The organism is Rhodococcus sp. NPDC058639, assembly GCF_042717545.1.
Classification (GTDB): Bacteria; Actinomycetota; Actinomycetes; order Mycobacteriales; family Mycobacteriaceae; genus Rhodococcus.
In genome coordinates, this window is record NZ_JBHXRF010000009.1 from 1 (window position 1) to 56,385 (window position 56,385).

General features: G+C 67.2%; 57 protein-coding genes. 15 read left to right on the forward strand and 42 right to left on the reverse strand.

Translation table 11 applies throughout. The annotated features are described in order from the left end of the window. Nucleotides 1-53: 53 nt before the first annotated feature. Entirely contained in the window at nt 54-599 is a 546-nt protein-coding gene (locus ACFWU2_RS17995; RefSeq protein WP_378608780.1) for a hypothetical protein, read from the reverse strand. After that, the gene (miaB, locus tag ACFWU2_RS18000) at nt 596-2,125 is read right to left on the reverse strand and encodes a tRNA (N6-isopentenyl adenosine(37)-C2)-methylthiotransferase MiaB (protein WP_378608783.1); all 1,530 of its coding nucleotides are present in this window, start codon (nt 2,123-2,125) and stop codon (nt 596-598) included. Before miaB ends, ACFWU2_RS17995 begins: the two co-directional genes overlap by 4 nt. 221 nt (nt 2,126-2,346) lie before the next feature. Between miaB and gluA the strand changes: the two genes are divergently transcribed. The 4 genes from gluA (at nt 2,347) to ACFWU2_RS18020 (ending at nt 5,729) form a co-directional block, all read left to right on the forward strand. After that, entirely contained in the window at nt 2,347-3,075 is a 729-nt protein-coding gene (gluA, locus tag ACFWU2_RS18005) for a glutamate ABC transporter ATP-binding protein GluA (RefSeq protein ID WP_378609481.1), read from the forward strand. Between the two features lie 103 nt (nt 3,076-3,178). Beyond that, on the forward strand, nt 3,179-4,012 hold the full coding sequence (locus ACFWU2_RS18010; RefSeq protein ID WP_378608786.1) for a glutamate ABC transporter substrate-binding protein: 834 nt from the start codon (nt 3,179-3,181) through the stop codon (nt 4,010-4,012). Between the two features lie 131 nt (nt 4,013-4,143). Further along, nucleotides 4,144-4,824, forward strand: a complete 681-nt coding sequence (locus ACFWU2_RS18015) for an amino acid ABC transporter permease (protein ID WP_169620635.1) — start codon at nt 4,144-4,146, stop codon at nt 4,822-4,824. After that, on the forward strand, nt 4,821-5,729 hold the full coding sequence (locus tag ACFWU2_RS18020) for an amino acid ABC transporter permease (protein WP_378608789.1): 909 nt from the start codon (nt 4,821-4,823) through the stop codon (nt 5,727-5,729). The genes ACFWU2_RS18015 and ACFWU2_RS18020 overlap by 4 nt, the downstream gene beginning before the upstream one ends. 4 nt (nt 5,730-5,733) lie before the next feature. On the opposite strand, the gene recX is transcribed toward ACFWU2_RS18020, so the two are convergent. From recX to ACFWU2_RS18050, 6 genes are all read right to left on the reverse strand, one after another. Continuing rightward, a complete protein-coding gene (gene recX, locus ACFWU2_RS18025; RefSeq protein WP_378608792.1) occupies nt 5,734-6,357 on the reverse strand; it encodes a recombination regulator RecX in 624 nt (207 codons plus the stop codon). A gap of 123 nt (nt 6,358-6,480) precedes the next feature. Continuing rightward, a complete protein-coding gene (gene recA, locus ACFWU2_RS18030) occupies nt 6,481-7,521 on the reverse strand; it encodes a recombinase RecA (protein WP_378608795.1) in 1,041 nt (346 codons plus the stop codon). Between the two features lie 202 nt (nt 7,522-7,723). Continuing rightward, on the reverse strand, nt 7,724-7,918 hold the full coding sequence (locus ACFWU2_RS18035; RefSeq protein WP_378608797.1) for a DUF3046 domain-containing protein: 195 nt from the start codon (nt 7,916-7,918) through the stop codon (nt 7,724-7,726). Nucleotides 7,919-7,996: 78 nt separating this feature from the next. Further along, nucleotides 7,997-9,142 (reverse strand): glycosyltransferase, encoded by a 1,146-nt coding sequence (locus ACFWU2_RS18040; RefSeq protein ID WP_378608800.1) that lies wholly within the window; start codon nt 9,140-9,142, stop codon nt 7,997-7,999. A 39-nt stretch (nt 9,143-9,181) separates the two neighbouring features. Then, entirely contained in the window at nt 9,182-9,901 is a 720-nt protein-coding gene (locus ACFWU2_RS18045; protein ID WP_378608802.1) for a PIG-L deacetylase family protein, read from the reverse strand. A gap of 113 nt (nt 9,902-10,014) precedes the next feature. Beyond that, on the reverse strand, nt 10,015-10,191 hold the full coding sequence (locus tag ACFWU2_RS18050) for a hypothetical protein (protein ID WP_378608805.1): 177 nt from the start codon (nt 10,189-10,191) through the stop codon (nt 10,015-10,017). Between the two features lie 250 nt (nt 10,192-10,441). On the opposite strand from ACFWU2_RS18050, the gene ACFWU2_RS18055 reads away from it, so the two are divergent. Genes ACFWU2_RS18055 through ACFWU2_RS18065 form a run of 3 tightly spaced genes read left to right on the forward strand, consistent with a single transcriptional unit; the run spans nt 10,442 to nt 12,341 of the window. Beyond that, on the forward strand, nt 10,442-11,038 hold the full coding sequence (locus ACFWU2_RS18055; protein WP_378608808.1) for a biotin transporter BioY: 597 nt from the start codon (nt 10,442-10,444) through the stop codon (nt 11,036-11,038). Nucleotides 11,039-11,058: 20 nt separating this feature from the next. Then, nucleotides 11,059-11,739, forward strand: a complete 681-nt coding sequence (locus tag ACFWU2_RS18060; protein WP_378608810.1) for an energy-coupling factor ABC transporter ATP-binding protein — start codon at nt 11,059-11,061, stop codon at nt 11,737-11,739. Next, nucleotides 11,736-12,341, forward strand: coding sequence for an energy-coupling factor transporter transmembrane component T family protein (locus ACFWU2_RS18065; RefSeq protein ID WP_378608813.1), 606 nt, complete (start codon nt 11,736-11,738; stop codon nt 12,339-12,341). Before ACFWU2_RS18060 ends, ACFWU2_RS18065 begins: the two co-directional genes overlap by 4 nt. Nucleotides 12,342-12,363: 22 nt before the next feature. Here ACFWU2_RS18065 and ACFWU2_RS18070 read toward each other — a convergent pair whose 3' ends face one another. The 5 genes from ACFWU2_RS18070 to pgsA form a co-directional block, all read right to left on the reverse strand. Then, nucleotides 12,364-13,179 (reverse strand): hypothetical protein, encoded by an 816-nt coding sequence (locus ACFWU2_RS18070; RefSeq protein WP_378608816.1) that lies wholly within the window; start codon nt 13,177-13,179, stop codon nt 12,364-12,366. Nucleotides 13,180-13,212: 33 nt separating this feature from the next. Beyond that, a complete protein-coding gene (locus ACFWU2_RS18075; RefSeq protein ID WP_072698531.1) occupies nt 13,213-14,022 on the reverse strand; it encodes a PspA/IM30 family protein in 810 nt (269 codons plus the stop codon). A 193-nt stretch (nt 14,023-14,215) separates the two neighbouring features. Next, entirely contained in the window at nt 14,216-14,605 is a 390-nt protein-coding gene (locus ACFWU2_RS18080; protein WP_169620623.1) for a helix-turn-helix domain-containing protein, read from the reverse strand. 101 nt (nt 14,606-14,706) lie between these two features. After that, nucleotides 14,707-15,213: a CinA family protein gene (locus ACFWU2_RS18085; protein WP_378608820.1), complete on the reverse strand. Its 507-nt coding sequence runs from the start codon at nt 15,211-15,213 to the stop codon at nt 14,707-14,709. Further along, complete coding sequence (gene pgsA / locus ACFWU2_RS18090; RefSeq protein WP_378608823.1) at nt 15,210-15,887, reverse strand: CDP-diacylglycerol--glycerol-3-phosphate 3-phosphatidyltransferase; 678 nt, start codon at nt 15,885-15,887, stop codon at nt 15,210-15,212. Before pgsA ends, ACFWU2_RS18085 begins: the two co-directional genes overlap by 4 nt. 82 nt (nt 15,888-15,969) lie before the next feature. Here pgsA and ACFWU2_RS18095 point away from each other — a divergent pair, with 82 nt between their 5' ends. Further along, nucleotides 15,970-16,458: an amino-acid N-acetyltransferase gene (locus ACFWU2_RS18095; RefSeq protein ID WP_378609484.1), complete on the forward strand. Its 489-nt coding sequence runs from the start codon at nt 15,970-15,972 to the stop codon at nt 16,456-16,458. A gap of 37 nt (nt 16,459-16,495) precedes the next feature. After that, the gene (locus tag ACFWU2_RS18100; protein ID WP_378608826.1) at nt 16,496-16,780 is read left to right on the forward strand and encodes a YciI family protein; all 285 of its coding nucleotides are present in this window, start codon (nt 16,496-16,498) and stop codon (nt 16,778-16,780) included. A 13-nt stretch (nt 16,781-16,793) separates the two neighbouring features. On the opposite strand, the gene ACFWU2_RS18105 is transcribed toward ACFWU2_RS18100, so the two are convergent. The 6 genes from ACFWU2_RS18105 to thyX all read right to left on the reverse strand — a co-directional run bounded on the left by ACFWU2_RS18105 (nt 16,794) and on the right by thyX (nt 25,047). After that, nucleotides 16,794-17,777, reverse strand: coding sequence for a TerC family protein (locus ACFWU2_RS18105; RefSeq protein ID WP_378608828.1), 984 nt, complete (start codon nt 17,775-17,777; stop codon nt 16,794-16,796). 165 nt (nt 17,778-17,942) lie between these two features. Then, a complete protein-coding gene (locus ACFWU2_RS18110) occupies nt 17,943-20,678 on the reverse strand; it encodes a DNA translocase FtsK (RefSeq protein ID WP_378608830.1) in 2,736 nt (911 codons plus the stop codon). Nucleotides 20,679-20,803: 125 nt separating this feature from the next. After that, nucleotides 20,804-21,427, reverse strand: a complete 624-nt coding sequence (locus tag ACFWU2_RS18115; RefSeq protein ID WP_378608833.1) for a TIGR03085 family metal-binding protein — start codon at nt 21,425-21,427, stop codon at nt 20,804-20,806. 86 nt (nt 21,428-21,513) lie between these two features. Next, on the reverse strand, nt 21,514-23,325 hold the full coding sequence (locus tag ACFWU2_RS18120; protein ID WP_378608835.1) for a ribonuclease J: 1,812 nt from the start codon (nt 23,323-23,325) through the stop codon (nt 21,514-21,516). Beyond that, nucleotides 23,326-24,231, reverse strand: coding sequence for a 4-hydroxy-tetrahydrodipicolinate synthase (gene dapA / locus ACFWU2_RS18125; protein WP_378608838.1), 906 nt, complete (start codon nt 24,229-24,231; stop codon nt 23,326-23,328). A 60-nt stretch (nt 24,232-24,291) separates the two neighbouring features. Continuing rightward, on the reverse strand, nt 24,292-25,047 hold the full coding sequence (gene thyX / locus ACFWU2_RS18130; RefSeq protein WP_378608841.1) for an FAD-dependent thymidylate synthase: 756 nt from the start codon (nt 25,045-25,047) through the stop codon (nt 24,292-24,294). A gap of 142 nt (nt 25,048-25,189) precedes the next feature. Between thyX and ACFWU2_RS18135 the strand changes: the two genes are divergently transcribed. Next, on the forward strand, nt 25,190-25,726 hold the full coding sequence (locus ACFWU2_RS18135) for a toxin-antitoxin system HicB family antitoxin (protein WP_378608844.1): 537 nt from the start codon (nt 25,190-25,192) through the stop codon (nt 25,724-25,726). 63 nt (nt 25,727-25,789) lie between these two features. Next, entirely contained in the window at nt 25,790-26,230 is a 441-nt protein-coding gene (locus ACFWU2_RS18140; RefSeq protein ID WP_378608847.1) for an SRPBCC family protein, read from the forward strand. Between the two features lie 13 nt (nt 26,231-26,243). On the opposite strand, the gene ACFWU2_RS18145 is transcribed toward ACFWU2_RS18140, so the two are convergent. The 12 genes from ACFWU2_RS18145 to ACFWU2_RS18200 all read right to left on the reverse strand — a co-directional run bounded on the left by ACFWU2_RS18145 (nt 26,244) and on the right by ACFWU2_RS18200 (nt 41,871). Next, nucleotides 26,244-26,735: a flavodoxin family protein gene (locus tag ACFWU2_RS18145; RefSeq protein ID WP_378608850.1), complete on the reverse strand. Its 492-nt coding sequence runs from the start codon at nt 26,733-26,735 to the stop codon at nt 26,244-26,246. A 49-nt stretch (nt 26,736-26,784) separates the two neighbouring features. Continuing rightward, on the reverse strand, nt 26,785-27,258 hold the full coding sequence (locus ACFWU2_RS18150; protein WP_378608852.1) for a hypothetical protein: 474 nt from the start codon (nt 27,256-27,258) through the stop codon (nt 26,785-26,787). Next, entirely contained in the window at nt 27,255-28,010 is a 756-nt protein-coding gene (gene dapB / locus ACFWU2_RS18155; RefSeq protein WP_378608855.1) for a 4-hydroxy-tetrahydrodipicolinate reductase, read from the reverse strand. Before dapB ends, ACFWU2_RS18150 begins: the two co-directional genes overlap by 4 nt. Nucleotides 28,011-28,126: 116 nt before the next feature. After that, nucleotides 28,127-29,464: a M16 family metallopeptidase gene (locus ACFWU2_RS18160; RefSeq protein WP_378608879.1), complete on the reverse strand. Its 1,338-nt coding sequence runs from the start codon at nt 29,462-29,464 to the stop codon at nt 28,127-28,129. 92 nt (nt 29,465-29,556) lie between these two features. Continuing rightward, complete coding sequence (gene narI / locus ACFWU2_RS18165; RefSeq protein ID WP_378608883.1) at nt 29,557-30,285, reverse strand: respiratory nitrate reductase subunit gamma; 729 nt, start codon at nt 30,283-30,285, stop codon at nt 29,557-29,559. A gap of 2 nt (nt 30,286-30,287) precedes the next feature. Then, nucleotides 30,288-30,971, reverse strand: a complete 684-nt coding sequence (narJ, locus tag ACFWU2_RS18170; RefSeq protein ID WP_378608885.1) for a nitrate reductase molybdenum cofactor assembly chaperone — start codon at nt 30,969-30,971, stop codon at nt 30,288-30,290. Beyond that, a complete protein-coding gene (gene narH, locus ACFWU2_RS18175; protein WP_378608888.1) occupies nt 30,968-32,641 on the reverse strand; it encodes a nitrate reductase subunit beta in 1,674 nt (557 codons plus the stop codon). The genes narJ and narH overlap by 4 nt, the downstream gene beginning before the upstream one ends. Nucleotides 32,642-32,675: 34 nt before the next feature. Continuing rightward, nucleotides 32,676-36,329 carry a nitrate reductase subunit alpha gene (locus ACFWU2_RS18180; protein WP_378609487.1) on the reverse strand — a complete coding sequence of 1,218 codons (3,654 nt, stop codon included), beginning with the start codon at nt 36,327-36,329 and terminating at the stop codon, nt 32,676-32,678. A 41-nt stretch (nt 36,330-36,370) separates the two neighbouring features. Further along, the gene (locus ACFWU2_RS18185; protein WP_378609494.1) at nt 36,371-37,540 is read right to left on the reverse strand and encodes a nitrate/nitrite transporter; all 1,170 of its coding nucleotides are present in this window, start codon (nt 37,538-37,540) and stop codon (nt 36,371-36,373) included. Between the two features lie 309 nt (nt 37,541-37,849). Further along, complete coding sequence (locus ACFWU2_RS18190) at nt 37,850-40,123, reverse strand: polyribonucleotide nucleotidyltransferase (RefSeq protein WP_378608902.1); 2,274 nt, start codon at nt 40,121-40,123, stop codon at nt 37,850-37,852. Nucleotides 40,124-40,448: 325 nt separating this feature from the next. After that, complete coding sequence (gene rpsO, locus ACFWU2_RS18195; RefSeq protein WP_072698552.1) at nt 40,449-40,718, reverse strand: 30S ribosomal protein S15; 270 nt, start codon at nt 40,716-40,718, stop codon at nt 40,449-40,451. A 190-nt stretch (nt 40,719-40,908) separates the two neighbouring features. Continuing rightward, nucleotides 40,909-41,871 (reverse strand): bifunctional riboflavin kinase/FAD synthetase, encoded by a 963-nt coding sequence (locus ACFWU2_RS18200; RefSeq protein WP_378608908.1) that lies wholly within the window; start codon nt 41,869-41,871, stop codon nt 40,909-40,911. A gap of 80 nt (nt 41,872-41,951) precedes the next feature. On the opposite strand from ACFWU2_RS18200, the gene ACFWU2_RS18205 reads away from it, so the two are divergent. From ACFWU2_RS18205 to ACFWU2_RS18220, 4 genes are read left to right on the forward strand one after another with little or no spacing between them, the layout of a single operon-like run. Further along, on the forward strand, nt 41,952-42,875 hold the full coding sequence (locus ACFWU2_RS18205; RefSeq protein ID WP_378608910.1) for a metal ABC transporter substrate-binding protein: 924 nt from the start codon (nt 41,952-41,954) through the stop codon (nt 42,873-42,875). Further along, nucleotides 42,872-43,636 carry a metal ABC transporter ATP-binding protein gene (locus ACFWU2_RS18210; RefSeq protein ID WP_378608913.1) on the forward strand — a complete coding sequence of 255 codons (765 nt, stop codon included), beginning with the start codon at nt 42,872-42,874 and terminating at the stop codon, nt 43,634-43,636. The genes ACFWU2_RS18205 and ACFWU2_RS18210 overlap by 4 nt, the downstream gene beginning before the upstream one ends. Continuing rightward, nucleotides 43,636-44,517 carry a metal ABC transporter permease gene (locus ACFWU2_RS18215; RefSeq protein WP_378608916.1) on the forward strand — a complete coding sequence of 294 codons (882 nt, stop codon included), beginning with the start codon at nt 43,636-43,638 and terminating at the stop codon, nt 44,515-44,517. Before ACFWU2_RS18210 ends, ACFWU2_RS18215 begins: the two co-directional genes overlap by 1 nt. A 9-nt stretch (nt 44,518-44,526) precedes the next feature. Beyond that, nucleotides 44,527-45,216, forward strand: a complete 690-nt coding sequence (locus ACFWU2_RS18220) for a metal-dependent transcriptional regulator (RefSeq protein WP_378608919.1) — start codon at nt 44,527-44,529, stop codon at nt 45,214-45,216. Between the two features lie 4 nt (nt 45,217-45,220). On the opposite strand, the gene truB is transcribed toward ACFWU2_RS18220, so the two are convergent. From truB to rimP, 11 genes are all read right to left on the reverse strand, one after another. After that, on the reverse strand, nt 45,221-46,141 hold the full coding sequence (truB, locus tag ACFWU2_RS18225) for a tRNA pseudouridine(55) synthase TruB (RefSeq protein WP_378608922.1): 921 nt from the start codon (nt 46,139-46,141) through the stop codon (nt 45,221-45,223). 3 nt (nt 46,142-46,144) lie between these two features. Further along, complete coding sequence (gene npt / locus ACFWU2_RS18230) at nt 46,145-46,807, reverse strand: 4'-phosphopantetheinyl transferase Npt (RefSeq protein ID WP_378609496.1); 663 nt, start codon at nt 46,805-46,807, stop codon at nt 46,145-46,147. Nucleotides 46,808-46,848: 41 nt separating this feature from the next. Further along, the gene (locus ACFWU2_RS18235; RefSeq protein ID WP_378608944.1) at nt 46,849-47,787 is read right to left on the reverse strand and encodes a metallophosphoesterase family protein; all 939 of its coding nucleotides are present in this window, start codon (nt 47,785-47,787) and stop codon (nt 46,849-46,851) included. 5 nt (nt 47,788-47,792) lie between these two features. After that, nucleotides 47,793-49,163, reverse strand: a complete 1,371-nt coding sequence (locus ACFWU2_RS18240) for an MATE family efflux transporter (protein WP_378608947.1) — start codon at nt 49,161-49,163, stop codon at nt 47,793-47,795. Continuing rightward, the gene (locus ACFWU2_RS18245; RefSeq protein WP_378609499.1) at nt 49,160-50,125 is read right to left on the reverse strand and encodes a bifunctional oligoribonuclease/PAP phosphatase NrnA; all 966 of its coding nucleotides are present in this window, start codon (nt 50,123-50,125) and stop codon (nt 49,160-49,162) included. Before ACFWU2_RS18245 ends, ACFWU2_RS18240 begins: the two co-directional genes overlap by 4 nt. Before the next feature lie 58 nt (nt 50,126-50,183). Continuing rightward, complete coding sequence (gene rbfA / locus ACFWU2_RS18250; RefSeq protein WP_169620594.1) at nt 50,184-50,642, reverse strand: 30S ribosome-binding factor RbfA; 459 nt, start codon at nt 50,640-50,642, stop codon at nt 50,184-50,186. Nucleotides 50,643-50,700: 58 nt separating this feature from the next. Further along, complete coding sequence (locus ACFWU2_RS18255) at nt 50,701-50,991, reverse strand: DUF503 domain-containing protein (protein WP_169620593.1); 291 nt, start codon at nt 50,989-50,991, stop codon at nt 50,701-50,703. Between the two features lie 85 nt (nt 50,992-51,076). Continuing rightward, nucleotides 51,077-54,049, reverse strand: a complete 2,973-nt coding sequence (infB, locus tag ACFWU2_RS18260) for a translation initiation factor IF-2 (RefSeq protein WP_378608950.1) — start codon at nt 54,047-54,049, stop codon at nt 51,077-51,079. A 163-nt stretch (nt 54,050-54,212) separates the two neighbouring features. Further along, a complete protein-coding gene (locus ACFWU2_RS18265; RefSeq protein ID WP_378608952.1) occupies nt 54,213-54,566 on the reverse strand; it encodes a YlxR family protein in 354 nt (117 codons plus the stop codon). A gap of 44 nt (nt 54,567-54,610) precedes the next feature. Then, entirely contained in the window at nt 54,611-55,639 is a 1,029-nt protein-coding gene (gene nusA, locus ACFWU2_RS18270) for a transcription termination factor NusA (RefSeq protein ID WP_378608955.1), read from the reverse strand. Then, nucleotides 55,636-56,232 (reverse strand): ribosome maturation factor RimP, encoded by a 597-nt coding sequence (rimP, locus tag ACFWU2_RS18275; protein ID WP_378608958.1) that lies wholly within the window; start codon nt 56,230-56,232, stop codon nt 55,636-55,638. Before rimP ends, nusA begins: the two co-directional genes overlap by 4 nt. Between the last annotated feature and the right edge of the window lie 153 nt (nt 56,233-56,385).

Here is a 56,385-nt window from a genome sequence, read left to right on the forward strand (position 1 = left end):
GCCCCTCCCCGAATCGGGAGGGGCACCGTCGTCTGTAGCGCCGGGCGGGATCTCTACGTGTCGCGGAACAGCCGCGGGCGGTCGTTTTCGGCGACGACGCGACGCAGGTCGCTCTCTGCTTCGAGTTGTGCGGACGTCCGCGCCCACACCACGCGTGCCCAGTGGAAGACGATCACCATCATCGCGAACCAGCCCAGCACGACTCCGAAGCCCGGGCCGCCTGCCACCGACTCGACCGGCAGCGTCTGACGGGTCCAGATCGAGAGCATCCCGAACACGAGTGTCACCGACGAACCTGCCAGCGTCACCCAGGCCAGAACCCATTTGCGGGTGAGCAGCGCCAGGATCGAGCCGAGTGCGCCGAAGATCAGGGCGAACCACACGAACAGTCGGGACGGGAGGGCGATCTCCTGCGTGACGGCGTCGGGGGCGAAGGCCAGCACCTCCCAGCCGTTCGCAGAACCCGCGTGCGGGAGAGCGAACGCGCCGAGCAGCACGAGCACTGCGATCGCCACGACCATCGCGCGCGCACCGGGATCGATCTCTTTGGCGGCGTTCCGTTCGGCGGCCTCGAGGCCGGCACGGATCTCCTCGGTCATGCGTTACATCCCATCTGGGTCGGGAGGTCGGCAGGAGCACCGATCGTGGGTAGCCCCAGACCCACGCCGATCGGCGGAGTCTTGGGGAGTTTGCCCTGCTCGAAATGGTCTCCGGCGCGGGTACGGCGGTGGGTGAGTATCGGGTCGTCGGCGATCAGGTGGTGCGGCGCCGCCCCGGTGACGACAACTGTGATCACGTCGCCGGGACGGACCGCAGTGTCGATGTTGCCTTCGGGACGGAAGTGCACGAGGCGGCCGTCGCGTGCACGCCCGCTCATGCGCGCGGTCTCGGCGTTCTTGCGCCCTTCCCCGGCGGCGACGAGCAGTTCCACCTCGGTGCCCACCAGTTCGCGGTTCGCCTCGAGCGTGATGCGCTCCTGGAGTGCGATGAGCCGCTCGTAGCGTTCCTGCACGACTGCCTTGGGGACCTGGCCGTCCATCTCGGCTGCCGGGGTGCCGGGGCGCTTCGAGTACTGGAACGTGAACGCACTGGTGAAACGTGCCTTTTCGACGACGTCGAGGGTGTCCTGGAAATCTTCCTCGGTCTCACCGGGGAAGCCCACGATGATGTCGGTGGTGATCGCGGCGTGCGGCATCGCGGCGCGCACTCTGTCGATGATGCCGAGGAACCGGTCCTTGCGGTAGGACCGGCGCATCGCCCGCAGTATCCGGTCGCTGCCGGACTGCAGCGGCATGTGCAGCTGCGGGCAGACGTTCGGTGTGTGCGCCATCGCCTCGATGACGTCATCGGTGAACTCCGCCGGATGGGGTGAGGTGAACCGCACACGTTCGAGGCCCTCGATGTCGCCGCACGCGCGCAGAAGCGAGGCGAAGGCGCCGCGGTCGCGGGGCTGTTCGGGATCGGCGAAGGACCGGCCGTACGAGTTGACGTTCTGCCCGAGCAGCGTCACTTCGAGGACACCTTCGTCCACGAGGGCTTTGACCTCGGCGAGGATGTCGCCCGGACGCCGGTCGACTTCCTTACCTCGCAGCGACGGCACGATGCAGAACGTGCAGGTGTTGTTGCACCCGACCGAGATGGACACCCATCCCGCGTACGGCGACTCCCGCTTGGCGGGCAGCGTGGAGGGGAAAGCCTCGAGGGAATCGAGAATCTCGACCTCCGCGCGGCGATTGTGACGCGCCCGCTCGAGCAGCGCCGGCAGGTTCCCGATGTTGTGGGTGCCGAAGACTACGTCGACCCACGGTGCCTTCTGAACGACGAGACTGCGGTCCTTCTGTGCGAGACAGCCACCGACCGCGATCTGCATGTCGGGGTTCTCGTCCTTGACGGGCCGCAGATGACTGAGGTTGCCGTAGAGCTTGTTGTCGGCGTTCTCCCGGACTGCGCAGGTGTTGAAAACAACGAGGTCAGGAGACGTTCCTGGGGAAGCACGATGAAAACCGGCGTCCTCGAGCAATCCGGACAGGCGCTCGGAATCGTGCACGTTCATCTGGCAGCCGTACGTACGGACTTCGTAGGTCCGGGCGGCGGCGTGGGAGACATTCTCGTCGATCAGTGACACGTCTCAGGGTAGCTCACGCGGACGAGCGAGCTTCCCGCCGGTGACGCCGGGCGACCACCGAACCGGTCTGTTCCTGTGGCGGCCGTAAATTTTCCGTGACAGCATTCACTCCACGGCCCGAAATGCGAGGAATCGGCGAGCGGACCGCATAAGGTCTCCCCATGACATCACCGGCAGCCGGGACGGAGAAGCCGTCCGACAACTCGGACAGCACCCCCTCGATGATCTCCCTCTCCCGAGTCGACAAGCACTTCGGCGACCTACACGTGCTGCAGGACATCAACGTCGAAATCCCTCGCGGGCAGGTCGTGATCGTGGTCGGCCCGTCGGGATCGGGAAAATCCACACTGTGCCGCACCATCAACCGGCTCGAACCGATCGACTCGGGAGAGATCCGGGTCGACGGCACGCTGCTTCCCGCCGAGGGCAAAGCTCTCGCGAAGCTCCGTTCCGACGTCGGTATGGTGTTCCAGTCCTTCAATCTCTTCGCCCACAAGACGATCCTCGAGAACGTGACGCTCGGGCCCGTGAAGGTGCGGAAGATGAAGAAGGCCGACGCACGCGAGGCCGGCATGCAACTCCTCGAACGAGTGGGCATCGCCAACCAGGCCGACAAGTACCCCGCGCAACTGTCGGGTGGCCAGCAACAGCGCGTCGCCATCGCGCGGGCTCTCGCCATGAACCCCAAGGTGATGCTGTTCGACGAGCCCACGTCGGCGCTCGATCCCGAAATGGTCCAGGAAGTCCTCGACGTCATGACCTCGCTGGCGAAAGAGGGCATGACGATGGTCGTCGTGACCCACGAAATGGGCTTCGCACGCAAGGCCGGCGACCGGGTGCTGTTCATGGCGGACGGCCGGATCGTCGAAGACACCGACCCGGACAGCTTCTTCACCTCGCCCAGTTCCGATCGTGCCAAGGACTTCCTCGGCAAGATCCTCAGCCACTGAGCCGACCTCGTGGGCGACCGCCCCACGAGGTCCCTGCAAGCGCCGGTGCGGAGATGTCCGCGCCGTTTCCACCCGCACGACACCCGCAAACCGGAGGTACTCGATGAAACTGTCCCGCTCGATCCGCCTGGGCATCGGCATGATTGCCCTTGCCGTCACCGCGACGGCCTGCGGCGGCGACGAGACGCGCAACGTGTCGCAGTCCGCCGAGAACGGCAACCTGACCGTCGGCATCAAGTTCGACCAGCCCGGACTCGGCCTGCGTAACCCCGACGGCACCTTCAGCGGGTTCGACGTCGAGGTCGCGAAGTACATCGCCGGTCAGCTCGGCGTGTCGGAAGAGAACGTCGAGTTCAAGGAAGCACCCTCCGCACAGCGCGAAACGCTCATCCAGAACGGCGAGGTCGACTACGTCGTCGCGACCTACTCCATCACCGACGCCCGCAAGGAGAAGGTCGACTTCGCCGGCCCGTACTTCGTCGCCGGCCAGTCGCTGCTGGTGCGCGAGGACAACACCGACATCACCGGCCCCGAGTCGCTCACCGGCGGCAAGCGCCTGTGCTCGGTCGCGGGATCGACACCGGCACAGAAGGTCAAGGACACCTACGCACAGGACGTCCAGCTGCAGGAGTTCGACACCTACTCGGCGTGCGTCGAGGCACTGCGGAACGGCGCTGTCGATGCAGTGACCACCGACGACATCATCCTGGCGGGCTACGCGGCCCAGAGCCCCGGACAGTTCAAGGTCGTCGGTGAGCCCTTCACCGAAGAGCGTTACGGCATCGGCCTCGCGCTCGGTGACGACGAGTCGCGCACCGCGATCAACGAAGCGATCGAAGAAATGATCGCCAGCGGTGCGTGGGAGACAGCGTTCCAGGAGACGGTCGGAGCGTCGGGCTACCCGCTGCCCGAAGCACCTTCGGTCGACAAGTACTGAGTAAAACCCGGCACCGGTCGATCCGGTTCCGGAAGTCCCCGCCGAAGTAGCGCCCGGCCGGTTCGTCGACGACGTCGCGAACCGGCCGGACCGCTCCGGCAACCGCCCTCCCCTCGATCCGGAGTAGACCTGTGGATCTGTTGAGCAAGTACGGAAGCCAGCTGCTCGATGCGTTCTGGACCACCATCCAGCTGACGGTCGTGTCGGCGATCGGCGCGCTGGTCCTCGGAACGATCCTCGCGGGCATGCGGGTTTCCCCCATCCCCGTCGCGAGGGCCATCGGCACCGCCTACGTGACCATCTTCCGTAACACGCCACTGACGCTGATCATCATTTTCTGCCTGTTCGGGTTGTCCCAGACACTCGGAGTGAAGCTCGCCTCGGAGTCCTCCCCGACGTTCCTCGTCGACAACAACTTTCGCCTCGCCGTGCTCGGTCTGACCGTGTACACCGCCGCGTTCGTGTGCGAGTCCCTGCGCTCGGGCATCAACACCGTGTCGCTCGGACAATCCGAGGCCGGGCGCTCTCTGGGCCTGACCTTCGGGCAGAACCTCCGGCTGATCGTGCTGCCACAGGCATTTCGTGCGGTGATCGCGCCGCTCGGTTCGGTGCTGATCGCCCTGACGAAGAACTCGACCATCGCCTCGGTGATCGGTGTGTCCGAGGCGTCGCTGCTGATGAAGACGATGATCGAGAACGAAGCCGCGATCTTCGCGATCGGTGGCATCTTCGCCCTCGGGTTCGTGATCCTGACCCTCCCGACCGGCCTGCTCTTCGGCTGGCTCAGCAAGCGATTCGAGGTAGCACGATGAGTGCACGCGGAAGCGTTCTCTACGACGTACCCGGCCCCCGCGCGAAGGCGATCTACCGGATCCTGTCCGTGGTGGTGGTCGCGCTACTGCTGCTGGCCGCGTGGTTCATCTACCGAGCGCTCGACTCGCAGGGTCAGCTGACCGCGGCGAAGTGGGAGCCGTTCCTCGAATCGACCAGCTGGACAACGTATCTGCTCCCCGGTATCCGGGGAACGCTCATCGCAGCGGCCGCATCGATCGTTCTGGCGCTGGTCCTGGGTGCTGTGCTGGGGATCGCGCGCATGTCGGATCATCGCCCGGTACGGATCGTCGCCGGAACCATCGTGGAATTGTTCAGGGCCGTCCCCGTCCTGATCCTCATGATCTTCGCCTACCAGGTGTTCGCCGAGTACCGCGTGTTCAAGTCGGACTATCTGGCACTCGCTGCGGTGATCACCGGCCTGACGCTCTACAACGGATCGGTGATCGCCGAGATCGTGCGCGCCGGTATCAACTCGCTTCCCCGCGGCCAGACCGAGGCTGCGTCGGCGATCGGCATGCGGAAGAACCAGGTCATGCGGCTCATCCTGCTGCCGCAGGCGGTCACGGTGATGTTGCCGGCGATCGTGTCCCAGATGGTGATCGCGTTGAAGGACTCCGCGCTCGGGTACCTCATCGGTTACGTGGAAGTGGTGCGTTCCGGACAGCAACTCGGCGCCTTCTTCTCCAACTACCTGCCGTCGCTGCTCGTGGTGGCCGCCATCATGATCGTGCTCAACAGTGCTCTGACCCAGTTCGCGACGCGACTCGAGAAGCGTTTGCGCTCCGGACGCGGCAAGAAGGGCGCGGTGCCTGCGGAAAGTCCTCAGACGATCCCGGTGCTGGCGGTTCCGGGTATGGACATCACGCACCCCGAGACGCGGTAGGCGTTCAGTCGGCAGGAAGATCCTCGGTTTCGGCACCGAGGGTAGCGAGTTCCTGCCGGACCACGTCGAAGGCCATGCCCTGTGCATAGCCGCGTCGTGCCAGCATCCCCACCAGCCGCCGCACCACCTTGTCGCGCTCGAGCGCACGTTCGCGCCGGTCGCCCTCGGTGGACAGCGGCGGCTGGGTACGAAGCTTCTTTCGGACCATTTCGACGGCGCGCTCTCGTTCGTCGTCGCTGTCGATCTGGTCGAGCGCAGCTTCCGCGTCGTCGGCGTCGATGCCCTTGCGGCGCAACTCGAGCGCGATCGCGCGCTTGCCTCTGCCGGAGTACAGATGACGTGACCGCGCCCATTGCTGGGCGAAGTCCGCGTCGTCGATCAGCCCGACCTCGGTAAGACGGTCGAGGGTGCGTTCGGCGACTTCCGCTGTGAAACCTTTCTGCTCGAGCTTCGCGGCAAGTTCGGCGCGGCTGCGGGCGCGGTCGGTGAGCAAGCGAAGGCACACATCTTTTGCCTGTGCTTCGGTTCCTCCGCCGGGCTCCTTGCCGGTGCCCCGGTCGGTCCGGGAGCTTCGGTCGGATCTGTGTCGGCTACTTCCCCGGTTGCCGCCTCGGCTGCTGTCATCCATGGTGCGGACCCTAGAGGAGGGCACCGACGGAGACGCCACAGACGAGGGCGTCGACCGGATACGACGAAGGGACCGGCCACACCGGCCGGTCCCTTCCTCACGAACCTCGGGAAGTCTCGAACTCTAGAAGTCTGCGGGCTCTTCGGCCTCGACGGCGGTGAGTACCGCCCCGATGCCGAGCTTCTCCTTGATCTTCTTTTCGATCTCGTCGCGCACGTCGGTGTTCTCGAGCATGAACTTACGGGCGTTCTCCTTGCCCTGTCCGAGCTGATCGCCCTCGTAGGTGTACCAGGAACCCGACTTCCGAATGAAGCCGTGCTCGACACCCATGTCGATCAGCGAACCTTCCTTGCTGATGCCATGGCCGTACAGGATGTCGAACTCTGCCTGCTTGAACGGAGGCGACACCTTGTTCTTGACGACCTTGACGCGGGTGCGGTTGCCCACCGCATCGCCGCCGTCCTTGAGCGTCTCGATCCGTCGCACATCGAGGCGCACGGAAGCGTAGAACTTCAGCGCCTTGCCACCGGTGGTGGTTTCGGGGCTGCCGAACATCACGCCGATCTTCTCGCGCAACTGGTTGATGAAGATCGCAGTGGTGCCGGAGTTGCTGAGCGCGCCGGTCATCTTTCGCAGAGCCTGGCTCATGAGCCGGGCCTGCAGGCCGACGTGGCTGTCGCCCATTTCGCCTTCGATCTCGGCTCGGGGCACGAGAGCCGCCACCGAGTCGATCACGATGATGTCGAGAGCGCCGGAACGGACGAGCATGTCTGCGATCTCGAGAGCCTGCTCACCGGTGTCGGGCTGGGAGACCAGCAGCGCGTCGGTGTCGACTCCGAGGTTGCGGGCATATTCGGGGTCGAGCGCGTGCTCCGCGTCGATGAAGGCGGCGAGGCCGCCGTTTGCCTGCGCGTTTGCCACCGCATGCAGTGCCACCGTCGTCTTACCCGAGGACTCCGGCCCGTAGATCTCGACGACGCGGCCACGCGGGAGACCACCGATTCCGAGCGCGACGTCGAGTGCGATCGACCCCGTCGGGATCACTGCGATGGGCTGGTGGGCTTCCTCCCCCAGTCGCATCACCGAGCCCTTGCCGAAGTTCTTGTCGATCTGCGCGAGGGCGAGCTCGAGCGCCTTTTCGCGATCGTGAGTCTGTGCTGCCATGTTGGTCCCCTTCATCGAATCTCGTCCTGCTTGTCGACGACGTTAGAAGCCGGTACCGACAAGTTCGCTGCGGCGAGCACAGAACGTCTCTTCTGTGGATGGATTCGCTGCGTGTGGACGGCGTCGTCACCGCCCGGCCACCCCAGCATAGACGAACATCTGTTCGAACGTTCGGAATAGGGCGCTCCCCGCTGCGCTGCGGTCACCTTCGCGCCGGTGGCACATCGAACTCTTCGCACAAAGCCCGCCACACCTCCCGAGGTTCCCGGCCTGCCTCGATCGCCTGGGCGGCCGTACGGCCACCCAGTTCGAGGAGCACGTGGTCTCGCAGCAGGGCATCGCCGTGCATCTGCCCGAATTCGTCTCGGACCATCTCGTGGAATTCCGTCAACCGCACTCGCCCCACGGTAGTCGTCCCCGACGACGCGGTGCCGCATCTGCCCGGGGCATTTCGATCTGCCTCACCGCACATGCTTCAGCGGAGGGCAGCCTCGCACACCGCGACCGGGTCCTCGACACTTCCCGCGGTGGCAGCTGCGGCGCGGGCCGCAACCGCGAACTCCGGGCGCGACAACACCGTCTCCACCGCGGCTCGTACCGCTCCCGCATCCAGCGGCCGGACGACCACGGCGCTGCCCTGGCGGGCCGCACGGTTCGCAAGTTCCCACTGGTCGCCTTCACCGGGGACGATCACGGCGGGAACTCCGGCGCTGAGCGCCTTCGCCAGCATTCCGTGCCCTCCGCCGCACACCACCACGTCGGCGGCACGAAGCAGCACGTCCTGACGGCCGCGTCCGGCGACCGCCCAGTCCGGCAGCGAACCGGCCGGCGGGTCGAGCATCGTCGCCGCCACCCGCATCCCCGTGCCGGTCAGCCCCTCGCACACCGCCTCGACCATTCCCACGACACCCGTCGTGGCGGTCGACGGCGCCACCATCACCAGCGGCCCGGTGCCGGGCGGAGGTTCGAGCACCACGTCGGTGGGTTCCCACAGCAGCGGGCCGACGACGTGAGCGTGCGCAGGCCAGTCGGGCCGGGGCACCTCGAGGGCGGGCACGGTCGCGACGAGGCGCGCACACGGTCCGGGGTCGCGGGCCGGCAGACCGATCCCGATCCGCGCGCCCGCCCTGTGCCGGACGCCCTTTCGCAACGAACTCGCGGTCATGGCACGCAGCACGGTGTCGCGGAGCCGTCCTGTCGGTCCGGTGCCCACGGCAAGCCCGCTGCCGATCGGAGGCAATCCACGAGACGGGAGGTAGAGGGGGTGCGGCGACAATTCGATCCAAGGAATGCCCAGTCGCTCGGCCGCCATGCCTCCCCCTGCGGTGATGACGTCCGACACCACGAGGTCCGGGAGCAGAGCACTGAGGTCCTGGAGCATCTCGGTCGCGATGTGAGCGGCCCGTCCATGGATCTTGGCTCCGGCGTCCGCGTCGTCGTCGTCCGACCGCGGAGCCAGCCCCTTGAGCTCGGCGACGGTCACTCCCGGAACATCGATGCCGAACCAGCGCTCACCGGTGAACAGAATCGCCTCGTGGCCGGCGGCGGCGAACCGGCGCGACAATTCGATCGCCGGAATCGCATGGCCTGCATCGGGTCCTGCCACCACTGCCACTCGCACGCAGCTCAGACTGCCACAGCCGATCAGGACGGTCCGCTGCTACCCCGCGGCGGTGAACAGTTCGAATCCGACGGCACGCTCGGCCGGGAACCCCGGCAACGCTCCCGACGACATCTGCACCTGTGCCCGGGCCTGCTCGTCGACGTCCACGGTGCTCAGCGCCTCGAGATATCGCCGGTGCGCCGCGAGCGAGCGCTCGGCGGTCTCGACCGTCTCGGTGACGTCGACCGCGTGCGTCGGTGACGGCGTGTTCACCGCGATCCACCGCACACCCGGCCAGGGTTCGAGCCCGTCGCGGGTCAATTCCGGAAAGATCCACTCGTTGGCGGCGTCGGCCACCGCGTCGAGGACGCAGATGCCGAGTGCGCGATGGTCCGCGCTGTTGAGCATCCCGGGGAACCAGGTGGTCCCGAAATGGGCCGTCACGACCATCTGCGGCCGATGCCGCCGGATCGCGGCCGCGATGTCACGGCGCAGTTCCGGACCCGCGACGAGCCGACCGTCGGCGTGCCCGAGGAACTCGACCGAATCGACCCCGACGATCCGAGCGGACTCCCGCTCCTCGTCCTCACGTACAGGCGCGGATTGTTCCGGCGGAAGGCCGGCGATACCCGCTTCGCCGCTTGTCGCGAGGACATACCGCACGTCCTTGCCCTGCCGCGTCCATCTCGCGACCGCCGCCGCCGCGCCGTATTCGATGTCGTCCGGATGCGCCACCACCACGACGCCGCGGTGCCAGTCCTCGGGTACGGGTTCCATCCGTCCACTATCCACCCGAGCGCGGTCTCCCGGAGGGCGCATACGAGCCGACACGAGAGTGACCCGGCGGAGGGTACCGCCGGGTCACAGCTCGATGCTTCCCGTCGGAGCGGTCAGAAACGACTGAGGTCGTCTTTCCTGTCATTGCCCGACATCGCTTTGTACAGCAGATATCCGCCGAAGATGATCGCGCTGAGCACGAGGATGCCGAACAGGTGGTCGAACAGGGCGCCGATCACCGCGAGGCCGACCCATACGAGTGCGACCATTCCTACGATCTTCCAGAACATCGTGTTCTCCCGCCTGGCACCTGAGCACCGTCGCTGTCGTACACATTCGATCCTCACACCGTCGCGACGGAAAAACACCACGTCATCGCATAGTTCAGGAAAAGATCAGGGGATACCCGCAGCGCGCGGGGCAGGCGTCTCAGGGGTGCGCCCCGAGCGGGGGTGGTGGCGTCGGGAGCGTTCCGGACGCTTACGCTCTACACGTTCGGTCCCGCTGCTACTCGACCCGCCGTCAGAAGGCTGAGAAAACGTGTCCTCGACCCGTCGTATGCCCGCTCGCGATCTCGCGCAGATCGCCGTCTTCGCCGCTCTGATCATCGCGCTGGGTCTGCCCGGTCAGATCACCATCGGCTCTTCCGGCGTCCCCATCACCCTGCAGTCTCTCGGCGTGATGCTGGCCGGCGCGTTGCTCGGCGCCCGGAAGGGTGTCCTGTCGGTCACGACGGTGATCGTGGTCGGTCTCGCACTCCCCGTGCTGGCGGGCGGCCGTACGACACTCACGTCCCTGGCCGGACCGACCGCCGGTTTCCTGATCGGCTGGATTCCCGCCGTCGCCGTCATCGGGTGGCTGAGCATGCGGATGCTCCCCCGGTACCGGACGGTGCTGGGCGTCGGAGTGAACGTGCTCGGCGGCATCGTCGTTCTGTATGCCCTCGGGATCGCCGGCATGGTGCTCCGGACCGACCTGACGGTGTGGGCAGCGGCCGCCGCGAACGTCGCCTTCCTTCCGGGCGACCTGATCAAGGCCGTCGTCGCCGCTGTGGTCGCGGCGCAGGTCCACCGTGCCTACCCGGCGCTCCTCGCCGCCCGGATCCAGCGGCAACCCGCAGCCGACCCGACGCACTGACGGACGGAGCGCACCGGTCGATGAGCGAAATCTGCTTCCGGCAGGTCCGTCACTCCTATGGTGACCGGACCGTCCTCGACGGCATCGATCTGACGCTGACCCAGCGGAGGGTCGGCATCGTAGGGGCGAACGGGAGCGGCAAGTCGACGCTCGCGCGCATGATCAACGGCCTCGTGGTGCCCTCCGCCGGTGCCGTGACGGTCGACGGTTTCGACACCGCGAAGAAAGGCCGGGAGGTCCGCAAGCGTGTGGGCTTCGTCTTCACCGATCCCGACCATCAGATCGTGATGCCGACGGTCGCAGAAGACGTAGCATTCTCTCTGCGACGCAGCGGACTTGGCAAGGCGGAACGCGCCGACCGGGTGCGGGAGGTGCTCGCCGAGTTCGGTCTCGCCGGCCACCACGATCATCCGAGCCACCTGCTCTCCGGGGGGCAGAAACAACTGCTGGCACTCGCGGCGATCATGGTCACCGATCCGGACGTGCTGGTGGCCGACGAGCCCACCACCTTGCTGGATCTGCGCAACACCAAGCTGATCGCCCGCACGTTCGCCTCGCTCCGCCAGCAACTCGTGGTGGTGACCCACGCCCTGGACCTGCTCACGGATTTCGACCGCGTCCTCGTGGTGGACTCGGGTCTGATCGTCGCCGACGACGAACCCGGACCGGCCATCGCGTACTACCGGAAGCTGATCGGGTGAACACATTCGGCCTCTACCACCCCGGGACGTCGGTGCTGCATCGAGTGCCCGCCGGACCGAAACTTGTCGTCACCGCATCGATCATCGTGGTCCTGAGCCTGTGGATCCGGCAGCCCTGGCAGGTTCTGCCCGCTGCCGCGCTCGCGGTGATCGCGTACACCGCTGCGCGGATACCCCTGCGGCTCACGGTGATCCAGCTGCGGCCGATCGTGTGGATGCTGGCGTTCGTCGGCGCGTTCCAATGGGTCGTCGCGGGCTGGGAACGCGCTGTCGTGATCTGCGGTTCACTGCTCGTCGCCGTCGCACTCGCCGCGCTCGTCACCTTGACGACACGCATGACGGACATGCTCGACGCCATCGTGTCCGCCGCGCGGCCGCTGCGCCGTGTGGGCGTCGACCCGGATCGTGTCGGTCTCGTGCTGGTGATGACCATCCGCGCGATCCCGCTGCTGGGCGCGGTGGTGACCCGGGTGACGGAGGCACGGAAAGCCCGGGGGCTCGGATTCTCGCTGCGCGCTCTGGTCGTGCCGGTCGTGGTCGGTGCGCTGATGACCGCCGAAGCGATGGGTGAAGCACTCGCCGCGCGGGGCGTCGACGACTGAGGGCGGGCTTTCGTCGCGCCGGCTACGGACGGCCGCGGTAGCGCCGCTCGATCTGCGCGACGTCCTGCCAGGACAGCGCCCAGCTTTCGAGCTTGTCCGACGTGGTGATCAGCTCCGCTCGATGCTGTTCGAGCAGCGCCATCGAGCGGCTCCCCTCCGGGGCGGCAGCCAGGCGTGCGGCCGCCGCAACGAGTTCCTCGTACTGGTCGACGCCCGACTCGAGCCGCTGTCCCGCAGCGGTGATCGCTGTGTCCAGGTGTGCACCTGCCGCAGCACTCCCCCGCGACGCCGCTTCGAGCGCGACGACGTCCTCGACCACTGCGTCGAGCGCGGACGACGCGGCACGTGCCGCCTCGCCGATCTCGTCGAGGTCGTCGGCGGCGACAGCGCCGGAGCGTGCGATGACGGCGAGCAACCGGGCCAGGCTCTGCTCGTCGGCGGACAGTCGCTCCATGGGGGCGCGCGCCACCGATCCTGCGGGAGGCAGAGTCCGGCGGCCCGGTCCGGGCGGAGGTAACGGCAGCGCATCGAGGCGGCGGAATGTCCGCACCGCCATGACTGCCGGAACGACGAATGCGGCTGTCGCTCCACCGGTAGCGACGATCGTCCAGTCGGGCGCCGACGCGGCGATGAGTGTGGCCGTACCGATACCCCCGGTGCCGCCTGCTGCGCCGAACAAGCGGGCGCGACGACGGGCCCGGCGCTTCTTGCGCCGGACGCGCGCCGCGGGATCCCGCCAACGGCGGGCAGCATCGACCGCAGCGCCCGTGGCGTCTCTGAGCACGGCAGCGGCCGGGCCGGAGATGCTTCCGGCCCGGCCGCTTCCGGGTGCGTTCATGGCGAGGTCACGTTCCTGGGGTGGTCGCGTGCGTTACTGGCTACCGGCACTGCCCGCAGCGGCGGGCGGCTCCTTGCCGATATCGACGGCGGGCGTCGCGGGCGCACCGGGCAGTGCATCGCCCTTCATGGAGGCGCGGATCTGCTCGAGCCGGCTGTGTCCGGCCATCTGGACGGTGGCCTGCTGGACCTCGAGCATCCGTCCCTGCACCGTGTTCTGCGCGAGTTCGGCAGAACCGAGTGCATTGGCGTAGCGACGCTCGATCTTCTCGCGCACGGCATCGAGACTCGGTGTGGTGCCGGGCGCGGACAAGGTGGAATCCATGGAGCGCAGGGACTCGCTGACCCGTTCCTGCATCTTGGCCTGCTCGAGCTGGCTGAGCAGCTTGGTGCGCTCGGCCACCTTCTGCTGCAGTGCCATCGCGTTCTGCTCGACAGCCTTCTTCGCCTGTGCCGCAGCCTGCAGGGACTGGTCGTGCAGCACCTTCAGGTCCTCGACCGACTGCTCGGCGGTGACGAGTTGCGCGGCGAAGGCCTCGGCGGCGTTGGTGTACTGAATGGCCTTCTCGGTGTCGCCCGCAGCATTGGCCTGGTCCGCCATCATCACGGCCTGCCGGGCACTCGCATTGAGCTTCTCGACCTCGTCCAGCTGACGGTTGAGCTTCATCTCGAGCTGCCGCTGGTTTCCGATGACGGACGCCGCCTGCTGTGAGAGTGCCTGGTGCTGCCGCTGGGCGTCCTCGATGGCCTGCTGAATCTGGACCTTCGGATCGGCCTTTTCATCGATCTTGGAGTTGAACAGCGCCATCAGGTACTTCCAACCCTTGACGAACGGATTAGCCATGGGTGTGATCCCGCCTCCATCTGGTAAGCCGCGCAGAACGCGACCCGATGCGCGGCCCTCGCGCACCGATTCCGGACCGCCCTGCCGGTCGTATCCCGGCGGTCCAACCTGCCGAGCCCGGATCACCGCTGGAGGCGAAGCCGGGATATGTCGCTTGTCCGCGCCGGATGCCCGGTGCGATCTTCAATCCATGTTAGGCGGCAGCAAGCGCCCGCGCCGCCGGTGCAGGGATCACAACTCTGGTCTCTTGCGCAATCCGCGCAGAATCCCGCGCCACCCCGTCGGATCCCGCGAGATCGGAGATACCGACCTCGGCAACCCGCTCGTTCATGCCACTGCGGCGGGGAACCGCGTCGGCCAGCGACTCGCTCACGTCGGAAAGGACGTCGGAGAGCGGGACGGCGAGCGCGTCGCAGATCGCCGCGAGAAGCTCACTCGACGCTTCCTTGCGCCCACGTTCGATCTCGGAGAGATACCCGAGGCTGACCCTAGCGCTACTGGAGACTTCGCGCAGGGTGCGGCTTTGCGACACACGGGTACGCCGAAGGCTGTCCCCCAGTGCTTCGCGTAGCAACAGCGCCATCGCATCCTCCTTCGTCCTTCGTACCTATACCCCGACAACGCGCAACGGCGCCGCGGGGTTCCCGCTTCTCGATCGAACCTCGAGAACGCGGTGAACAGACATTACAACGCCGACGTCGTATGCAGGCGGGCGAGTAGTCCCGACACGGCGGCATCGACCGATCCGAGCCGGATGCCCCACCGGTCGCCGCCCACCTCGGGCCGACCCACACGGGTACCTCCCGGCCCGCTGATTCCGATGTACACCGTGCCGGGGGGATGTCCGTCCTGGCTGTCCGGTCCGGCCACGCCGGTCAGTCCCAGCCCCCAGGTGGCGTCGCATCGGGTACGCGCACCGTCCGCGAGCGCCGCGGCCGCGGACTCGGAGACGGGACCGTCGCGCTCGAGGATCTCGGTGTCGACACCGGCCAGCGCGGCCTTCAGATCGGTGGCGTACACGATCAGCCCCCCGCGCAGCACCGCGCTGGCGCCGGGCACGCCGGCGATCGTCGCCGCAAGCAGCCCTGCGGTGAGGGACTCCGCGGTCGCGACGGTCTGTCCGCGTGCCGACAACTCGGCAACGAGTTCCGCTGCCCGCGTCGCGGAGGCAAGCGGATCGGACGTGGTCACGACGACGTCCGGTCCCCGGCGCCGTCGTGCGTGGGCTCGCCGGCCCGCACCGCCGTACGCAGCCTGACCGCCTGCACGACGTAATCGAGGCCCGTCACGACGGTCAGCACCACCGCGAGCACCATCATCGCCACCGCCACCGGCGCGATCGCGTCGGGCAGCGGAAGCAGGTAGATCCCGATGGCAAGGGTCTGGACGAACGTCTTGGCCTTGCCACCCCGGCTGGCCGGGATGACAGCGTGCCGCAACACCGCGAATCGCAGCGCGGTGATGCCCAGTTCGCGAGCCGCGATGATCGCGGTAACCCACCAGGTGAGGTCGCCGAGAAGCGAGAGCCCGACGAGCGCGGCACCGATGAGCGCCTTGTCGGCGATGGGGTCGGCGAGCTTGCCGAAGTCGGTGACCAGGCCGTACCGGCGCGCCAACTGGCCGTCGATACGGTCGGTGATCGCGGCGACCGCGAAGACGGCCGTGGCCGCGAGACGCCACCCGGTGTCGTGCCCGTCGCCGACGAAAAGCAACACCAGGAATACCGGGACCAGCGCGATTCGCAGCACCGTCAGGATGTTCGCGATGTTCCACAAAGGCACCGGATCGTGCGGGGAACCGGCGTTCGGTCCCGGGGCGGCGCCGCTCCCGCCCGATGCGGCGACGTGCTGGCGGGGCGTGCTCATGGGCCCCACAATATCGCCTGAGGCACGCGCTACTGTTCACCGCATGACAACAGCGGCGCCGGAATCCAGCACAACCGATCGAATGGTCGTGCGTCGGGCCCGAACGTCCGACGTGCCGGAGATCAAGCGGCTCATCGACATCTACTCGGGAAGGATCCTTCTCGAGAAGAACCTGGTGACCCTGTACGAGGCCGTCCAGGAGTTCTGGGTGGTCGAGGTCGGTGCGCGTGTCGTCGGGTGCGGAGCACTGCACGTGCTGTGGTCCGACCTCGGTGAGGTCCGCACCGTGGCCGTCGACCCGCAGGTCAAAGGGCGCGGCGCCGGTCATCTCCTGGTCGCGCGGCTGATCGAGGTGGCCCGGGAACTCGAGCTCGAGCGGCTGTTCGTGCTCACCTTCGAAGTGGACTTCTTCGCCCGCCACGGATTCAGCGAGATCGAGGGCACCCCGGTGACGGCCGAGGTCTATGCGGAAATGTGCCGGTCGTACGATACCGGTGTCGCCGAATTCCTGGACCTGAGCTACGTGAAACCGAACACGCTCGGGAACACCCGGATGTTGCTCACACTCTGAGCCGCGACGTCCGTCTCCCACCGGATCGAGGAACTTCATGGCCATGTTCGCCGTCGAATACACGTACTCCGACTCCACCGCCGCGGCGCGCGACGAGCACCGCCCGAAGCACCGGGCATGGCTCAGCGGTCTCGTCGAGGACGGACGGGTCCGGGCAACCGGCCCGTGGACCGACGGGTCCGGGGCGCTGATCCTGCTCGACGTGGCGGACGAGGCCGCGGCGCGGGATCTGATGGCTCAGGATCCGTTCGCGCAGCGCGGCCTCGTCGATGCGGTACGCATCACCGCCTGGACTCCCGTGATGGGCGCTTTCAGCGGTTAGAAGATCGGCGCCTTCAGCGCTTGGCCGATGCTTCCACGTGCCGCGTCCGCAGCAAGCTCGCAACCGTGGTGATGATGAGAACACCGACGATCACAGCCAGCGACAAGCCCGTGGAGATCTCGGGGACCGCCACGTGTTCGCCGCCGTTGATCCAGCCGAGCGTGTTCTCGTGCAGCGCGTGCAGCACGAGCTTGACGCCGATGAACGCCAGGATCACCGAGAGTCCGTACGACAGGTACACCAGGCGCTCGAGCAGGCCACCGATCAGGAAGAAGAGCTGCCGCAGGCCCATGAGCGCGAACGCGTTGGCGGTGAACACGAGGTAGGGCTCTTCGGTGAGACCGTAGATCGCGGGAATCGAGTCGAGCGCGAACAGGATGTCGGTGAAGCCGATCGCGATGAGGGCCAGCAGCATCGGCGTGACCATCTTCTTGCCGTCGATGCGGGTGACGAGCTTGTCGCCGTCGTATTCGTCGTGGACCGGCAGGAACTTACGCGCGAGAACCACCATCTTGTTCTCGGAGATGCTTCCCGGGTCCTCACCGTGGTCGCGGATGAGCTTGACGGCGGTGTAGATCAGGAAGATCCCGAAAAGGTAGAACACCCAGCTGTACGCGTTGATGGCGGCGGCGCCGACGGCGATGAACAGGCCGCGCATCACGAGGGCGAGAACGATGCCGATCGTGAGTACCTTCTGCTGGTATTCCCGGGGCACCGCGAACGTCGCCATCAGGATCACGAACACGAAGAGGTTGTCGACGGACAGTGCCTTTTCGGTGACGTAGCCGGCGAAGTACTCCCCGCCGTACGTCGGCCCCCACACCATGAAGACGACCACACCGAAGATGATGGCGATCGTGATGAACACCGCAGACCAGAAACCCGATTCGCGCAGCGTCGGCGCGTGGGGCTTGCGTACGTGGGCATAGAAGTCGAAGACGAAAAGTCCGACGATCACCGCGATGGTGATCAGCCAGGTCGTCAGGGTTACGTGCATACCTCGGCCTTCCGGTAGGTGTATACCTGCCGGAGGTCTCTCCCGCCCTGCATGAATGCCGGACCGACGGCCCCGGAACGGCATCGGTGCCGTACGTGTTGACGAGACCGCCGCGAATTAGGGGATACTCCCCTCCACAGCTGACACGATTGTGCCATATGTGTGTCAGGCGTCTCCGGACCCGGATCCTGCGTCGTCCGGATCGCCGCCACCGCGGATCGAGTACAGGAGTCCGTCGAGTTCGTCCGGTTTGACGAGCACCTCGCGCGCCTTGCTGCCCTCGCTCGGACCCACCACCCCGCGCGTCTCCATGAGGTCCATGAGCCGGCCTGCCTTCGCGAACCCCACGCGCAACTTGCGCTGCAGCATCGACGTAGAGCCGAACTGGCTCGTCACGACGAGTTCGACGGCCTGGAGGAACACGTCGAGGTCGTCGCCGATGTCGGCGTCGACGTCCTTCTTCTCACCGGCCTTGGGTGCCGTGACGCCCTCGGTGTACTCGGGTTCGGCCTGGTTCTTCGCGGCGTCGACGACCGCCGAGATCTCCTCGTCGGTGATGAACGCACCCTGCATGCGGACCGGCTTGCCGGCACCCATGGGCAGGAACAGTCCGTCGCCCATACCGATCAGCTTCTCGGCGCCGGGCTGGTCGAGGATGACGCGCGAGTCGGTGAGAGAGCTCGTCGCGAACGCGAGCCGCGAGGGCACATTGGTCTTGATCAAGCCGGTCACCACGTCCACCGATGGACGCTGGGTGGCCAGGACGAGGTGGATGCCGGCGGCACGGGCCTTCTGCGTGATCCGGACGATCGCTTCTTCGACGTCGCGCGGAGCCGTCATCATCAGGTCTGCCAGCTCGTCGACGATCGCGAGGATGTACGGGTAGGGCCGGTAGACACGTTCGCTGCCGAGCGGGGCGGTGATCTCGCCCGATTTCACCTTCGTATTGAAATCGTCGATATGGCGAACGCGATTGGCCTGCATGTCCTGGTAGCGCTGTTCCATCTCCTCGACCAGCCACGCCAACGCGGCCGCGGCCTTCTTCGGCTGCGTGATGATGGGCGTGATGAGGTGCGGAATGCCCTCGTAGGGCGTCAATTCGACCATCTTGGGGTCGATCAGGATCATCCGGACCTCTTCGGGCGTGGCCCGGATGAGAATCGAGACCAGCATCGAGTTGACGAAACTCGACTTACCCGACCCGGTCGAACCCGCCACCAGCAGGTGAGGCATCTTGGCGAGGTTCGCGGAGACGAAATCTCCCTCGATGTCCTTGCCGAGACCGATGACCAGCGGATGGTGGTCGCGGCGGGTCGACGGGGCGGCGAGGACATCCGACAACCTGACCAGTTCGCGGTCTGAGTTCGGCACCTCGATACCGACCGCCGACTTACCGGGAATCGGCGCGAGCAACCGGACGTTGTCCGTCGCGACCGCGTACGCGATGTTCCGGGCCAGCGCAGTGATCTTCTCGACCTTCACGCCCGGCCCGAGTTCGACTTCGTAGCGGGTGACGGTGGGTCCCCGCGTGAACCCGGTGACCGCCGCATCGATCTTGAACTGTTCGAGGACTTCGGTGATCGACTCGATCATCTCGTCGTTCGCCGGCGACCTCTTCTTCGGCGGATCGCCCTTGGTGAGCAGGCTCAGCGACGGCAGGATGTAATCGCCGTCGACTTCCCGGTCGGGAACGACGAGGGCATGGGCATCGGACTGCTCCGGCACCGGTTCGGGTTCCGGAACCGGTGCCGCCGGGACCGGACGTTTCGCGCGGGTGCGCGGCGGTGCGGGGACGGGTTCCGGCTCGGGTTCGGGCGGCGGCGCCGCGGCGGTGGCCTCGTTGTCCGGCCACAGGGGCAGTATCTCGGTCTCGGCCTCGAACTCGTCGGGTGGGTAGTTCTCGACGGGGGTGCGGCGACGACGCGACCTGGGCTTCTCCGTGCGATACCCGTCGTCATAGAGACCCGGATCATCGTCGTAGTCGTAGTCCCCGTATTCGTCGTGACCGTATTCGTCGTCCGCGGGGTATCCGAGGCCGAAGTACTCACGGAACAGTTCGGGCAGTTCCCGGATGGTGGTGCCGGTGAGCAGAAGGATGCCGAATCCGGCGGCGAGGAGCATCAGCGGAACGGACAGCCACGCGGTCAGGCCCGCGGTGAGCGGTCCGCCGACCGCGGCGCCGACGAAACCCGCGCCCTCGGATCGACCGGTCGCATCACCCGGGAGGCCGGACGCGACGTGCCACAGGCCGAATGCCGGGAGAGCGACGAGAAGCCCACCGAGCACGAGTCTCGGGCGGATCTCGGGGAACGGTTCGGTACGCATCAGGGTCAGGGCGATGCCGATGGCGACCAGCGGGAGCACCGCTCCCGCGCCGCCCACAACGGCGCGGACACCGGTCTCGACCCAGTCACCGACCGGACCTCCGACGCCGAACCACACCGATCCCGCGACGACCACGCCGATGGCGACGAGACCCAGCGCGATGCCGTCTCGCCGGTGGCCGTGTTCGATGTCGGTGGCCATGCCCATGGTGCGCGTGGTGGCGCCGAGCGCGCGCGCCGCCATGAACCATCCGGCGGCGACACCTTTGCCGAGCGCGCCGAGTACCCCGCCGGAAGTGCGGGACCGCCGCGCTGCGGCACCGCGTGGGGTGGAAGCGCGGGGCCGGGGCGAGCGGCGGGTGCCGGAGGAGGCCGTCCCGCGGGACGTTCGCGCTCCGCCCGACGTCTTCGCCGTCGAGCCTCTGCCCGCTGCTGCCCTACCGGTACCGGCCTTGGCCTTTCCGGACTTGGCCGAGGCCGCACGGGACCGGTTGGCACCGCCCGACGAGCCGCGTGCCCCGGTCCGCGACCGTGAGGTCGTTGAGGACGAAGCGCGACTGCCCGACTTTCCTGCCATAACCGCCAGGGTAACCGCCCGGGCCTCCCGTGAACCATTTGCAACACGGGTAACGCCGGGCGGCACTGGTCACAGGTGATGCGGCGATCCCGGCCACGATGCCGCGTCGATGTGGGGCCGGCCGGTCACACTCCGCGCTTGGATCCGTCGATCTCGGCGACGGCGCTCGGCTCGCCCTCCTTGTCGACGTGCACCGCGTCGCGTCCGAATGCGTGAAGAAGTAGTTCCGCGGGCTCGCCGCGAAGGACGACGGCGCGAGGCCCACGCTTCCGGACAGTGACGCGCTCGCCGTCGGGACGCTCGAAGACGACGGTGACGTCGGACCCGCCGTAGCTGGTGCGCGCGAACATCCGCCCGGTCCGCCACAACTGGTCCTGGACCTCGGTGGAGAGGCGTCGCGGCTCCCATCCCTGCTGGGCGCGGCGCACATCCTCGTGGTGCACGAACATTTCCGCTGCGTTAGCGACGGAGTCCAGGAGGAAGAGCGGCGACCACTTCGGCGGACCGGAGTCGACCTCGGACAGCAGGTGGGCCCACTGCTTGTCCGTGGCCTCGCGACGGACCTTCTCCGTGTGGGCGGCGAACGCCGGGATCATGATTCCGGGCATCGTGTCGACCCGGCGCTCCCGGACGAGGAGATGCGCGGCGAGATCACGGGTCGTCCAGTCGCCGCAAAGGGTGGGCGCGTCGGGACCGACCTCGGACATCGTGCGGACCAGGGCATGTCGTTCCGTGCGGGCAAGACTCATCCGGCCACTCTATCGACGGCACAGGCGCGCGGCACGGGAAGAGTCCCGTGCCGCGCAACATGCCTGGTCTAGCGAACCGAAGTCGTTCAGGACACAGCGATGACTGTCGGCACGATCATCGGGCGACGACGGTACGTGTCGGCCACCCACCTGCCCACTACTCGCCGGATTCCCTGCGCGATGCGGTGCGTCTCCGTGACGCCTTCGGCCGCAAGCTCGCTGAGGGTCTTGTCGACGAGTTGGGCAGCTTCGGTGAGCGCGGTCGGATCGTCGGAGAACCCACGGCCGGAGACCTCGGGTGTGCTCACGGCCCGGCCGGTGGTCGCGTCCACCGCGACGGAGATGGAGATGAACCCACCTTCGCCGAGGACGAGGCGATCCGACAGTGTCGATTCGCCGACGTCGCCGACCGACAATCCGTCGACGTACACGTAGCCCACCGGAACGCGGCCCACGATCTCGGCGAGGCCGTCGACCATATCGACGACGACTCCGTCCTCGGCGAGGACGATTCGTTCCTTGGGCACGCCTGTGGCTTCGGCCAGCGCGGCATTGGCGCGCAGGTGCCGCCATTCGCCGTGAACCGGCATCGCGTTCGTGGGCCGCACCGCGTTGTACAGGTACAGCAGTTCGCCCGCGGAGGCGTGGCCGGACACGTGTACCTTCGCGTTCTGCTGCGTCACGACCGTGGCGCCGCGCTTGGCGAGACCGTTGACCACCGCGAACACGGAGTTCTCGTTGCCGGGGATCAGCGACGACGCGAGCACGACGAGGTCGTCGGCGCGGATGTTGATCTGCCGGTGTTCCCCGCGCGCCATGCGCGACAAGGCCGAGAGCGGCTCACCCTGCGAGCCGGTGGACACCAGGACGACCCGGTTGTCGGGCAACGACGCCGCGGCGTTCAGATCGACCTCGACGCCGTCGGGAACGTGGAGATACCCCAGGTCCTGCGCGATCTGCATGTTGCGCACCATGGAGCGCCCGACGAAGGCGACCCGCCGGTTGTAGCGGTGTGCGACGTCGACGACCTGCTGGATCCGGTGCACGTGGCTGGCGAACGACGCCACGATGACCCGGTTGTTGGCCTTGCCGATGACGCTGTCGAGCACCCCGCCGATCTCGCGTTCGGGGGTGACGAATCCGGGGACCTCGGCGTTCGTGGAGTCGACGAGGAAGAGATCGACACCTTCGTCGCCCAGGCGGGAGAACCCGGCCAGGTCGGTCAGCCGGTTGTCGAGCGGCAACTGATCGAGCTTGATGTCACCGGTGTGCAGCACGAGGCCGGCCGACGTCCGGATGGCGACCGCGAGGGCATCGGGAATCGAGTGGTTGACCGCGAAGTACTCGCACTCGAACGGGCCGTGATCGGTGCGTTCACCCTCGGTGACCTCGACGAGGCGGGGCCGCTGCCGGTGCTCGCGGCACTTGGCGGCGACAAGCGCGAGGGTGAACTTCGAGCCGACGACCGGGATGTCGGGGCGCAGGCGCAGCAGGAACGGGACGGCACCGATGTGGTCTTCGTGACCGTGGGTGAGAACGATCGCCTCGACGTCGTCCATCCGGTTCTCGATGTGCCGGAAGTCCGGAAGGATCAGGTCGACGCCCGGCTGCTGGTCTTCCGGGAAGAGCACGCCACAGTCCACGATCAGCAGACGGCCCTGGTGCTCGAAGACGGTCATGTTGCGGCCGATTTCGCCGATACCGCCGAGCGCGACGATCCGCAGACCGTTCTTGGGCGCCTTGGGAGGGGTACCGAGGCGTGCGGTGGGATCGACGGGCGGACGCGGGTCGGCACGCTGCGTCGATGCCGAGTTCTGGACGATGCGGCGCTGCGGCCGCGACGCCGGCGGGCCGGCGTTACGGGTGGCGCGGCCACGACTACTGGTAGGACGACTCATTTACAGAACCCCTGCTGCTTGAAGATCGGCCGCGAGGGCGTCGATCTGGGCCGATACCGGTGCGACCTGCGGAAGGCGCGGCTCGCCGACGTCGATACCCAGCAGTCTCAGCCCTGCTTTGGAAGCGCTGACACCACCGAGTCGAGCGACCGCGCGGTAGATCGGCACCATGGACAGATTGATCGTGCGGGCCAGGTCGAGATCGCCTGCTTCGAAGGCGGTGTGCAGTTCGCGCAACCGGCCGGGCACGAGATGACCGATGACGCTCACGAATCCCACAGCACCCACCGACAACCACGGCAGGTTCAGCGGGTCGTCACCGGAGTAGAACTTCAGATCGGTCGTGCCGATGAGTTCGGCACCCGCGTTGAGGTCACCCTTCGCATCCTTCACGGCCACGATCCGCGGGTGCTCGGCGAGCAACCGCAGCGTGTCCGTTTCGATGGGCACCACCGAGCGTGGCGGAATGTCGTAGAGCATCACGGGAAGGTCGGTGGCATCGGCCACCGCGACGAAGTGCGCGTAGAGACCGGCTTGCGGCGGCCGGGAGTAATACGGGGTCACGACCAGCAGGCCGTGCGCGCCGGCGCGCGCGGCGTCGCGCGCGAGTTCGGCGCTGTGCGCAGTGTCGTTGCTTCCGGCACCGGCGATGATCTTCGCGCGATCGCCGACAGAAGCGAGAACCGCCCGCATCAGTTCGAGCTTCTCGTTCTCGGTGGTGGTAGGCGACTCCCCGGTGGTACCGGCGAGTACCAGCGCGTCGCAGCCACCCTCGACGAGGTAGTTCGCAAGACGCACACCCGCGTCCACGTCGAGCTTGCCGTCGGCAGTGAACGGGGTCACCATCGCAGTGGCGACGGTGCCGAACGGGAGCTCGACAGCAGTTGCGGATTCACCGTTGGTCATGGTCAGAAGGCTACCGCGTGGGGGCACAGGTCCGACACACGCCCGCCTCCGCCGGGTGGGTCAGCGCTCTGTGGCAAAGGTGGGAGCGGCGATTTCGCTGCCGTCGGGCAACGCCGTGATGGTGAAGTCGGAGAAGGCGTTCGGTGCGGCATCGATGAGTTGTCGCAGGCATTCGACCGCGAGCCGCCGGATTTCGACATCGGCGTGCTCGGTCGCGCGCATCGCGATGAAGTGCCGCCACGACCGGTAGTTGCCGGTGACCACGATGCGGGTCTCGGTGGCGTTGGGGAGCACCGCTCGCGCCGCTTCGCGCACCTGCTTCGCCCGCAACGGGCCGGGAGGCAGGTGCGCCATCTTCTCGTCGAGCGCGTCGAGCAGTTCCACATATGCGTCGCGGCTGCGCCGGGTGGCGGCGAAGAACAGTTCCTCGAGATGCGGATCGCCCGCGATCGCGGGAGGAACGACAACCGGAGCATCGCCGTCCGCGACGAAACGCTGGGACAACTGCGAGAACGAGAAGTGCCGATGTCGGATCAGCTCGTGGGTGCACGAACGGGAGATTCCGGTGATGTAGAAGGTGACGGAAGCGTGCTCGAGTACCGACAGGTGGCCCACGGTCAGCAGGTGCCGCAGATACCCGGTGTTGGTCGCCGTTCGTGGGTTCGGCTTCGACCAACTCTGATAACACGCGCGTCCGGCGAACTCGGCGAGCGCTTCCCCTCCGTCGGCGTCGGTTTCCCAGGGGATGTCGTCCGGCGGCAGGAATTCGGTCTTTGCGACGAGCCTGACCTTCAGGTTTGCGGGTTCGGGAATCATGCGCGTCTCCTCCCGGTGTGATCGCACCCTAGCGAGCCGGATCCTCAGTGCGCCCACTGCCACCTACATGACGCCACAGCGACAGCACTCGTGGCGTCAAATCTTTGTTGACTGATGTCATACATGGCGTCACACTGACTGCATGAACATAGACACCTACACCGCGGCAATCACCGATGCCGTCGTCAACGCCGCCGAACTCGGCGACGAACAGACCCGCCGTACCGCAGCGGCCCTCTCCGCCGCCCTCGCCGCGCCGGCCCGGCTCGCCGTTCTCAGCGCGCTGTCGGACATGGCCGGAGAAATCAGCAAGCAGTTGGACGACCACACCGTCACTGTTCGGCTCGACGGCACGGAAGCCGTCGTGGATGTGCGCAGCGATGCCACGCCGCACACGGACTCGCCGTCGCAGACCTTCGAGGAGATGACCGGGGACATCAGCCGGGTCACCCTGCGTCTCGTCGAACAGATCAAGTCCCGCGCGGAGGAAGCGGCCGCGCAGAGCGGTGTCTCGCTCAATTCCTGGGTGGCGCAGGCCGTGCAGGGCGCACTGAAGGATCAGAAGCGGTATCAGAAGCGCGCCGAAGAGTGGCGCAGGCAAGGCACCGCGCCCACCACCCCCCCGGCCCCGGCGCCGGCGCCGGCTCCCCGAGAGGACGAAGACGGCGACACGGCCTGAAAACGCCTCCCGTGCGGTAGATTTCCGACGCACCGAACGCGGGAACGAGAGGACACCGAACCGATGGCCGTGAGCAGCACCAGAAGCTTCGAAATCAAGGCGACACCGGAGCAGGTGATGGCGGCTATCGCAGCGGTGGACCGGTTGCCCGAGTGGTCGTCGACGCACAAGAAGGTCGTCGTCGAGTCCACCTACCCGGACGGCCGACCGCACCGCGTGCGCATGACCGTCTCGGTCATCGGACTCACCGACGAGCAGGTCGTCGACTACACCTGGGACGGTGACCGGTCGATGTCCTGGACGCTCGTCGAGAGCACCCAGCAGAACCAGCAGGACGGTGCCTACACGCTCACGCCGGTGGGCGGAGCGACCAAGGTCGATTTCAGCCTGACCATCGATCCGAAGATTCCGGTCCCCGGATTCCTCGTCCGACGCGCCGAGAAGACGGCGATCGAGACAGCCGGCAAAGGTCTGACGAAGTTCGTCGAGGAGAGCTACCGCTGACGCGGACCGCCCCTCACGCCCCGTCTGCGAGGGTCACCGCGACCGTCCCACCGAGCTCGTAGCACCGTTCGCGCACCTGCGCGTCGATCGGTCCGGTGATCTGCAAGTCGGCAGCCACCTGCATCAGCCCCATCCCCGTCACCAGTCTGCGCACCGACGACACCGCTCCCGCGGTGTCGTCGTTGCCGTGGACCCACATGCCGTACGGTCGGCCCGCGACGGCGTCCAGACACGGGTAGTACACCGTGTCGAAGAAGTGTTTGAGCGCTCCCGACATGTATCCGAAGTTCGCGGGAGTACCGAACAGGTAACCGTCGGCAGCGAGCACATCCGGGACGGTCGCGCCGAGGGCGGGCACCGCACGCACCGTCACCCCGTCGATGTCGGGGTCGTTCGCCCCTGCCAGCACCGCTTCGAGCAGCTCTCGCGTCGCCGGAGACGGCGTGTGGTGGACGACGAGCAGCGTCCGGTCTGTGGCGTCGGTTCGTTCGGGTTGTTCGGTCACAGGCGAAGACTACGACGGGGGCGTTGTTCGAGCCGCGATACCTCGCCCGCTACGTCGTGCTGTCGCGTTCTGCTTTTTCGAGGGCAACCGCCCGGCGCATCGTCTCGCGGGCACGGCCCCGGTCACCCGCATAGTCGTATGCGCGCGCCAGCCGGTAGGAGTTCCGCCAGTTGTCGGGATCGGCTTCCCATTCCCGTTTGACGGTCTCGAACAGGGCATCCGCCGCGTCACGGTCGATCTTTCCGGACGGCCGTCGCGGAAGATCGGTGACATCGAGTTCGAGGCCTTCCTCGTGGATGCGCTGCGCAAGCTGCTGGTGCTGCCAGCCCGCACGCAGACTGGCGTACACGATCCAGACTCCGACGAGCGGGAGCAGCAACACGCCGATACCCAGCCCGACCGCGGCGACGCCGCCCGACCGGATGAGTTCGACTCCGCGACTGCCGAGCAACACGAAATAGAAGGCGAGCGCGACCACGATGAACGCGATCGGCACGAGGACCTTGACGAGATCTTTCTTCACAGGTCGAGGAGGGGGTCGATGCCCAGCGTCAGGCCGGGACGGGAAGCGATCTCGCGGACTGCGAGGAGTACACCCGGTGCGAACGAGGACCGGTCGATGGAATCGTGGCGGATCGTCAGCGTCTCGCCCTGGGTTCCGAGCAGCACCTCCTGGTGCGCGACGAGACCGGCGAGACGCACCGAGTGCACCCGCACCCCGTCGACATCCGCGCCGCGCGCACCGTCGAGTTCGGTGGTCGTGGCATCGGGGCTGCGTCCCACGCCTGCGGCGGCACGTGCCTCGGCGATGAGTTCTGCGGTGCGGTAGGCGGTGCCGGACGGCGCATCGGCCTTGTTGGGATGATGCAGTTCGATGACCTCGACGGAGTCGAAGAATCGGGCGGCGGCCTGCGCGAAACGCATCGACAGCACCGCGCCGATGGCGAAGTTGGGCGCGATGAGCACACCGACTCCGGGCTGATCGGCGAGGCGGCTGCGGACCTGCGCGAGGCGGTCCTCGTCGAAGCCGGTGGTGCCCACGACGGCGTGGATACCGTGGTCGATCAGGAACTGCAGGTTGCCCATGACGACGTCGGGGTGCGTGAAATCCACGACGACCTGCGTGCCGGAGGTCACGAAGTCGTCGAGGCTGTCGCCTCGGTCCACCGCTGCGACGAGTTCGAGGTCGGGGGCCGCCTCGACTGCCGTGCAGATTGCCTGGCCGACTTTGCCCTTGGCTCCGAGCACACCTACCCGAACTGCTGCTGCGTTCACTTTGCCGTCCACGACCTTCCCGTCACGTCTTTCCGAGGAAAGCGTACGCAACCGGGGTCGTGGTCTGCACGGGTGGTCACCGCGTCGGTGCGGGTGCCCGGGCGGCGGAACAAGGGTCAGCCGACGATCTCGCGCACCGGGGCGGGAAGATCCCGCGGGCGTCGGTACGGCCCGACCACTGCGGCGGCGAACGGCCGGTGCAGTAGTTCGGCGGCGACCTCACGCACTTGTTCCGACGAGACGGTCGCGATGCGCTCGAGGGTCTCGGTGAGGCTCCAGTGCCGGCCGTAGTTCAGCTCACTGCGTCCGATGCGGTGCATTCGCGCCCCGGTGTCCTCGAGACCGAGGACCAGACCACCGCGCAGGGAGCCTTTGGCACGAGCACATTCCGCGTCGGTGATGCCGTCCTTCGCGACGGAGTCGAGCACCTCGCGGATCACGGCCGCGACCTCGGAGAGATTCTCGGGCTGGCACCCGGCGTACACGGAGAACGCACCGGTGTCGGCGAAGGTGTCGATGCCGGAGTACACGGAGTACGCCAGTCCCCGCTTCTCGCGGACCTCCTGGAACAACCGTGAGCTCAATCCACCGCCGATCGCGGCGTTGAGCACCGACAGTGCCCAGCGGCGCTCGTCGTGCCGCCCGAAGGAACGAACGCCGAGCGAGAGGTGCGACTGTTCGCCGTCGTGCTCGGTGATGCTCAGGGTGGGTGTGGTGCGCAGTTCGAGCCGGCCTTCCCGGCGGGGCACCGGCCCGCCCGCGCCGTCCAGGTGCCCGGCGAAGGCGCGACGGACGAGTTCGACGGTGTGCTCGTGATCGACGTTGCCGGCGACCGCGACGACCATCCGCTGCGGGGTGTACCTGCGCACGTGGAAGGAGTGCAGCTGAGTGCGGGTCATCGCCTCGATCGAGTCGACGGAGCCGATGATGGGACGGCCGATGGGGTGATCTCCGTACAGCGCGGTCAGGAAGGAGTCACCGAGAAGATCCTCGGGATCGTCGTCGCGCATCGAGATTTCCTCGAGTACGACCTGCCGTTCGACGTCCACATCGGCGCTGCGGCACCGGCCCCGTAACACCACGTCGGCGACGACGTCGACGGCGAGCGGAAGATCGTCGTCGAGGACGTGCGCGTAGTAGCAGGTGTGTTCCTTGCTGGTGAACGCGTTGAGTTCACCGCCCACTCCGTCGATGAGCTCCGCGATGTCGAGGGCAGTGCGCGTCGGGGTGGATTTGAACAGCAGGTGCTCGAGAAAGTGTGCCGCGCCGGCGACGGACGGCTGTTCGTCGCGGGAGCCGATTCCGACCCACACGCCGACCGCCGCCGATCGCACGCCCGGCACGTGCTCGGTGACCACTCGCACGCCTCCGGGCAGAACGGTGCGGCGAACGCCGGAATCCACTGCGGGGGCGGAAGCGGGATCGGAAGGAGAAACGTGCCGGGTGGGAGCCATGTGTGAGTTCTACGGTCCTGCGGTCGGGGTCCGGCACATACGTCCGGGAACGGAACATCACACGATACATGCGCGGCCGGATACGGCGACGGTCACCAACCGCGGCGCCGGGGCTGGGAGCCGACCAGCTGACCCTCTCGCACCTCTCCCCTGCTCCGGTAGACGATGTACGGGCGGAAGAGATATCCCACGGGTGCGCTGAATGCGTGGACGAGCCGGGTGAACGGCCAGATCGCGAACAGCACCAGACCGATCAGCGTGTGGATCTGGAACGACACCGGCGCCTCGACGAGGAGTTCGCCGCGTGGCTGCAGGATCCAGATGGAGCGGAACCACGGCGATACGGTGTCGCGGTAATTGTGTTCGCCGACCACTCCCGCACCCATGAGGGTGGTGGCCAGCCCCGCGACGATCGCGGCGACCAGGACTATGTACATCACCTTGTCGTTGAGGGTGGTCGCGGAGTACACCGGGCCGTTGGTACGCCGGCGGTAGATGAGCAGGCACACCCCGATGAGGGTGGCGGCGCCGGCGATGGTCCCGAGCACGAGGGCTTGGACGTGGTACGCGTGCTGGCTGATTCCCATCGCGTAGGTCCACTGCTTCGGGATCAGCAAGCCGATGACGTGTCCGATGATGACCACCAGAATGCCGAAATGGAACAGCGGACTGCCGATGCGCAGCAGCCTGCTCTCGTAGAGCTGTGACGAGCGGGTGGTCCAGCCGAACTTGTCGTATCGGTACCGCCACCACGTGCCGACGATCAGGATCGCGAGTGTCACGTACGGCACGATGTCCCAGAAGATTGCACCCGCGCTCATCGTTACGGCCCTTCTCGTCGGTCGTGGGAGTCCCGGCGTGGCGGAACGGTCAGGGTGAACGGTTGCAGGCCGATCGCCTCGGCCGGAGGTCCGGCGTGCATCAGCTGGCGGGCCCGTTGTTCCTGTGCCTCGTCCACGGGAGGCAGCGTGGCGCACACCGCAGCGACGGTGTCCGCGTACGGCGAATCGTCGCCGACCAGCGCGCGATGCAGGACATCGATCGGTACCCGGTGCGCGACGAGCAGCCGTTCTCCTGCCTCGGGCGCGACGGTGGCCGCGAACTCGAGGACGACCGGGAGGTGGTCGGGCGCCTCGCCGACCGGCGGTTCGGCGCCGGCCTCCCGATAGGTCTGCACGAACGCGTGGATTTCCGATCCGCGGTTACGTGTGTCTCCCGCGGTCCAGTAGGTCAGGTACATCGTCGAGCGGCGACGCAGGTCGAACGTGTCGACGTACGCCTGGGCCGCGTCGAGCAGGCTGCTCCGACGCAGGTACGCGGCGGTCCGGGCGAGCCGGCCGCGCGCGGGCTCGTCGATGTGGTCGACGAGTGCCTCGACGGTGTCGAGACGGTCCGCCATCTGCTCGTCCGGGTAGGCCAGCAGCAACGAGGCCGCCTGGTGCACGAGCCGCGTCTGCAACCGGCGAGCGGGATCCTCTCGGCGCGACCCCCGCCGGAACAATGTCACCGCCGCTCCTCGCCGTCGCCCGGCCAGGCACCCGGGAACAGCCCCGTGGGCGCTCCTTTGCCGTCCCAGTTCAGCAGATTGACGCGGGAGGGCTCGCGCTCGTTGACCGCCAGGGCTTCCGTGGTCTGACGCTCCGCGAGCGCGTGGAAGGTCTCCACCGCGACCGGGACGGGTCCGCCGCTCGACTCACCGAAGGGCCCGGACTCGTACATCCCGGGGCCGCCGGCGAACGACAGAGAGCAGTCCGTGGCCGATTCCTCGAGCTTGTGTCCTTCGGTCGCGTAGGCCGTCGGGATCACGTAACGCTCTTCGTACTTGGCGAGGGCGAGCAACCGGTACATCTCGTAGATCTGTTCCTCCGTCATGCCCACGGACTCGGGGATATGCGGCTGGGTGTCGCGACCGAGGTTGATGTCGCGCATGTACGACCGCATCGCGGCGAGTCGCTGCAGGACGGCTTCCACGGTCGCGGTGTCCCCCGCTGTGAACAACTCCGCGAGATAGCGGATGGGAATGCGCAACGATTCGAGTGCTCCGAACAGGTTTCCGAGATCTTCCCCGTCGTGACCGTCGCGGCTGACCGCGTCGACGACCGGCGACAGCGGCGGCACGTACCAGACCATCGGCATGGTCCGGTATTCCGGATGCAACGGCAGCGCGACCTTGTAGACGTTGATCAGAGAGTAGATCGGTGACTTCTGCGCGCCGGCGATCCAGTCCTCGGAAATCCCTTCGGCCCGGGCCCCTGCGACGACCTCCGGATCGTGGGGGTCGAGCAGGACCTGACGCTGGGCTTCGTAGAGATCCTGTTCGTTCTCCACCGCCGCCGCGTCGAGCACCCGGTCCGCGTCGTAGAACACCAGCCCGATGTAGCGCAGGCGCCCGACGCAGGTCTCGGCACATACCGTCGGCAGCCCGACCTCGATGCGGGGATAACAGAACGTGCACTTCTCGGCTTTGCCGGTCTTGTGATTGAAATAGACCTTCTTGTAGGGGCATCCGGAGATACACATCCGCCAGCCGCGACACCGGTCCTGATCGACGAGGACGATGCCGTCCTCCGCGCGCTTGTAGATCGCTCCGGAGGGGCACGACGCGACACACGAGGGGTTGAGGCAGTGCTCGCAGATCCGGGGAAGGTAGAACATGAACGTCTCTTCGAGCGACGTCTTGACCTCTTCGTTGATCTTCACCAGGATCGGGTCGTCCGGAACGATCTCGGGCGAGCCCGCCAGGTTGTCATCCCAGTTGGCCGACCACTCCACCTTCATCGGTTCGCCACTGAGGAGACTGCGAGGTCGCGCCACCGGGATGTTCTCCCCCGCAGGGGCATTGGTGAGGGTCTCGTAGTCGTAGGTCCAGGGTTCGTAGTAGTCGTCGATCGACGGCATCTTCGGGTTGGAGAAGATCCGGCTGAGTTTGTGGAGGCGGCCGCCGTCGCGCAGCCGAATCCTGCCCTTCTTGTCCCTGATCCAGCCGCCGCGCCACTTGTCCTGATCCTCGTAGGTGCGGGGGTACCCCTGACCCGGACGCGTCTCCACGTTGTTGAACCAGACGTATTCGGTTCCGGACCGGTTGGTCCAGGTCTGTTTACAGGTCACCGAGCACGTGTGACATCCGATGCACTTGTCGAGGTTCATGACCATCGCCATCTGTGCCATGACCTTCATGATTGCCCTCGTCCGTGGGGTCCGATGGTGTACATCAGTACGTCACCTCCTGGGACCGGCGGCGCACGACCGTGACTTCGTCGCGCTGGTTGCCGGTAGGTCCGAGATAGTTGAAGGCATACGACATCTGGGCGTAACCGCCCGCGAGATGGCTCGGTTTCATCAGGATCCGCGTGATCGAATTGTGGATCCCGCCACGCTTTCCGGTGGTTTCGGTGAGCGGGACATCGATGACGCGTTCCTGCGCGTGGTAGACGAACACCACGCCCTCGGGCATGCGCTGCGACACGATGGCCCGGCACACCACCACGCCGTTACGGTTCACGGCCTCGATCCAGTCGTTGTCGCGCACCGAGATCTTCGCCGCGTCCGCCGGACTCATCCACATCGTCGGTCCGCCGCGCGAGAGCGAGAGCATGAACAGGTTGTCCTGGTATTCCGAGTGGATCGACCATTTCGAGTGGGGGGTCAGGTACCTCACCGTCAACCCCACTCCGTCGCCGGAACCGATCGATGTCTCACCGAACAATCGGTTCATGTCCAGCGGGGGCCGGTAGGTCGGAAGTTGCTCGCCCATCTCCTCGATCCAGTCGTGGTCGAGGTAGAAGTGCATTCGGCCCGTCAGGGTGTGGAACGGTTTGAGTTCCTCGATGTTGGTGGTGAAGGGCGCGTAGCGACGCCCGCCTGTTTCGCTGCCCGACCATTCCGGGCTCGTGACCACCGGTACCGGCCGGGCCTGTGTGTCGGCGTAGGTGATCCGGCGTTCCTCACTGCCTTCGGCGAGGTGGACGAGCCTGCGGCCGGTTCGTTTCTCGAGTTCGCGGTAGCCCTGCACGGCGAGACGGCCGTTGGATGCCCCGGACAGCGCGAGAATCACATCGGCCATCCGTTCCGCGGTGGTGATCGCCGGGCGCCCGGCGGCCGCACCGGAATCCATGACGCCGAACTTGGTGGCGAGTTCGGCGACCTCCTGGTCTGGGTGGGTGGTCACCCCTTTGGTGGTCAGCCCTGCCGACTCGACGAGCGGCCCGAGCGTGGCCCACTTGTCGGCGATGGCGGTGTAATCCCGTTCGACGACCACGAGAGGCCCCATGGTCTTTCCCGGGATGGGTACTTCGCCGGTTTTCCTCCAGTCGTTCTCCGTTCCACCGGGATACGACATCGCACCGGGCGTGTCGTGCTGGAGTGTCCCCATCACCACATCGGTCCGCGTCCCCAGGTGCGTGCGCGCAAGGGCGCTGAACGCCTTCGCGACCGCGCCGAACGCCTCGTAGTCCGAGCGGGTCTCCCAGGGAGGATCGATGGCGGGGCTGAACGCGTGCACGTAGGGGTGCATGTCGGTACTCGACAGGTCGCCCTTCTCGTACCAGGTCGCTGCGGGCAGCACGACATCCGAGAACAGCGTCGTCGACGTCATCCGGAAATCGATCGACATCAGCATGTCCAGTTTGCCGTCGGGGACGTCCTCCGGCCAGTCGACGTCGTTCGGACGCAACTCCGGCGCGGTCTGAGCACCCTGAATGTTCGAGTCGGTGCCCAGCAGATGCTGCAGGAAGTACTCGTTGCCCTTGCTGGACGAGCCGAGAAGATTCGACCGCCACACGCTCAGCACGCGCGGCCAGTTACGCGGCGACCCGGGATCGGTGACGGCGAGTTTCACCGTCCCCTGGGCCAGTTGTTCGGCGACATATTCGGGGATGTCACGACCGGCCGCACGAGCCTCGTCCGCCAGATCGTGTGTGTTGCGGTCGAACTGGGGATAAAACGGCGACCAGCCCATCGCGACGGCCGACGCCATCACGTCCATGGTGTGCTTGTCCCGGAAGCGCCCCCGCGACAGCGGGCTCGAGAGGGCGTCCGCCCGGTACCCGTCGTACTTCCACTGGTCGGTGTGCACGTACCAGTACGAGGTACCCGCCATCTGACGAGGTGGCCTGCTCCAGTCGGTGGCCATCGCCATCGTGGCCCACCCGGTGGTGGTTCTGCACTTCTCCTGCCCGACGTAGTGCGCCCAGCCGCCGCCGTTGCGTCCCATGGCCCCGGTCAGGAGTAGCAGGGACAGCACGGCCCGGTAGGTCGCGTCGCCGTGGAACCACTGGCAGATTCCGGCTCCCATGATGATCATGGAGCGGCCGCCCGATTCCTCGGAGTTCCGGGCGAGTTCCCGCGCCACCCGGATCGCTTGCGCGGCAGACACTCCGGTGATCGATTCCTGCCATGCCGGCGTGTAGGGCGTCGACGGGTCGTCGTATCCGGTCGGCCACTGCCCGGGCAGATTCAACTCTGCGCGCTGCACGCCGTATTGGGCGAGCATCAGGTCGAACACCGTGCAGACCATGTGCTCACCCACCCGGCGGACCGGCACGCCGCGCTCGAGGCTTCCGCCCCGACCGTCGATCGTGTCGAAACTCGGCAGATGAACGGCGAGAACCTCGGCCGCACCACCGGCCGGCGGTGCCACCGTGAGGGCGGGTGACAGGTCACCCAGTTCGAGATTCCACTTGCCGATACCGTCCTCGCCGTAGCGGAATCCGAGGGAACCGTGAGGAACCGTCACGCTGTCGGTGGCGCTGTCGAGCAGCACGGGTTTGAACGCTGCGTTCTCCACGTCCTGCCCGAGATCGGCCGCGGTGAGGTTCTTGCCCGCAACCCACTTTCCGCCCCGCTCTTCGAGTTTCACCAGGAAGGGCAGATCGGTGTACTGCGCGGAGAAGTCCGTGAAGAAAGGTACGGGCTTCTCGACGTAGCACTCGCGCAGCAGGACGTGGCCCATCGCCATTGCCAGGGCACCGTCGGTTCCGGCGGCACACGGCATCCACTCGTCCGCGAATTTCGTGTTGTCCGCGTAGTCCGGGCTGATCGCGACCACCTTGGTCCCGCGGTACCGGACTTCCGTCATCCAGTGTGCGTCGGGGGTGCGTGTCACCGGAACGTTGGAACCCCACATCAACAGGTACGACGCGTCCCACCAGTCACCCGATTCGGGGACGTCGGTCTGGTCGCCGAAGACCTGCGGGGACGCGACCGGCAGGTCCGCGTACCAGTCGTAGAACGAGGTCATGGCGCCGCCGACCAGTTCGACGAACCGGGAACCGGCTGCGTGCGACACCATCGACATGGCGGGAATCGGGGAGAAACCGGCGATCCGGTCGGGTCCGTACTCCTTGATGGTGTGCACGTGGGCCGCGGCGACCATTTCGGTGGCTTCGGCCCAGGTGACCCGCACCAGTCCGCCCTTGCCTCGCGCACGCTGGTACCGGCGCCGGCGTTCCGGGTCGTTCTGAATGTCCGCCCACGCCAGTACCGGATCACCGAGACGCTGTTTGGCCTCGCGATACATCGCGACGAGGACTCCGCGCGCGTACGGGTACCGCACCCGTGTCGGAGAGTAGGTGTACCAGGAGAAGGCCGCGCCTCGGGGGCAACCGCGCGGTTCGTACTCGGGGCGGTCCGCTCCCACCGTGGGATAGTCCGTCTCCTGGGTTTCCCACGTGATGATCCCGTCCTTGACATAGATCTTCCACGAACACGAACCGGTGCAGTTCACGCCGTGTGTCGATCGCACGACCTTGTCGTGGCTCCACCTGTCGCGGTAGAAGATGTCACCTTCTCTGCCGCCCTGGTGCAGGATGCTCCGGGTGTCGGCGGATTCCTCGCCACGGGTGAAGAATCGGCCGCTACGGACCATCAGTTCCTCGAGCGTCCCACCCACGGCGACTTTTTCCGTAGTCACGTGCTCTCCTCCGGTTGCCGATGTGGAGCGTCCCGCGACGTGGCCGGTTCACGTGCCTTCAGCCAGACCGCCGTGTAGATCAGTGCGATGAGAGCCGCCGCGACCAGGAGCAACAGACCCACGGTGTAGTCGTTGCCGACCGGGTCGTAGGTCGCGCCCATGACCAACGGCGGGAAGTATCCGCCGAGGCCACCTGCCGCCGCGACGATTCCGGTGACGCTGCCGACGGACTGTGCGGGCGAACGCCTGGCCACCCAGGCGAAGACGCCGCCGGTTCCGATTCCGAGGAAGATCGCCATCGTGATGAAGTCGACGGCCGACCACAGATCCGGCGGCGGTTTGAACGTGGCGATGAATGCGGTCACGGCAGTGCCGGCAAAGGACGCGAGAACCACGTACTTCGGCGGTATCCGGTCGGACAGTGCACCACCGATGGGCCGGGCGATCACTGCGGCGAGGGCGAAGCCCGCCGTGCGGGTACCGGCGTCGACCGCGGAGAATTCGTACACCGTCCTGATGTAGGTGGGCAGGTAGCTGCTGAACGCGACGAACCCACCGAAGACGATCGCATACAGGAACGACATTTCCCAGGTGACACGGAGTTTGCATGCCGCAAGGAATTTGGGCACCACCGGCTGGGTGTTGGGAACGAATGCGGGCGCGTTCCTCATGACGGTCACACACAACACGGCGGTCAAGGCCAGCACCACTGCGATGATCACGTGGGTGGCAACCAACCCGAACCATCCGACGAAGCGTGGCGTGAAGAAGGCCGACAGCGCTGTGCCGACCATGCCCGCACCGAATACACCCGTGGCGAAACCACGGCGCGACGGGTCGTACCAGTTGTTGGCGAACGGGATGCCGACAGCGAAAATCGTGCCGGCGATGCCCAGGAAGAATCCGAACACGAGCAGCAACGGGTACGAGCCCGCACTGCCCGCGAAGCCGACCGCGAGGACCGGCAGTATCGACGCGAGGGTGATCGCGATGAACATGACCCTGCCGCCGTAACGGTCCGTGAGGGCGCCCACCACGATCCTGCCGAGCGAGCCCACGAGGATCGGCGTCGCCACGAGCATCGACGTCTCGGAGCTGCTCAGCGACATGTCGCCGGCGTAGGTGGTGGACAGCGGCCCGATCAGGTTCCAGGCCCAGAAGTTCATGGCCGATACCCAGGTCGCCAGTGCCAGGTTGACTCCTGGGCGCGCCCCGATTCCTGTGGCTGTAACCGTGCTCACACCACCAGGGAACACCCTCGGCAGAATCGCCGTACGGCTTTTGCCGAAAGGTTTACACGTGAACGGGCCTCGGTTTTCCTCTGGTGCCGAACCTGCGGGGACGCTCCGCCGCAGGTCGCGTCAGCGACCGGACAGTCCCCGCACAACGACACCGCGCGCTGTTCCTGCCCCGAAGGGAAGGAACAGCGCGCGGTGGTGCCTGTCCCGGAGCCGGTGGCTACCGGGCGGAGCCGATCAGGACTCGGTGGCTGCCTCGGCCGGAGCGGCCTCGGCGGCGGCGTCGTCCTCGACGGGCACGAGGCTGATCTTGCCCCGGTTGTCGATGTCGGCGATCTCGACGCGCAGCTTGGATCCGACGCTCACGACGTCCTCGACCTTCGCGATGCGCTTCCCGTTGCCGAGCTTGCTGATGTGCACCAGACCGTCACGGCCCGGGAGCAGGGAGACGAACGCACCGAACGCCGTGGTCTTGACCACGGTGCCGAGGAAACGCTCGCCGACCTTCGGCAGCTGCGGATTGGCAATGGCGTTGATCTTGTCGATCGCAGCCTGCGCGGACGGACCGTCCGCAGCGCCGACGTACACGGTGCCGTCGTCCTCGATGGAGATGTTGGCGCCGGTCTCCTCGGTGATCGAGTTGATCATCTTGCCCTTGGGCCCGATGACCTCGCCGATCTTGTCGATCGGGACCTTGATCGTGGTGATGCGCGGCGCGAACGGGCTCATCTCGTCCGGAGCGTCGATGGCCTCGGCCATGACCTCGAGGATCGTGGCGCGCGCGTCGTGTGCCTGCGACAGCGCACCCGCGAGCACCTGCGACGGGATTCCGTCGAGCTTGGTGTCGAGCTGCAGCGCCGTGACGAAATCCTTCGTTCCGGCAACCTTGAAGTCCATGTCGCCGAAGGCATCTTCGGCTCCGAGGATGTCGGTCAGTGCCACGTAGCGGATCTCACCGTCGACCTCGTCCGAGACCAGGCCCATCGCGATACCCGCGACCGGAGCCTTGAGCGGAACACCGGCGTTGAGCAGCGACAGGGTCGAGGCACAGACCGAACCCATCGACGTGGAACCGTTGGAGCTCAACGCTTCCGACACCTGACGGATCGCGTACGGGAACTCTTCCTGGCTCGGGAGCACCGGCATGAGCGCCCGCTCTGCGAGGGCGCCGTGGCCGATCTCGCGGCGCTTCGGCGAACCGACGCGGCCGGTCTCACCGGTCGAGTACGGCGGGAAGTTGTAGTGGTGCATGTAGCGCTTGCTGGTCTCCGGGCCGAGCGAGTCGACCTGCTGAGCCATCTTGACCATGTCGAGGGTGGTGATACCCATGATCTGGGTCTCGCCGCGCTCGAACAGCGCCGAACCGTGTGCACGGGGAACGACGGCGACCTCGGCCGAGAGTGCACGGATGTCCGTGATCCCACGCCCGTCGATACGGAACTGGTCACGCAGGATGCGCTGGCGAACCAGCTTCTTGGTCAGCGCGCGGAAGGCTGCGCCGATCTCCTTCTCGCGGCCCTCGAACTTCGGGCCGACCTGCTCGAGAACCTCGACCTTGATCTCGTCGGTGCGCTCGTCACGCTCCTGCTTGCCCGCGATCGTCAGTGCCTCGGCCAGCTTCGTCGACGCCGCAGCCTCGACCGCGGCGTACACGTCGTCCGCGTAGGGCGGGAACAGCGGGAAGTCGCCGGTCGGCTTCGCGGCAGCAACAGCGAGCTGCTGCTGAGCGACGCAGAGGCGGGCGATGAACGGCTTGGCGGCTTCGAGGCCCTGCGCGACGATCGCTTCGGTCGGCGCCTGTGCGCCACCCTCGACGAGTGCGATGACGTTCTCGGTGGCCTCTGCCTCGACCATCATGATCGCGACGTCAGCGGTGTCCGGGTTGTCCGCACCGCCGACGATGCGGCCCGCAACCACCATGTCGAACACGGCGTTCTCGAGCTGCTCGACCGTCGGGAAGGCAACCCACTGGCCGGCCTTGTTGTCCTCGGACGTGATGAGTGCGACGCGCACACCACCGACGGGACCGGAGAACGGCAGTCCGGCGAGCTGCGTCGACGCCGACGCCGCGTTGATCGCGACCACGTCGTACAGGTCGTTCGGGTTCAGGCTCAGAACCGTGACGACGACCTGGATCTCGTTGCGCAGTCCGTCCACGAAGGACGGGCGCAGCGGCCGGTCGATCAAGCGGCAGGTGAGGATCGCGTCGGTGGAGGGACGGCCTTCACGACGGAAGAACGAGCCCGGGATGCGCCCGGCCGCGTACATACGCTCTTCGACATCCACCGTCAGCGGGAAGAAGTCGAAATGCTCCTTGGGGTGCTTCGACGCGCTGGTGGCCGAAAGCAGCATGGTCTCGTCGTCGAGGTAGGCGACGACGGCGCCGGCGGCCTGCTGTGCGAGGCGGCCGGTCTCGAAACGGATCGTGCGGGTGCCGTAGGCACCGTTGTCGAGTGTCGCGACGGCTTCGTAGACGCCTTCGTCGGTCTCGACTGCGGAATTGCTTGTCATCTTTGTATCTTCTCTTCCCTCTTCGTCTTCGCCGTACCCGCGCGGGCTCCACGGCCCCCTTGGCCGTGGTAGCGCACCGATTCACGGAGGCGGTCATCGATCGAAACCCTCCGGCGGGGGTATCTCTTACGGACACCGTGCCCGGACCGGAAAGTCACTACCGAAGACCGACACCATCGATGCATACGGTTCACCGCCGTCGGCGGTGTGGCGTGCCGGCTATGCCGGCACAAACACCGATAGCCAACGGGGCCCAGTGTAGTGGGTGCCCCGTTGGCTGTCGGAAAAGATCAGCGGATGCAGATCGTGTCGCTTCTCGGCTGCGTCAGCGACGCAGGCCCAGACGCTGGATGAGCGAGCGGTAACGCTCGACGTCGACCTTCTCGACGTACTTGAGCAGGCGGCGACGACGACCGACCAGCAGCAGCAGGCCGCGGCGGGAGTGGTGGTCGTGCTTGTGCTGCTTGAGGTGCTCGGTGAGGTCGACGATGCGCTTGGTGAGCATCGCAACCTGAGCCTCGGGTGACCCGGTATCGGTCTCGTGCAGGCCGTATTCGCCGAGGATCTGCTTCTTCTGTTCGGTGGTCAATGCCACTGGTAGTTCTCCTGAACAACTGACGTCCGCGTGACAGATAGCGGACCGGGTCCGCCGGTGCGGCCGCCGCGAACCGCAGCACACACCAGCGGTCGATATTACCAGAGCCGCGCCCACCCCCTGCGCGCCCGCCTCTCCCGTACCTTCGGCCGGCGGCCGGGGACACCCGGAGAGCGGCCGGTACGTGTGGTCAGCCTGCTGCGAGCACCTCGCGCACACGGTCGGCATCGCGGTGCATTGCAGAAATCAGCGCCTCCACGGAATCGAACTTCTCCATGCCGCGCAGCCGTTCGACGAAGTCCACCGCCACGTGCTGGCCGTAGAGGTCGGCTTCCTCGTCCAGGACGTATGCCTCGACGGTGCGCTTGCGTCCGGAGAACGTGGGATTGGTTCCGACCGAGACCGCGGCCATGTACCGCTCCCCGACCGAGACACCGTCGACGGGTGATCCCGAGCCGAGCACGGTGAACCAGGCGGCGTAGACGCCGTCGGCCGGGATCGCGGCATACATCGGGGGCGCGACGTTCGCGGTCGGGAAGCCGAGCCCGCGCCCTCTCCCGTCGCCGTGCACGACGACTCCTTCGACGCGATGAGGGCGGCCGAGCGCATCGGCCGCCGCAGCGACATCGCCGGCGTCGACGCAGGACCGGATGTAGGTCGAGGAGAACGTGACCGCGTGCGCGGCGACGAGGGTCAGCCCCTGCACCGCGAAACCGGATCGCGCGCCGATCGAGCGCAGGAGGTCGACGGTGCCGGCCGCCTTCTTGCCGAAGGTGAAGTTCTCCCCCACGACCACCTCCGCGACATGGAGCCGTTCGACGAGGATCTCGTGGGCGTACCGCTCCGGCGAGAGCTTCATGAATTCGGGGGTGAACGGCACGACGCAGAACACGTCGATTCCCAGTTCCTCCGCCAACTCGGCGCGCCGCGCCAGTGTCGTCAGCTGTGCGGGGTGACTTCCCGGCCGCACGACTTCCATGGGATGTGGATCGAACGTCATGAGCACGCTCGGGACGCCTCGTTCCGTCGCGGCTTTCACAGCGCTCGAAATCAGCTGCTGGTGCCCCCGGTGTACGCCGTCGAACACCCCGATCGTCACCACACAACGACCCCAGTCCGCAGGTATCTCGTCCAGACCTCGCCATCTCTGCACATCGGCAGCCTACGGCGCACGCGCCGGTCGGTCATCCTCGACCGGCTCCGGAGCCCACGTGGACAACATCCGGCACCCGAATGCATAATTTCGGGGTGCCGAAGATTTCCATTGGATGGGTCAAAACCGCCGTTCTGGCGGCAGCCGCCGTCACGCTCGCTGCCTGCGCCTCCCCGACGGACGCCGACGAGCGTCCGTTCGCCCTGACCACGTTCACCGTTATCGCCGACATGACCCGCGCCGTCGCCGGGGACCACGTGCGCGTCGAATCCATCACGAAGCCGGGCGCCGAGGTCCACGGCTACGAGCCGACTCCCAGCGACCTCCGCAACGCCGCCGACGCCGATCTCGTCCTGGACAACGGACTCGGGCTCGAGCGCTGGTTCGAACAGTTCCTCGAAGACGCCGACGCCTCGCACGTCGTCCTCAGCGACGGCGTCGAACCGGTGTACATCACCGGAGACAGCTACGCCGGGCAGGCCAATCCGCACGCGTGGATGTCACCGCGGAGCGCACAGATCTATGTCGACAACATCGCCGCCGCGTTGTCCGATCTCGCACCCGAACACGCAGACGAATTCGCGGCGAACGCGTCCGCGTACAAAGCCGAACTCGCGGCACTCCACGACGAACTGATCGCCGGTGTCTCGGCACTGCCGGAGGAGCAGCGAGCCCTCGTGACGTGCGAGGGCGCGTTCAGTTACCTGGCCCGCGACGCAGGGTTGCGAGAGGCCTACCTGTGGCCGGTCAACGCGGACCAGCAGGGCACGCCCCAGCAGGTCGCCCGGACCGTCGACTTCGTGCGCGACAACAGGGTCCCCGCCGTGTTCTGCGAATCGACCGTGTCGGACAAGGCGCAACAGCAGGTCGCGGCAGACACAGGGGCGCGATTCGGCGGCACCCTCTACGTCGATTCGCTGTCCGGCCCTGACGGTCCCGTCCCGACCTACCTGGACCTGCTGCGGCACGACATCTCGACGATCACGGCAGGATTGACACAATGACGGCACCCGCACTGGACATCGATACGGTCACCGTCCGCTACGACACCGTCACCGCGCTCGACCGGGTGTCCCTGAGCTTGTCGCCGGGAACGGTGTGCGGTCTCGTCGGAACCAACGGCTCCGGCAAGTCGACCCTCTTCAAGACGATCATGGGTCTGGTCCGGCCCGTGTCGGGGCGCGTGTCCATCGCGGGCGAATCCACGGTGGTCGCGCGCCGGACCGGCGCAGTGGCGTATGTGCCGCAATCGGAGGCCGTCGACTGGGATTTCCCGATCGGCGTGCGGGAAGTGGTGATGACCGGTCGCTACGGGCACCAGGGATTCATGCGCCGGCCGCGGCCGGCGGACCGCGCGGCGGTCGAGTCCGCACTCGACCGAGTCGGCATGACCGACTTCGCGACCCGACAGATCGGCCAGCTCTCCGGAGGTCAGCGCAAACGCGTGTTCGTGGCGCGCGCGATCGCGCAGGAAGCTCCGCTGCTCCTGCTCGACGAACCGTTCGCCGGGGTGGACGCGAAGACGCAACAGGCACTGACAGCGGTGATCCGCGACCTCGCGGCCTCGGGACGCGCAGTCCTCGTCGCCACACACGACCTCACCGGGCTGCCGGTTCTCTGCGACGAAGCCGTGCTGCTGCAACGACGTCTCCTCCTCCACGGTCCACCCGAGGAGGTGTTGCGTCCCGAGAACCTGGCGCTCGCATTCGGCGCTTCCCCCACCGAGTCCCCGGCGAGTGCGCCGGTCGCGCGAGAGGTGCAGTGATGGTGGATCTCCTTGTCGATCCTCTGCAGTACGGATTCATGCAGCGCGCGCTGATCGTGGCGGTCGCCGCGACAGTGGTGTGCGCGTTGCTCAGCTGCTGGCTCGTCCTGATCGGCTGGTCGCTCATGGGCGACGCCGTCTCGCACGCGGTCCTGCCCGGTGTCGTGCTCGCCTATCTCGTCGGGGCACCCTTCGCGCTGGGTGCCCTGCTGTTCGCCGGGATCGCGGTCGCCTTGATCGGACTCGTGCGCAGCACAAGCCGTGTGAAGGAAGACGCGGCGATCGGAATCGTGTTCACCACGCTCTTCGCGCTCGGTGTCGTGCTGATCTCGAAGAATCCCAGCCAGATCGACTTGAACCACGTACTTTTCGGCAATCTGCTGGGACTTGCCTCGAGCGACGTCTGGCAGGTGTCGGCGCTCGCGGCGGTGGTGCTGATCGTGCTGGTCGTCAAGCGCCGCGACCTGACATTGTTCGCGTTCGATCGGGTGCAGGCGCACGCCCTGGGTATCTCGCCCGGCAGGTTGTCGGCTCTCCTGCTCGCACTGCTGGCCGTGACCATCGTCAGCGCGATCCAGGCCGTCGGCGTCATTCTGGTCGTGGCGATGCTCATCATTCCGGGAGCAACCGCGTACCTGCTCACCGATCGCCTCGCGCGGATGCTCCTCATCGCTCCCGTCCTCGCGGTCGTGGCCTCGATCGTCGGGGTGTACACGAGTTACTACACCGACGCCGCGACCGGTGGTGTCGTCGTGCTGGCGCAGGCAGTGGTGTTCGCGGCCGTATACCTGTTCTCGCCGCGCCACGGAGTGATCACCAAAGCGATCCGGCATCGCACCGGCGCCGGCGACGCGGGTGAATCCGTGCTGCCGGTTACCTAAACTGAACGCGTGACGGACACGAGCGAGACCACCGCGACCGAGACCCTGTCCTCGGTGGCCCAGGACTATTTGAAGATCATCTGGACGGTCCAGGAGTGGTCCGGGGAGAAGATCTCCACCAAACTGCTTGCCGAGAAACTCGGAGTGTCGGCGTCGACCGTGTCCGAAGCGGTACGGCGCCTGGCCGATCAGGGCCTGCTCGACCACGCTCGCTACGGATCGATCTCGCTCACCGACGCAGGCCGGACCGCTGCCGTCTCGATGGTGCGGCGGCACCGCCTCATCGAGACGTTCCTCGTCCAGGAACTCGGCTACGGCTGGGACGAAGTCCACGACGAAGCCGAGGTGCTCGAGCACGCGGTGTCCGAACGGATGGTCGCCGCAATCGACGCCAAGCTCGGTTACCCGGAACGCGACCCCCACGGCGACCCCATCCCGTCGCACGACGGCCGTATCCCGGCGCCGCCCGCCCGTCCCCTCACCACGTTCACCGACGGCGAGCACGGGCGGGTCGCCCGCATCTCCGACGCCGACCCCGCGATGCTGCGCTACTTCGACGAAGTCGGCATCGCCCTCGACACCGACATCCGCGTGGTCGAACGACGAGATTTCGCCGGAACGGTATCGATCCGGATCGGCACCGAGGGCCGCACCGTGGACCTGGGCACCCCTGCCGCAGGCGCGGTCTGGCTCGTCTGAGCCGTCACATGTTCGCGGGCCGGACCACGAACACCGACGCCGCGCGACGCCCCTTCTCCTGGACCAGCGCTGCCGCGCGCCCGTGCTCGTCCACCGCCGCGTAGACCCCCTCGATCCCCACGGGTTCGAGCCAGCGTCCGTTAGCGAGCACTGCTGCCTCGTCGTCGCTCACGGTCCGGCACTCGAACGCGGTGCGGATCGCCTCGTCGATGCCGAGACTCGGCACGGGATCGTCCGCGAGTTCCTCGAGGGTGCGCGCATGTTCGAGGCCGAACGGGCCCACCCGGGTGCGGCGCAGTGCCGTCAGGTGGCCCCCGACGCCCAGGGTGGCCCCGAGGTCACGGGCGAGGGCGCGAATGTAGGTTCCCGACGAGCAGTCCACCTCGACATCGAGGTCGACGAAGGCACCGTCGTCGCGGCGCGCGAGCACGTCGAACCGCGACACCGTCACCGGCCGTGCGGGGATCTCGACGGTCTCACCCTCCCGCATGCGGGCATAGGCGCGTTTACCGTCGATCTTGATGGCACTCACGCTCGCCGGAATCTGCTCGATGTCGCCGGTCAGCGTCTCCATCACTGCGGCGATCTGCTCGTCCGTGACAGCCGACGCATCCGACGTCTCCACGACGTCGCCTTCGGCGTCGTCGGTGACCGTGCTCTGGCCGAGCCGGATCGTCGCGGTATAAGACTTGGTGGTCAGCGACAACAGCCCGAGAAGCTTGGTGGCCCGCTCGACGCCCAGCACGAGCACACCCGTGGCCATCGGATCGAGAGTCCCGGCGTGCCCGACCTTGCGGGTGCCGAGCAGGCGTCGGCACCGCGCCACCACATCGTGGCTGGTCATCCCCGCAGGTTTGTCGACGACGAGCAGGCCCGCGCGGGCGACGGCAGGATTGTCGGAGAATTCGTGGGTTCGGTCGGTCATCGTTCAGCGCACCGTGATCGCGGTGAGGACGAGACCGTCGGCGACGAGCCAGCGTCCGTCGAATCCGGTCAGCGGTGGGCCGTCCGGCGTGTCGCCGGGCACCAGAATCCGGGAGTGGAAAGTGCCGGCCACGGCATCGGAGGTGGTGTCGCGCTCGAACGTGATGTGCGCGTCCTCGAACCCGAGCCACCGGCCGGTGAGCGGGAACCATGCCTTGTAGGTGGCTTCCTTCGCGCAGAACAGCAGACGGTCCCAATGCAGGTCGTCGCCCGCCGACGCGAGCCATTCCCGCTCCGGTTCGAGGCTGACCGCGGGCAGAACGCCGTCGGGAAGCACGTCGTGGGGCTCTGCGTCGATCCCCAGCGACCGCACCTGCAGCGAGTAGCCGAGTACCGCGGCCCGGTACCCGTCGCAGTGGGTGAGACTGCCCACGAGCCCACGCGGCCACACCGGAGCCCCCCGTTCCCCCCTCAGGATGGGGCCGGGTTCGACACCGAGGTGCCGCATCGCTTGCCGGGCACAGTGCCGGGCACCGGCGAACTCCCGCCGGCGCTTGTCCACCGCGCGTGCGACGAGCGGTTCCTCCTGCGGATGCGGTCGCAGTCCCGGCGGGTCGGAGAACATTTCCGCAGCGGCGACACCCTCCGGCACGATGCGCGATAGCAGCGCCGCGTGTGTCTCGACCTGTTCTCCGGCGGACGGCTCGGTCACCGCAACTCCCTCTGTCGTTGTGCTCGCATCTTCTCGGCTTCGGCTTCCATCTCGGGTGTCACGGTGAAGTGACCGCCCCACTTGTTCAGGCTTCCCGGCGGGTAGTCCGGCACCGGCAGGATCTGCCGGAGAAGCCGATCGGGCAGTCCGCGCCGCTGCCATTCCCTCGGGTAGCCGACCGACACCTCTTCGAAGCGGACCCCGTCGTAGTACGTCGTACGGGGAATGTGCAGGTGGCCGTAGACGCTGCACAGCGCGCGGTAGCGCAGATGCCAGTCGGCCGTCTCGGTGGTCCCGCACCACAGGGCGAACTCGGGGTAGAACAGCATCCGGGTGGGTTCACGCACCAGCGGGAAGTGATTGATCAGCACAGTGGGCAGGGCCGGATCGAGCGCGTCGAGCCGAGCGCGGGTCTGTTCCACCCGCACCGCGCACCACGTGTCCCGGGTGACATACGGGTCGGGCCGCAACAGGAACTCGTCGGTCGCGACGACGTTGCGGTCGCGTGCGACGGTGAGGCCCTCGGCCTTGGTGGTGGTGCCGTCGGGCAGGAACGAGTAGTCGTACAGCAGGAACATCGGCACGAGTACTACCGGTCCCCCCTCGCCTTCCCAGACCGGATAGGGATCTTCGGGCGTGAGCACGCCGAGTTCGCGGCACATCGTGACGAGGTAGTCGTAGCGGGCCACCCCGTGCATCTGCACGGGATCCTTCGCGGTGGTCCACAATTCGTGGTTGCCCGGCACCCAGATGACCTTCGCGAACCGGCTGCTCAGCAGCGACAGAGCCCAGCGGATGTCGTCCGTCTTCTCCGACACGTCACCGGCCACGATCAGCCAGTCGTCGGGCGACTCCGGATACAGGTCTTCGGTGACCGGCCGGTTGCCTCGATGGCCCACATGGATATCGCTGATCGCCCACAGCTTCGCTGCCACCGGCATTAACCTCCCGACTCGTTGTGCACGCCGACCTGCCGGTCCGCGCCCGTCACCGCCCATCGACCCGAGACCGTGCGTCCCACGACGGCGAGCATCCGCAACACGATGAACACCGTAAGCCCCGTCCAGATCCCCGCCAGGCCCCAGTCGAAGGCGAGAGAGCACCAGATGAACGGCAGGAACCCGATCAGGGCCGACACCAGCGTTGCCGTACGCAGGAACGCCGCATCGCCCGCACCGAGGAGTACCCCGTCGAGTGCGAAGACGACACCGGCGACCGGCATGATCGCGACGAAGAACCACCATGCCACGTCGATCTGACCGAGTACCGCGAGGTCCGACGTGAACAGGCCCGGAATCACCGTGCGCCCGAGCAGGAACACGACGGCGAGACCGGTAGCGAACAACGCGGACCACGCGGTGACCCGCCACGCGAGCCGGGTGGCACCGCGGCGATCGGCGCCGCCGAGCGCCGCACCGACGAGCGCCTGCGCCGCGATCGCCAGCGAATCCAGCGCGAGCGTCACGAAATTCCACAGTTGCAGAACCACCTGGTGACCGGCGACCGCTGCGGCGCCGAACCGTGCGGCCACGGCCGCGGCGGAGAGAAAGCACGCCTGAAATGCCAGGCTGCGGGCGATCAGATCCCGTCCGAGGCGTAACTGGGCGCCGATCACCTCGGGCCGGGGCCGCAGCGGCACGCCCGACCGCAACAGCGCCAGGACGAACAGCGTGGCGGAGACCGTCTGGCCGAGCACGTTCGCGACGGCGGAGCCGACGAGTTCCCATCGCGGTGCTCCCAGCAGGCCGTGCACCAGCACGGGACACAACACTGCGGACAGGGCGAGACCTGCGATCACGTATCGCAGCGGCCGGAAATTGTCCTGCACTCCCCGCATCCAGCCGTTGCCGGCCATACCGATGAGGATCAGAGGCACTCCGAACAGTGCCACCCGCAGCCACGACACGGCTTCGGCGGCGATCTCGTCGTCACCTGCGATCAGGCGCGAGACGGGGCCGGCGAGGATCTGCCCGGCCAGCAGAATGAGCAACCCGACTCCGACGGCGAGCCAGGTCGCCTGGACGCCCTCACCGACGGCGTCGTCGTGGCGGCGGGCGCCGTGGAGTCGCGCCGATCGGGCGGTGGTGCCGTACGACAGAAAGGTCAACTGTGTGCTGACCGTGGCCAGGACGAGCCCGCCGATCGCGAGTCCCGCGAGCGGCAACGCACCGAGGCGTCCCACCACAGCGATGTCGAAGAGCAGGTACAGCGGTTCGGCGGCGAGGACGCCGAGCGCGGGTAGGGCCAGACCGAGAATGCGACGGCCGGAGATCTCCGGCGTCGCGGTGTGTCCCGTGGGTTCCGTCGTCACCCGAGAACGCCACGCAGTGCAGCCACCACCGAGTCCGGTGTGCCGTGCGCGGTGTAGCCGGCTGCGAACGCATGGCCGCCACCGCCGAGGTCGGTTGCGGCTGCGGATACATCCACTGCGGTCTTCGACCGGAGCGACACCGTCCACACTTCGGTTCCGACCTCCTTGAACACCGCGGCGACCTCCGCTTCTGCGGTGGTCCGCACGATGTCGATCACGCTCTCGACCTCCTCCGAACCGAGGTGTGCCGAGTCGGCGCGACGAACGAATGCGTAGACCAGTCCCCTGCCCCGCGCCGCCTCGGGCACCAGGGTCGCGGACGCCAGCACCGACGAGAGCATCGGCAACCATCCGAAGGGGTGGGTATCGAGGAGTCCGCGGGTGATCGCGGATCCGTCGATGCCGGTCGCGAGAAGACGTGCCGCGAGGAGATGCGACGCAGGCCGGCCCCAGCGAAACGAACCGGTGTCCGTCACGAGCCCGGCGTACAGGCAATGTGCGAGGTCCGCGTCGAGCACGACACCCCACTCGTCGAACAGGTCGGCCAGCACCACGGCGGTGGCCTCCGCGTCCGGCACGATGAGGTTGTCGGTCCCGAACCGGGTGTTGGACACGTGATGGTCGATGACCAGGGTGCGCGCAGCACCCGCCAGGCGGTCACGCAGGTCGCCGAGACGCCCCGCCGTTCCGCAATCGACCGTCACCACGAGGTCCGCGTCCCGGCGCACCGCCGCGACGGGCGTAACCAGGTGCCCGCCGGGCAGCGAGCGCATCGACTCCGGTACCTCTGCGGGCGCGGCGAAGGCCACCTGCACAGCGACACCCCGCCGCTCGAGCGCGAGACCGAGTGCGAGGCCGCTGCCGAGGGTGTCGGCGTCGGGCTGCACGTGGCACAGCACCGTCACCGTGGCCGCGGCGTCGAGCAGGGCCACTGCGCCCGGCAGGTCGACCGAGGCCCCCACTGCGGACGCGGTGGCGTCCGCGCGAGGAGCACCGGACCTCGGTTCGCTGCTCGGCTCGTTACTCGGCGTCGTCACCGGTGTCACGCTCACGGGGCTCCTTGTACGGATCGGGATCGCCGGCGGGGACTGCACCCTCGCGGGCGCGGGCCACATCCTCGTCGGCTGCGCGTGCCCGCGCAAGCAGCTCCTCCATCTGCCGTGCGGTGTCCGGCACGGTGTCGGTAACGAAGGTCAGGCTCGGGGTGAAGCGCACACCGGTGCCCGCACCGACCATGGTTCGCAGAACGCCCTTGGCTTTCTCGAGACCGGCGGCGGCTGCCTCCACATCAGGTTCGGTGTCGAGGTCGGCACCGCGCACCGTGTAGTAGACGGTCGCGTCGTGCAGGTCGGCGGTGACCTTCGCGTCGGTGATCGTCACGAACTCGAGCCGCGGATCCTTGATCTCGGTACCGATCGCCGTGGCCACGATGGTGGCAATGCGCTTGGCGAGTCGGCGGGCCCGTGCTGGATCGGCCATGTCGTTCGTTCCTCTCCTCGGCCACCGGTGCCGGTGGCCTTGATCTCCGTCGGCCGGGTCAATCCTCCGGACCGAACAATCTTCGTCTGGTGGACAGCAGGTCGAGTTCGGGGCGCTGTGCGACCAGTCGCTCGCAGGTGTCCAGTATGTCGCGCACGTGCGCGAAGTCGGGTGCGACCACCGCCACAGCCAGGGTGGAGCGCCGATAGAGGTCGTGCTCGCCGGTTTCCGCGACGGACACACCGAAGCGACGCAATTCGGCGAGGACCGGCCGGATGTACGACCGCTTCTCCTTGAGCGAATGCACATCTCCGAGCAGGATGTCCAGCTCGAGCGCTCCCAGGTACATCCGCATCCTCGGTGTCGGTGGTGTCGTCCCGACACGCCCGTGGCGGCGAACGACGAATCGTTCGCCGCCACAGGCGCGGGATATATCAGTCGCGCGGCTTCTCGCGAAGCTCGTACGCCTCGATCACGTCGCCGACCTTGATGTCGGAGTAGGTGACCGTCAAACCACACTCGTAGCCCTCGCGGACCTCGGTGACATCGTCCTTCTCGCGTCGCAGCGACGAGATGGTGATCGTCTCGGCGACAACATTGTTGTCGCGGAGCAGACGAGCCTTCGCGTTGCGCTTGACGATGCCGGACTGCACGAGGCAACCCGCGATGTTGCCGACCTTCGACGACTTGAAGATCGCACGGATCTCGGCGCGGCCGAGCTCGACCTCCTCGTAGACCGGCTTGAGCATGCCCTTGAGAGCCTTCTCCACCTCGTCGATCGCCTGGTAGATGATCGAGTAGTAGCGGATGTCGACGCCCTCGCGGTTCGCCAGCTCCGTCGCCTTGCCTTCGGCGCGGACGTTGAAGCCGATGATCACCGCGTTGGACGCAGCTGCCAGGTTGACGTTGGTCTCGGTGATGCCACCGACACCGCGGTCGATGACCCGCAGACGCACCTCGTCGTCGATCTCGATACCCATGAGGGCCTCTTCGAGGGCCTCGACGGTACCGGAGTTGTCGCCCTTGAGGATGAGGTTGAGCTCGTTGTGCTCCTTGAGAGCGGCATCGAGATCCTCGAGGCTGATCCGCTTACGGCTCTTCGCAGCGAGCGCATTGCGCTTGCGTGCGTTGCGCCGGTCGGCGATCTGGCGAGCGATACGGTCCTCGTCGACGACAACCAGGTTGTCGCCGGCGCCGGGCACCGACGTGAAGCCGATGACCTGGACGGGCCGCGACGGAAGCGCCTCGAGGACGTCCTCGCCGTGCTCGTCGACCATTCGCCGGACGCGACCGTAGGCGTCGCCGGCGACGATGGAGTCGCCGACCCGCAGCGTGCCGCGCTGGACCAGCACCGTGGCGACCGGACCGCGACCGCGGTCGAGGTGCGCCTCGATGGCGACGCCCTGCGCCTCCATGTCGGGGTTGGCCCGCAGATCGAGCGATGCGTCTGCCGTGAGCAGCACCGCTTCGAGCAGCTGGTCGATGTTCAGCCCCTGCTTCGCCGAGATGTCGACGAACATGGTGTCGCCGCCGTACTCCTCGGTGACAAGGCCGTACTCGGTGAGCTGCTGACGGATCTTGTCCGGGTTCGCGCCCTCCTTGTCGATCTTGTTCACCGCGACCACGATCGGCACGTCGGCCGCCTGGGCGTGGTTGATCGCTTCCACCGTCTGCGGCATGACACCGTCGTCGGCCGCGACCACGAGGATCGCGATGTCGGTGGACTTCGCGCCACGGGCACGCATGGCGGTGAACGCCTCGTGACCCGGGGTGTCGATGAAGGTGATCAGGCGATCGTCACCGTTGAGATGTGTGAGCACCTGGTAGGCACCGATGTGCTGCGTGATGCCGCCGGCCTCGCCCTCGCGGACCTTGGCCTGACGGATCGTGTCGAGCAGTCGGGTCTTGCCGTGGTCGACGTGACCCATGACGGTGACCACGGGCGGACGCTGCTGGAGGTCTTCCTCGCCGCCCTCGTTCTCGCCGTACTGAATGTCGAACGACTCGAGCAGTTCACGGTCCTCGTCTTCGGGGGAGACGACCTGCACGACGTAGTTCATCTCCGAGCCGAGCAGCTCGAGGGTCTCGTCGTTCACGGACTGAGTGGCCGTGACCATCTCACCGAGGTTGAACAGTGCCTGCACGAGTGCAGCGGGGTTCGCGTCGATCTTCTCGGCGAAGTCGGACAGCGATGCGCCACGAGCGAGCCGGATGGTCTCGCCGTTGCCACGCGGCAACCGCACGCCACCGACCGACGGCGCCTGCATCGAATCGTATTCCTGCCGCTTCTGCCGCTTCGACTTGCGACCACGACGCGGAGCACCACCGGGGCGACCGAACGCACCGGCTGCGCCGCCACGGCCACGACCGCCGGCGCCACCGCCGCCGGGACGACCACGGAAGCCACCGGGAGCGCCTGCTCCTGCGGGTGCGCCGCCACCGGCGCCACCACCGCGGTAGCCGCCGCCACCGCCGGCGCCGCCACCGGGACGACCGCCCGGAGCACCGCCGGGACGACCCGGACGCCCGGCCGGAGCCGGACGTGCAGCCCGCTGCGGCATGGCACCGGGGTTGGGGCGAGGGGGCATCGAACCCGGCGTCGGGCGAGGTCCGCCCTGACCGGGAGCCGGACGGGGACCGCCCTGGCCGGGAGCCGGACGGGGTCCGCCCTGACCTGCGGCGGGACGACCCTGGCCGGGAGCCGGGCGGGGACCGCCCTGACCTGCGGCGGGACGACCCTGGCCGGGAGTCGGGCGGGGACCGCCGGGACGCGGAGCCGGACGCTCTGCCGGAGCAGACGAGTACGGGTTGTTACCAACGCGCGGGGCCTTGGGGCCGGGACGCGGGCCTGCCGGCTTGGGACCGGGCTTGGCCGACGGAGCCTGCGGGGATGCTGCCGCAGCGGGTGCCGCTGCTTCGGGACCCGACGCAGCCGGAGCCTCGGCAGCCGGAGCGGCCGGTGCCTGCGCGGCCGGAGCGGCCGGAGCCTGCGCGGCCGGAGCCGGAGCTGCGGGAGCCGGCTTGGGAGCGACCGGCTTGGGAGCGCCGGGCTTCGGCCGCGAACCGGCGGCCGGGCTCGGAGCCGGTGTGGTCTCGGCCGGCGCGGTCTCCGCCGGTGTTGTTTCGGGGGCCGGGGCTGCAGCCGCCGGCGCGGGTGCTGCCGGGCGCGGACCCGGACGGGGTCCTCCGCCGGGACGCGGTCCCGGGGTGGGTGCGGCCTTACCGGCCGTAGCGCCGTCTTCCTTCGCGCTGCCGAACGATTCGCGCAAACGACGCGCAACCGGGGGCTCGACGGTCGAAGACGCCGACTTCACGAACTCGCCCTGCTCCTTGAGCCGTGCGAGTAGTTCCTTACTGGTGACACCGAGTTCTTTAGCCAACTCGTGCACGCGGGCCTTGCCTGCCACTGCTCTCCTCACTGATGAGGTCGAGCCGGCCAATGCCCGCACGACCTCGGGTTATCTCCGATGGACGTTCATCGCTGGTGCTTCACGGTGTGCTCATGAGTGTTCGTACCTGTTCTTCTCAGAGTTCGATGTCACTGTTGGTGCCTCGTCGCCGATCTCACTGTCACGCAGTCCGGTGACAATCGCCGGACTCCGCCACGTTCTGTGAGCTCGCCGCCGCGGACCCGACCAGCTGATCCAGCGCCGCTGTATCCGGGTTTCCGGATACTTTGAGTGCTCTGCCGAATGCTCGGCGCCGAACGGCCTGACCCAGGCACTCCGGGGTGGGGTGCAACCATGCACCTCGCCCGGTAAGCCTGTGCCCGGGGTCGGGAACCACGACGAACATTCGTGATTCGTGCTCGCGTGCCACGACCCTCAGCAGCTCGGCAGCCAGCGTTCGCTGCCGACAACCGATACAGGTACGCACCGAGCCGGTGCGCGACCCATGGGCCGAGGGCAGTTCATGCTGAACCATCGACCACTCTACCGTTGTTTTGCGAAGAATCCCGCATTCCACGCCTACCTGCCTGTCGGCGCGTTACCGGAAGCCTCGTTCGTGGCGGGTGCGGCGTCACTGCGGATGTCGATTCGCCAGCCGGTCAGGCGTGCTGCCAGGCGGGCATTCTGACCCTCTTTGCCGATGGCCAGGGACAACTGGAAATCGGGCACCACGACGCGCGCGGCGCGTGCCTCGGGGTCGACGACCGTGACCGATACCACCTTCGACGGCGACAGGGCATTTCCGACGAACTTCGCAGGGTCCTCGTCGTAGTCGATGATGTCGATCTTTTCCTCGCCCAGTTCGCGCATCACGTTGCGCACGCGCTGACCCATGGGCCCGATGCACGCACCCTTCGCGTTGAGGCCCGGAACGAGCGAATGCACGGCAATCTTCGACCGGTGACCGGACTCGCGGGCGACCGCGACGATCTCCACCGAGCCGTCGGCGATCTCGGGCACCTCGAGCGCGAACAACTTGCGAACCAGGTTCGGGTGCGTGCGCGAGAGCGTGATCTGCGGTCCGCGCTGGCCGCGGGACACGCCCACGACGTAGCACTTGATGCGGTCGCCGTGCTCGTACGTCTCGCCGGGGACCTGCTCGGCGGGCGGGATGAGCCCCTCTGTGCTGGTCGTCTCGCCGCCGATCTTGACCACCACCATGCCGCGGGCGTTCGCGCGGGAGTCGCGCTGGACGACACCGCTGACGATTTCGCCCTCGTGGGTGGCGAACTCGCCGAACCGCTGCTCGTGTTCGGCGTCGCGAATGCGCTGCATGATGACCTGGCGCGCGGTGGTTGCGGCGATGCGGCCGAAGTCCTCGGGGGTGTCGTCCCATTCGGCGACGACGTTGCCGTCCTCGTCACGTTCCTCGGCGAGCACCTGGATCGCGCCGGTCTTGGTGTCGACGGCGACCCTGGCGTGCGGCTGGTGACCGTCCACATGGCGGTACGCCGTCAGCAGCGCGGTTTCCAGCGTCTCGATCAGTTCTTCGAACGGGATGTTCTTCTCGGACTCCAGCATTCGCAGAGCCGCGATCTCGATATTCACTTGTCCAGCCTCGTTTCGTTCACGTCTTCTTCTTCGTCGTCTTCTTCGTCGCCGAGGACCTCGGCGATCTCGCCTGCGGCCGCCCTGCCGTCCGGGAGCCCCCCGGCCAGTTCGAGCTCGCGCGGGTTCGGCTTGGCGAACTCCACCTCGACCGATGCGTGGCGGATCTCACTCAAGGGGATAGCGCGCACGAACGGACCGGCACGATCCGGCAGCACGACGCGGATCTCGTCACCGACCAGTTCTCCCACGCGCGCGACGATCGTCTCGTCGGCGAGCTGGATCTTCGCCTTGCGCCCTTGAGCCCGCCGCCAGTGCCGATCGTGGACGAGCGGGCGGCCTATACCCGGACTGGTCACTTCGAGCATGTAGGGCGCCTCCCCGAAGTCCGACACGGAGTCGAACGCCTCGGAGACCACTCGGCTCAGTCGTGCGGCCTCGTCCAGGCTGAGGCCGGCATCGCTGTCGACGAGCAGCCGGACCGTGCTGTGTTTTCCGGCCGCGGTCACCACCACGTCTTCGAGGTCGTATCCCTCTTCGGCGAGAAGATCGGAGACGAGCTCGACGATCCGTTCCGGGGGCGGCACAGGCATTGCGGGCGGGCTCCTCGTTAAGTTGTGGTCACAGCGGACAGCCGGCCGATACGGATCCGAACCGGCTGGGTCAAGCGTAACGCGCAAATCGAGGTGCCGTGACCAGGCCGCCGTGGTTCGCCACCGGGGTCTGCTGGCACGATGGTGCGGTGC

Bases quoted from the DNA above. Each gene is read 5' to 3' on its own strand.
- ACFWU2_RS18050 (WP_378608805.1), bottom strand. From the start codon at position 10,191: ATGTTCTGGAAGATCGTAGGAATGGTCGCACTCGTATGGGTCGGCCTC.
- pgsA (WP_378608823.1), bottom strand. From the start codon at position 15,887: ATGAGCACGCCCCGCCAGCACGTCGCCGCATCGGGCGGGAGCGGCGCC.
- ACFWU2_RS18205 (WP_378608910.1), top strand. From the start codon at position 41,952: ATGCATAATTTCGGGGTGCCGAAGATTTCCATTGGATGGGTCAAAACC.
- recA (WP_378608795.1), bottom strand. From the start codon at position 7,521: ATGGCAGCACAGACTCACGATCGCGAAAAGGCGCTCGAGCTCGCCCTC.
- narI (WP_378608883.1), bottom strand. From the start codon at position 30,285: ATGAGCGCGGGTGCAATCTTCTGGGACATCGTGCCGTACGTGACACTC.
- ACFWU2_RS18135 (WP_378608844.1), top strand. From the start codon at position 25,190: ATGAACATAGACACCTACACCGCGGCAATCACCGATGCCGTCGTCAAC.
- ACFWU2_RS18120 (WP_378608835.1), bottom strand. From the start codon at position 23,325: ATGAGTCGTCCTACCAGTAGTCGTGGCCGCGCCACCCGTAACGCCGGC.
- ACFWU2_RS18060 (WP_378608810.1), top strand. From the start codon at position 11,059: ATGAGCGAAATCTGCTTCCGGCAGGTCCGTCACTCCTATGGTGACCGG.
- ACFWU2_RS18180 (WP_378609487.1), bottom strand. From the start codon at position 36,329: ATGGTCCGTAGCGGCCGATTCTTCACCCGTGGCGAGGAATCCGCCGAC.
- ACFWU2_RS18080 (WP_169620623.1), bottom strand. From the start codon at position 14,605: ATGGCGCTGTTGCTACGCGAAGCACTGGGGGACAGCCTTCGGCGTACC.
- ACFWU2_RS18140 (WP_378608847.1), top strand. From the start codon at position 25,790: ATGGCCGTGAGCAGCACCAGAAGCTTCGAAATCAAGGCGACACCGGAG.
- ACFWU2_RS18070 (WP_378608816.1), bottom strand. From the start codon at position 13,179: ATGAACGCACCCGGAAGCGGCCGGGCCGGAAGCATCTCCGGCCCGGCC.
- ACFWU2_RS18020 (WP_378608789.1), top strand. From the start codon at position 4,821: ATGAGTGCACGCGGAAGCGTTCTCTACGACGTACCCGGCCCCCGCGCG.
- thyX (WP_378608841.1), bottom strand. From the start codon at position 25,047: ATGATTCCCGAACCCGCAAACCTGAAGGTCAGGCTCGTCGCAAAGACC.
- rbfA (WP_169620594.1), bottom strand. From the start codon at position 50,642: ATGGCCGATCCAGCACGGGCCCGCCGACTCGCCAAGCGCATTGCCACC.
- truB (WP_378608922.1), bottom strand. From the start codon at position 46,141: ATGACCGACCGAACCCACGAATTCTCCGACAATCCTGCCGTCGCCCGC.
- ACFWU2_RS18095 (WP_378609484.1), top strand. From the start codon at position 15,970: ATGGTCGTGCGTCGGGCCCGAACGTCCGACGTGCCGGAGATCAAGCGG.
- rimP (WP_378608958.1), bottom strand. From the start codon at position 56,232: ATGCCTGTGCCGCCCCCGGAACGGATCGTCGAGCTCGTCTCCGATCTT.
- ACFWU2_RS18105 (WP_378608828.1), bottom strand. From the start codon at position 17,777: ATGCACGTAACCCTGACGACCTGGCTGATCACCATCGCGGTGATCGTC.
- ACFWU2_RS18215 (WP_378608916.1), top strand. From the start codon at position 43,636: ATGGTGGATCTCCTTGTCGATCCTCTGCAGTACGGATTCATGCAGCGC.
- gluA (WP_378609481.1), top strand. From the start codon at position 2,347: ATGATCTCCCTCTCCCGAGTCGACAAGCACTTCGGCGACCTACACGTG.
- ACFWU2_RS18190 (WP_378608902.1), bottom strand. From the start codon at position 40,123: ATGACAAGCAATTCCGCAGTCGAGACCGACGAAGGCGTCTACGAAGCC.
- ACFWU2_RS18160 (WP_378608879.1), bottom strand. From the start codon at position 29,464: ATGGCTCCCACCCGGCACGTTTCTCCTTCCGATCCCGCTTCCGCCCCC.
- ACFWU2_RS18045 (WP_378608802.1), bottom strand. From the start codon at position 9,901: ATGGAACCCGTACCCGAGGACTGGCACCGCGGCGTCGTGGTGGTGGCG.
- ACFWU2_RS18210 (WP_378608913.1), top strand. From the start codon at position 42,872: ATGACGGCACCCGCACTGGACATCGATACGGTCACCGTCCGCTACGAC.
- ACFWU2_RS18115 (WP_378608833.1), bottom strand. From the start codon at position 21,427: ATGAGTCTTGCCCGCACGGAACGACATGCCCTGGTCCGCACGATGTCC.
- ACFWU2_RS17995 (WP_378608780.1), bottom strand. From the start codon at position 599: ATGACCGAGGAGATCCGTGCCGGCCTCGAGGCCGCCGAACGGAACGCC.
- ACFWU2_RS18185 (WP_378609494.1), bottom strand. From the start codon at position 37,540: ATGAACTTCTGGGCCTGGAACCTGATCGGGCCGCTGTCCACCACCTAC.
- recX (WP_378608792.1), bottom strand. From the start codon at position 6,357: ATGGATGACAGCAGCCGAGGCGGCAACCGGGGAAGTAGCCGACACAGA.
- ACFWU2_RS18100 (WP_378608826.1), top strand. From the start codon at position 16,496: ATGGCCATGTTCGCCGTCGAATACACGTACTCCGACTCCACCGCCGCG.
- ACFWU2_RS18075 (WP_072698531.1), bottom strand. From the start codon at position 14,022: ATGGCTAATCCGTTCGTCAAGGGTTGGAAGTACCTGATGGCGCTGTTC.
- narH (WP_378608888.1), bottom strand. From the start codon at position 32,641: ATGAAGGTCATGGCACAGATGGCGATGGTCATGAACCTCGACAAGTGC.
- dapA (WP_378608838.1), bottom strand. From the start codon at position 24,231: ATGACCAACGGTGAATCCGCAACTGCTGTCGAGCTCCCGTTCGGCACC.
- ACFWU2_RS18110 (WP_378608830.1), bottom strand. From the start codon at position 20,678: ATGGCAGGAAAGTCGGGCAGTCGCGCTTCGTCCTCAACGACCTCACGG.
- ACFWU2_RS18255 (WP_169620593.1), bottom strand. From the start codon at position 50,991: ATGTACCTGGGAGCGCTCGAGCTGGACATCCTGCTCGGAGATGTGCAT.
- ACFWU2_RS18010 (WP_378608786.1), top strand. From the start codon at position 3,179: ATGAAACTGTCCCGCTCGATCCGCCTGGGCATCGGCATGATTGCCCTT.
- ACFWU2_RS18265 (WP_378608952.1), bottom strand. From the start codon at position 54,566: ATGGTTCAGCATGAACTGCCCTCGGCCCATGGGTCGCGCACCGGCTCG.